Here is a 57671-nt window from a genome sequence, read left to right as displayed (position 1 = left end):
TGCAGGCCCAGGCCGGGGCGACGAATGCCGAGGTGGCCGAGGTGGCGCTGGCGGCGAGCCTTGCCGGCTACGAGTTCGCCAGCGGCATTCCGGGCACCGTGGGAGGGGCCGCTATCATGAACGCCGGTGCCTACGAGGGGCAGTTCTCCGACGTCGCCGTGCAGGTGCGCTGCCTGGTGCCCGACGGGGATGGGGGCTGGTCTGTCGCCGACGTGCCTGCCGTCGAAGCCGCATGGGGCTACCGCAGAAGCCGCATGATGGAGGAGGGCTGGGTGGTGCTCGGTGCCACCTTGCAGCTGCACGCCGACGACGGCGCCGCCATTCGCGTGCGCATGGGCGACCTGCGCGAGCGCCGAGAGAGCCGCCAGCCCTTGGAGATGCCCTCGGCCGGCAGCACCTTCAAGCGCCCCGAGGGTTACTTCGCCGGCGCCCTCATCCAAGAGGCCGGCTGCCAGGGCCTCGCCGTCGGGGGCGCCCAGGTGTCCGAGAAGCACGCCGGCTTCGTTGTGAACACCGGGGGTGCCACCGCCGCCGACGTGCTCGCGCTCATCGCCGAGGTGCAGCGCCGCGTGCACGAGGCGAGCGGCGTGCAGCTAGAGCCCGAGGTGCGCCTGTGGGAGTAGGGAGCAAGCCGAACGAGCCCACGGAAAGCACTGCAGCTTCAGGGGGAGCAGAGGCCCGAACCCGTCCCCACACGTGCACGGCGGCTTCAGAAGGGGCAGAGGTCCGAGCCCGCTGACCCGCCCATGGGCGAGCCTCAACTCAGCAGCACCGAGAGTTGCCGCCCTTCTGCCCCAAATGCACGATGCGCCCGGGCAGATCGCGCATTTGTAGCAGAGATCCGTGCACATCGTGCATTTGGGGCCATGGCCCTGAACAGGGAACTCTTTGCATATTCCCTGTTCAGAGGTACTTTTTATTTCTGCCTTAAACGTGCGATGCGCCCGGGCAGATCGTGAAAAAGAGGCGGGACACGAAGAAGGGGCCTTGTGGCCCCTTCTCGGTTGATAGCGCTGATGACGCTCGTTCCAGCCGTCGCTCTGGCCGTGTTCTGGCCGCGCTCTAGCCGTCGCTACCCGCGGAAGTAGTCCACACCGCCTTCGAACAGCGGCTGATAGGTGTTGCCGAAGGCGTTCTTGTACAGGCCCGCGCCCGAGCGCTCCGTGTGGCCCATCTTGCCGAGCACGCGGCCGTCGGGGCTCGTGATGCCCTCGATAGCGAGCACGCTTCCGTTGGGGTTAGCCGACAGGTCCATGGAGGGAACGCCGGCCCCGTCCACGTACTGGGTGGCCACCTGGCCGCCGGCAATCATCTGATCCAGCAGCGGCTGGGGCGCCACGAAGCGGCCCTCGCCGTGGCTGATGGCCACCGTGTGCACGTCTCCCACGTTCATGCGGCTCATCCACGACGACAGCGTGCTGGCCACGCGGGTGCGCACGAGCGTGCTCTGGTGGCGCCCGATGTCGTTGAAGGTGAGCGTGGCACAATCCTCGTCCATGGGGCGGATGTCGCCGAAGGGCACGAGCCCCAGCTTCACCAGGGCCTGGAAGCCGTTGCAGATGCCGAGCATGAGCCCGTCGCGGCGCTGCAGCAGATCGCGCACGGCCTCGGTTACCTGAGGCGCGCGGAAGAATGCCGTGATGAACTTCGCCGAGCCGTCGGGCTCGTCGCCGCCGGAGAAGCCGCCGGGGATCATGACGATCTGCGACTCGCCGATGAGGCGCGCCAGCTCGGCGGTGGACTCAGCCACGGCCTCGGGCGTCAGGTTGTTCACCACGTACACCGTAGGCACCGCGCCTGCGCGCTCGAAGGCGGCGGCGGAGTCGTACTCGCAGTTGTTGCCGGGAAACACCGGGATGACCACGCGCGGGCGCGCCACGGCCGGACCGGGGAACACCGCCGGAGCGCTGGCCGTGAAGCTGATCGCAGGCACCTCCTCGGCCGCCGTGCGGTCCTCGGCGCTGGTGCGGTAGGGGAACACGCCCTCGATGCCGCCTTCCCAGGCCTCCTGCACCCGGGCCAGATCGGCCACCTGACCGTCGCAGGAAAGCTCGTAGGCCTCGGTCACCGCGCCCAGGGCCACCACGTCCACATTGGCGGCAAGGCCCGCGTCCTCCAGGCGCGTCACCACCGACTGAGCCGTCTCGCCGGCGGTCAGCTCCACCACGAAGGTGCCATAAGCCGGATCGAAGAGCTGGCCGGTGCCCACGGCCGCGTCCACCGCCACGCCCAAACCGTTGCCCACGGCCATCTTCACGAGGGTCTCGGCCAGACCGGCCGCGCCGCTGCTCGCGCAGGCCCGCACCACGCCGGCGCCGATGAGGTGCTCCATGGCATCAAAGGTGGCGCACAGGCTGGAGGCCAGGGTGTCCTGGCAGGAGATCCATACCAGGTTATCGCCGGCGGCCTTCAGCTCCGGCGAGGTCACCCGGTCGATGTTGCCGATGGCCGTGGCGAAGGACACGAGCGTCGGCGGCACATCCAAATCCTCGAAGGAACCGGACATGGAGTCCTTGCCGCCGATGGCGCCCACGCCGAAATCGACCTGGGCCATAAGGGCGCCGAGCACGGCCGCCATGGGCTTGCCCCAGCGCTCCGGATCCTGACGCAGCTTCTCGAAGTACTCCTGGAAGGTGAGGTACATATTCGCCCGCTCGAAACCGGTGGCCACGAGCTTCGCCACCGAATCGAGCACGGCCATGTAGGCGCCCGCGTAGGGGTCCCAGGCCGACAGGTAGGGGTTGAAGCCCCAGGACAGGCCCGACACCGTGGTGGTGGCCCCGCCCAGCACCGGCAGCTTCGCCACCATGGCCAGAGCTGGGGTCAGCTGACGGGAACCGCCGAAGGGCATGAGCACCGTGGCGGCGCCGATGGTGGAGTCGAAGCGCTCCACGAGGCCCTTGTTGCAGGCGTGGTTGATGTCGCCCATGAGCGCCGCCAAGCCCGCCTCCAGGGAATCGGCCGCAGCGGCAGCCTCCACAACCGGATCGGTCAGGCTGGCCGCCGCTTCGAAGGCACGGTCGCAGGGGGTGGCGGCACAGCTCTCGTCGGCCGGAGCGGGCACGCTCACCGCCGCGTGCTTCGGGGCGCCGTTGCTGGCCAGAAAGTCGCGGCTCACGTCCACGATGGTGGTGCCGCGCCAGTGCATGCGCACGCGCGGCTCCTCGGTCACCACGGCCACCGGCGTGGCCTCCAGGTTCTCCTCGTGGGCAAGGGCGATGAAGGCGTCCACATCCTCGGGGGCCAGGGCCACGGCCATGCGCTCCTGGGACTCGGAAATAGCCAGCTCGGTGCCATCGAGGCCGTCATACTTCTTGGGCACGGCATCCAGGTTGATGTCCAGGCCGTCGGCCAGCTCCCCAATGGCCACCGACACGCCGCCGGCGCCGAAGTCGTTGCAGCGCTTGATCATGCGGCAGGCATCGCCGCGGCGGAACAGGCGCTGGATCTTGCGCTCCACCGGCGCGTTGCCCTTCTGCACCTCGGCCCCGCAACTTTCCAGCGATTCCACGGAATGGGCCTTGGAAGAGCCCGTAGCACCGCCGATGCCATCGCGGCCCGTGCGACCGCCCAAGAGCACCACCACATCACCGGGCGCCGGGGTCTCGCGGCGCACGTGGTCGGCCGGCGTAGCACCTACCACGGCGCCGATCTCCATGCGCTTGGCGGCGTAGCCGGGATGGTACAGCTCGTGCACGTGCCCGGTGGCCAGGCCGATCTGATTGCCGTAGGAGGAATAGCCGGCCGCCGCCGTGGTCACGAGCTTGCGCTGGGGCAGCTTCCCGGGAATGGTATCGGCCACGGGCACCGTGGGATCAGCCGCACCGGTCACGCGCATGGCCTGGTACACGTAGGAGCGGCCGGACAAGGGGTCGCGGATGGCCCCGCCCACGCAGGTGGCCGCACCGCCGAAGGGCTCGATCTCGGTGGGATGATTGTGGGTCTCGTTCTTGAACAGGTACAGCCAGTCCTCTTCCACGCCGTCCACATCCACCTTGCACTTGATGGTGCAGGCGTTGATCTCCTCGGACTCGTCGAGGCCGGTGAGAATGCCCTGCTTCTTCAGCCACTTCGCGCCGATGGTGCCCATGTCCATGAGGCACACGGGCTTCTCATCGCGGCCGAGCTCGTGGCGCAGCTCCAGATAGCGGTCGAAGGCGACCTGCACGTTGGCATCCGCGATGGCCACGTCGTCGAGCACGGTGCCGAAGGTGGTGTGACGGCAGTGGTCCGACCAGTAGGTGTCGATCATCTTGATCTCGGTGATGGACGGGTCGCGCCCCTCCTTAGCGAAGTACGCGCGGCAGAACTGGATGTCGGCCAAGTCCATGGCCAGACCGCGCTCGGCGATGAAGGCGGCCAGCTCGTCGTCGGAAAACTCGGTGAAGCCGTCGATGACCTCCACGTCGGCCGGGCGCTCGAAGGCCATGGCCAGGGTGTCGCGGGTATCCAGCGAGGCCTCGCGGGCCTCCACCGGGTTGATGACATAGCGCTTCACGGCTTCCACGGCGGCCTCGTCCAGATCGCCCTCCAGGTAGTACACCACCGCCGAGCGCACCAGCGGGCGCTCCCCCTGGCTGATGAGCTGGATGCACTCACTCGCGGAATCGGCGCGCTGGTCGAACTGGCCGGGCAGAAATTCCACGGCGAACACCGCGGCCCCGTTGGCTTCGGGCAGCTCGAAGGTGGCAATGTCGGACTGCGGCTCGGAGAACACCGTGGGCACGCAGGCGGCGAACAGCTCCTCGCCGATGCCCTCCACGTCGTAGCGGTTTACCAGGCGCACGGCCGTGAGCCCCTGAATGCCCACGATGTCGCGCAGCTCGGCGGCCAGCGCGCGGGCCTCGCCGTTGAACCCGGGCTTCTTCTCAACATAGACGCGAGATACCATGGATGTGCCTCTCTCTTCTCTCTTCAGTGAACGAGCGGGGACGGACAAGGCGCGCCCCGCACCCTGCCCGGCGGGACGCGCAAAGGGGCGCCTGTGGGCACCCCTTGCAAGCTACTGCTGGTCGGACGCGCCGGCGCCGCCCTTCGCGGCGGCCTTGGCTTCCTTGGCGGCCTTCTTCTCGGCCTGCATCTTCTCGCGGTTGGAAAGGCGGAAGCCGCTGCCGAACAGACCTCGACGCTGGGGCTTCACGGGAGCCTCGTCGGACTCGCCGCCGTCGGCCGCCTCTTCGCCGGCCGCCACGCCCGCTTTCTGGGCCGCGTGGCGGTTCTGATTCTTGCCGGAGCCCTTCGCTTTCGCCTGCTTGGCCTGCTGCACGCGGCGCGCCTGCTTCTCGGCCTTGGCGTTCTTCTCCTCCAAGGCCAGCATGCGCTCCTGGTAGGCCACACGCTCCTTCTTGATCTTCCAGAAATCGAGCACGAAAGCGCCGATGATGAACACGTAGGCCGCGATGAGCGTAGTCACGCTGAGCCACTGCGGCAGAGCGCCCTGGCCCACGAAACTCAAGGTGGTGCAGCCGATGGCCGCGATGAGCATCACCCACCAGATGGCGCGCAGGCGCTTGTAGCGGGGCGTGTCGGGCTTGTAGTACTTGCGCTCCACCTCGCGCTGCTTGGCGGCGGCCTCCTTGCGGGCGGCCTTCTCGGCGGCCTTTCGCTGCTCGGGAGTCTTCTTCGCCGACTTCACGGTGACCGACGCGGCGGCCTTGCTCTTGGGCTTGGCCGATGCGGCCGATTTACGGGTCACACCGGTGCGCTCCTCGGAGGTGTAGCGCTCGTTCATGGGGTTACGCTGGGACATGCTGCTTCGTTTCTCCTTCGGTGAGCTGGGCGGGCCGAGCCCGCACAAGGGCGGTGCGCGACGCTAGAACGTCGCAGGGTCGAACTTCTGGCCGGTGATGGTCTCGAAAGCCTGGATGTACTTGGCGGACGTGGCGTCGATGATGTCCTGGGGCAGGCGCGGCGGGTTGCCGGTCTTGTCCCAGTTCGCGGTCAGCCAGTCGCGCACGAACTGCTTGTCGAAGCTGGGCTGGTCGGCGCCCTCCTCGTAGGTGTCGCCCGGCCAGAAGCGGGACGAGTCGGGGGTGAGCACCTCGTCGGCCAGGATGATGGTGTCGCCCAGGCGGCCGAACTCGAACTTGGTGTCGGCGATGATGACGCCCCGGGCGGCTGCGTGGTCGGCGGCCGTGGTGTACACCTTCAAAGCCAGATCGCGCAGGGCCGTGGCATCTTCCTCGCCGAGGATTTCCACCAAACGCTCGAAGGAGATGTTCTCGTCATGGTCGCCGATCTCGGCCTTGGTGGAGGGGGTGAAGATGGGCTCGGGCAGCTTCGAGGAATTCACGAGGCCCTCGGGCAAGGCGATGCCGCACACGGTGCCCTCGCGGTTGTACTCCTTCAGGCCGCTGCCGGCCAGATAGCCGCGCACGATGCACTCGGCGGGGAACATGTCGGCCTTGCGCACCAGCATGAAGCGGCCGCGCAGGTAGTCGGCGTAGGGCTGGAACTGCTCGGGCAGGTCGGCCACGTCGGTGGAGATGAGGTGGTTTTCCACCACGCCGTCGAGCAGGTTGAACCAGAACTTCGACAGCTGGGTGAGCACCTGGCCCTTGTGGGGGATCTCGTCTTCCAAGATGTAGTCGAAGGCCGAGATGCGGTCGGTGGCCACGAGCAGCAGCCTGTCGCCCAAATCGTACAGATCGCGCACCTTGCCCTGCGCGTCGGGAGTGATGTCGATTCCCGCCATGGATGCCCTTTCTCCTTGACTCTCACGCCGGGCCCCGCCCAAGCGCCATTTTTCCGCTTCCGCCATTATGGCACAAACAAGGGCGTCCTTGACCACTGAGTCTCCCGCCTGCGCCAACCCACCAATCAAAGGAACGCCATGAAGCCATATTGCCGACGGCTTCCCCGCCGACGGCGGGACGCGAGCGCCGGCAGAAGCACCAAACAGGCCCTCTCCGACATTCGCCTTTGTTTTTCCGTCTCAGAGGGGGAGTTTGGTGCTTCAGGCAGCAGAATAATTCACCAGTGAAACTTTCTGACCTGCGTTTTCTTCAAATCCCATACCAAAGAGGCCGACCCCGACGCGAAAAAAGGCACCAAAGAGCCCTTCTCGGACAGATTTTTCGAAGACGATGTCGCAAAGGGGCTGTTTGGTGCTGCCGAGGTGTCAAACCGGCGCTTGCGACATACACCTCTCGCCACCGGTGCCGAGCCGGGCATCTGCGACATGCACCTCTCGCTCCGCGTACCGAACCGGGCACCTGTGGCGGGGACCATTGGATGCCGTCCTTGCTGCCCCGCAAATTCTAGGGATGCAGGCACTTGCGGGACAGTCGGGGCAGTTGGGACGAGACAGTTGGGGCAGTTGGGACGAGACAGTTGGGGCAGTTGGGACGAATAGAATGGGATGGGAGGGATAGGATAGGAGGGATGGATGGGAGGGATAGGATGGCCGGAGCCGCCTCCTCGTTGCGGGCCTAGCGCTGCTTCTTATGGGGAGTGCGCTTCTTGCCGGAGCCGAAGGCGCGGTGCTTCTCGGCGCCCTCGTCGTAAAGCGGGATGTGGATGGTGAAGCAGGCACCTCTGCCCTTCTCGCCTTCCACCTGCACCCAGCCGCCATGGCGATCGACAATCTCCTTCACCACGGCCAGGCCCACGCCCAAACCGCCGCTCTCGCGGTTGCGGCCGGCGTCGGCCCTCCAGAAGCGGGAGAACACCATGCGGGCCTCTTCCTTGGTCAGGCCGATACCCGTGTCCTTCACGGCAATGGATGCCATGATATCGCCCTTCTTCACCGCGACGGTGATATGGCCGCCCTCGGGGGTGTAGCGCACGGCGTTGGAAATGAGGTTGGCCGTGGCCTGGCGGATCATGTCGGCGTCGCCCACCACCATGACGTCGGGCTGGGCGTCATAGGTGAGCGTGAGGCCGGAATCGGACACGAACATCTCGTGGGTGGCGATGATGCCGGCGATGAGCTCGCCCACGTTCACCACTTCCTCCTTCATGGGATCGGCGCGGTTCTCCAGGCGAGACAGCTTCAAGAGCGCGTTCACCAAGCGCGACAAGCGCTGAATCTCGGAGTTCACCGTGACGAGGCGCTCCTCGTCGGCCTCATAGACGCCATCGACCATGGCCTCCACTGTGGCCTGGATGGCCATGAGCGGCGTGCGCAGCTCGTGGGCCACGTCGGTGGTGAGGCGCCGCTCCAGGTCGCGGTCCTTCTCCACCGACTCGGCCATGGCGTCGAAGGTCTCGCCGAGACGGGCCACCTCGTCCTCGCCCCGCAGATCTGTACGAGCCGACAGGTCGCCGTCGCCGATAGCCCGAGCCGCCCCCATGATGCGGTTGATGGGGGCCACGAGATTGCGAGCAAAGAGGAAGCCGATGCAGGAGGCCAGCACGATGGCCACGGCTGCGGCAATGAACATGGCCTGGTAGGAATTATCGCGGAACTCCTGGTCGGGCTGGCGCATAAGGGCCTCCGACCCGTACACCCACAGACGCACGGTGCCCACCTTCTTGCCGTCCACCATGATGGGGGCCTGAGCCACCTGGGAGCCATTGGTCGGCTCGATGGACTTCGCGAGACCGCCCTGCTCCTCGTCGTAAACGATGGAGGAATCGAAGACGGTGCGGCCCTCGTCGTTGATGACGCGCACCCCCACGCCGCTCGTGAGCTCCATGGCCTGGAGCGCCGGCTTGGTGGTCTCGGGATTCCACAGATCGTCGGTCTCCTTGTAGATGGCAGCGATGCGGTTGGCTGTGGTCTGGCAGAGGGTCTGCATGTTGTCGGCCGTGTAAGTGCGGAAGTGCTGCTCCCACACGAAGGACACTACCCCAATGGCCACGAGCGCGGTCATGGCGGCGATGAGGGCGAAGGCCAGGGTCACGCGGGTGGTGTAGGAGAAGTCGGACCACCGCAAGCGGCGGCGCTTCCTCGTCTTGCGCGCCGGAGACGGCGAAGAGGCCGCCGGCTGGGCGACCTCTTCGACAGTTTCCAGAATGCGCGGCGTTTCTTCCGCTTCAGTCATGGGGCTCCTTCAAGCGCGGGCGCTCCCGCGCGACGGGGCCGCGGGCCAACCCGAAGGCGAGGCGCACGGCCGGAACGGACGGCTTTACTGCTTAGTGGGATCCTCGAAGCGATAGCCCACGCCGTGAACGGTGTGGAGCCACTTCGGGCTGCGAGGATTGTCGCCGATCTTGGCGCGGAGGTTCTTCACGTGGGAGTCGATAGTGCGCTCGTAGCCCTCGAAGTCGTAGCCGAGCACCTTCTCCACGAGCTCCATACGGGAGTACACGCGGCCCGGATAGCGGGACAGTGTGGTGAGCAGCTTGAACTCGCTGGCCGTGAGATCGATCTCCTCGCCGGAAACGAGCACCTTGTGACCGGACACATCGATGGTCAGCTCGCCGAACTCCAGCACCTCGCGCTGGGGCTCGGAATCGGCATGCACGCGGCGTAGCAGGGCGCGGGCGCGAGCCACCAGCTCGCGGGGGCTGAAGGGCTTCACCAGGTAGTCGTCGGCACCGAGCTCCAGGCCGATGATGCGATCCTCCACCTCGCCCTTGGCGGTGAGCATGATGATGGGCACATCGGAGGTGTCGCGGATGACGCGGCAAACGCGCTCGCCGGGCACGCGGGGCAGCATGAGGTCCAAAATGACCAGATCGAAGTGGTGCTTCTGGAATTCTTCCAGCGCGTCCTGGCCGTCGCCCACGGCGGTTACCCAGTAGTTCTCGCGCTCCAGATAGGCGGTCACCGCATCGCGAATGGCCTTCTCGTCTTCGACGAGCAGAATGCGTCGTGTCTCGTTGCTCATGGATGCTCTCCTCGTGATCGTGACGTGCGCTTTCGTTCACCCCAGCCGACACGGTGTCTGACCTGCGATTTTCTCGCTGCCGGAACATATATCAGCCGGGCGGTCGTGTTTGCGTTTATTGTAGCGTTTACCCCTGAACGGTCGCCGAGGCGTATGCGAAATGACACAATACACCCATGCCACAGAACAGAACTTCGCGCCCCCGGTCCGGCGCTTCTCACGGCGGCTCCCATACGGGCCGTCCCCCGCGGACCCGCAGCGCTTCTCATTCCCCCGCCCCCGTCTCGGCCCGCAAGCGTCCGGGTTCTTCCCGTGCGGCCTCCGCCGGCTCTTCTCGGCCCACCACGGTGAAGGTGCGCCGCACGCCCCCGAGCGCCCCGGTGCGCCGGACGGCCGAGGATGGCGCCGAGCCCCGCGCCATCGCCCTGCCCGGCGGCCACGAACTCCTGCTCACCCGCCGTACCTTCCTCTACGGTGCCGCAGGAGCCGCGGCCCTGGCGGCCCTTGGCGGCGGCGCGGCCTTTGCGGCGGCCCACACTGACGACAAGAAGAGCCTGGAAACCCTCACCGTGCCCGAGGCCAACGTCGTGCTCGACAGCTCCTTAGAGCAGATCGAGAACGCCGAGGACGCCCTCACCCTGGCCACCTCGGTAAAGATGCCCTTCGGCACCTTGCTCTGGTGCAGCGACGACAACGTGGCCGCCTGCCTGCTGCCCACCGAGACCGCCAAACCCCTGGCCCAGGTGGGTCTGCTGGATTTAACCAGCGGCGAGTGCACCACGGCAATCGAGCACGCCGTGGGCGAGGACGAGGGCTTCGAGATCTACGACGTGCGGGCCAACGGCCACGGCGCCATCTGGACTGAAGCCGATATCATGGACGGCCTCTGGCGCGTCTATGGAGCTGCGGCCAGCGATGGGGCCCTCGGCGAGGCCCAGCTGCTCGATGAGGGCGACGTCGATTGGGAGATGCCCTCCCTGGCCGTGGCCGACGGCTACGGCTACTGGCAGCGCCTACCCCAGCTGGACGGCAATGCCCGCGTGGAAGACTCCCTGCTCAAGCGCGCTCCCTTCGGCTCGAGTACGGCCGAGGTGGTCTATGCCTCCGAGGGCCGCATGGCCTGCGCCCCCATCTCCTGCGGCGATGCCCTGGTGGCCACCCCCCGGGCCCGCACGAGCGGCACCTATTACCAACTCACCCGCATCGACGGGGCCACGGGCGCCGTGACCGACGCCTGCGTGCTGCCCTCGTCCATGAAGCCCCTGGAGGCGGGATGGGGCCGCACCGGGTTCAACTTCGCCTTCGACGGCATCTACAATTACGGCGACGGCATCTCCAACCTGGGCACCTACATGCCCTTAGAGCCCCTGGAGAGCCCGCGCCTCGCTGGCACCGAGGGGGCCGAGGGCCCGGGCACCGATGACCCGCACCTGCCCGTAACCTTGGCCAACATCGCCACGCCGGCCTACAGCGCCGACCAGTGGTTCCACTATGTGGCCAACCCGCTGTCGGCCCCGTGTTGGTGCGGGAACTGGATGCTCGTGCGCGGCGGCAGCGCCGTGTGCGCCGTAGACCTGACCGGGCGCCGCTATGCGAAGCTTCCCCTGGAAGAGGGATCGGGGGACTACAACGACTTCCTCGCTTCCACCCATATCGGCCAGCGCGCGGTCACCTACTGCAACGTGGACTACACCCCCATCAATGGCGAGCCGCAGAAACACTGCCTCGTGAGAATCTGGGAGCCGGCCTCGTAATTCCGCCTGTCCGAGCGAGAGGATCAACCCCTGGCATCGATGCCGCGATAACGCCCGTAGGGCGAAGGCGCAGCCTTGCCGCAGCGAGGGCACGGCCCTCGTCCCACGGATAATGCGTCCTACAGCCCGCCTATATACTGCTGCTTAGCCCTCAGGATGCGCAGGACCGATTCGTCGATGCGCTCCTCGGTGAGGGCGCCGGCGGCCACAGCGTCCAGCACGCCCTGATAGGCCTCGGGGAAGCTCTCGGGCATGAGCGGGATGTCGCAGCCGGCCGCAAGCGCCGCCACCGCGGCCTCGGCAGCGCTGTAGCGGTCGGTAATCGCTCCCATGGCCAGCGAATCGGTGACGATAATGCCCGTGAATCCCAAAGTGTCGCGCAGCATCCCCTGGGCCACCGCACTCGACAGCGACGCGGGCACCGCCCCTTCCACGATGTTGGGCAAGTCCACGTGACCCACCATGATCATCGGCACCCCGGCCTCGATAGCGGCCTTGAAGGGCACGAAGTCCACGGCGGCCAATTCCTCGGCGGTCTTCTCCACCGCAACGGCGCCGGTATGGGAGTCGCCGGGTGCCGATCCGATACCGGGGAAGTGTTTCGCGCAGCACAGCATGCCCGCCCCGAGAAAGCCCTGCACCTCGGCCTTCACCATGGCGGCGCACACGTTGGCGTCCGACGAGAACGACCGCAGACCCATGGTGTCGCTGCGCAACGGGTCAACCACGTCGCACACCGGGGCGAAATCGAGGTTGAACCCGAGGGGCGCCAAGTAGTCGGCAATCTGCTCGGCCGCCTCCTTGGCCGCCGCCTCATCGGCTGCCGCCCCCAGGGCGCTCGCATCCCCCACATTCGGCGCAGCGAAGACCTCGTTGCCGGCCACGCGCACCACGGTACCGCCCTCCTCGTCCACCCCCAGAAACGGCGGCACGTTGCCGTCCTCGCTGTAGAAGCCCTTCATGTTCGCGAGCATGGCCGTGGCCTGGTCGGGGTCGATAAGGTTCTGGGCGAAGTACACGATGCCGCCCACCGGCCACGCCGTCAGGCCGGCGTGGGTGGCGTCTCCAGCCTGGGTCACCTGGGAGACATCCTCCACCAGCGCCTCCGGGGCCACAATGAACAACTGGGCCACCTTCTGTTCCAGGGTCATGGCGCTCAGGCGCGCCGCTGCGGCCTCATCGACGGCGGCAATGCTGTCCGGCGACCCGTCGCGCGCGCCGGAACTATCGCCAGAGACACCCCCATCCGCCGGCTCATCGAAAGCCGTAGGCGCGGAGGCAGGGGGCGCAGACTCGGCCTCGCACCCGCCGAGGGCCAGCGTGCCCGCGGCCACCGCTCCCAGCCAGAGGAAACGGCGGCGCGTGACGAAATCGGTCGTGATGCCCATGGAGCCTCCCTTGCAAGGATACGGCGCAAACGTCGGTTTCCCCAGCATAAGCCCGCGTACCTTCTTTGGCAACCAACAGATTCCCGCCCGTCCCCGCGGCAGACGAACCCCTCCTACCCTTTCCAGAAATCCTGGGTCAGATCCTGGCGAGTGGCGTGGCCTGTATTCTTCAGAATGTTGTGCACATGGGCCTTCACCACCTCGCTCTTGCAGGTGCAATAGCGCCAGATGACGTAGCCGAGTCCATGCGCCGCCTGCCGGCCACGCGCAGCGAGACCCCGGTAGGTCCTGCAAACCCTTTCCGCGTAACGAACGCGCGACTTTCTGTGGAGGAGGTCGCGCGTCCGCCCGTTTTCGGGAATAATGAGGAAACACGGTGCGCAGCGGCATCGCACGGCAAGGGCGACGACGGCTTGGAGGGCCTATGACCTATCTCATCACGTTCCTCGAGGGCATCATCACCTTCGTGTCGCCGTGCCTTTTGCCCATGATTCCCATCTACGTCACCTACTTCGCCGCCGGCGAGGAAGCGCGCACCGCCGTGGTGCTGCGCAACGCGCTGGGCTTCGTGCTCGGCTTCACCGCGGTGTTCATCGCCCTGGGGGCCCTGGCGTCCACGGTGGGAGCCTTCTTCGCTGAGTACCAGAGTGCCGTGAACGTAGTGTGCGGCCTAGTGGTCATCGCCTTCGGCCTGTACTTCCTCGGGTTCATCAAGGTGAACCTGTTCCGCGGGGGCAAGAACCCCCTGGCCGGGCGCCAACTCGGATTCTTCTCGTCGGTGCTGTTCGGCATCATCTTCTCCATCGGCTGGACGCCGTGCGTGGGGGCCTTCCTCGGGTCGGCGCTCATGCTGGCCTCCCAGCAGGCATCGGTGGCCCAGGGCGTCATACTGCTGCTGTGCTATTCCGCGGGCCTCGGCATTCCGTTCGTAGCCGCCGCTGTGCTCATCGACAAGCTGAAGGGCGCGTTTTCTGCCATCAAGAGCCACTACGATATTATCAACAAAGTGTGCGGCTGGTTCCTCGTCGCCGTGGGCGTGCTGATGGCCACGGGGCTTCTGGGCGGCTTCCTGCGCCTGTTGAGCTAACCGCCAGCGAGAGAAAGGCTCCCCTATGAGCGATCACGAGAACGAGAACGAGAATAAGGCCATGACTCCCGAGGAGCGCGGCGTGCAGATTGGAGCAGCCCTCGACGCCGCCGCCCAGCGCGAAGCCGCCGAGGCGGCCACCCCCGCCGGCCAGGCCCGCGACCGGAAGACCCACCGGGGCGTCATCATCGCGGCCGTGGCCTTCGCCGTACTGCTCGTGGGCGCCGGCATCGCCTACAACGTCCTGGCACCGAAAGCCGATCAGGCCGTAGAGATCGGCGGCACCGATGTCGTCCACAGCACCGAGGGGCCCGCGGAAGGCGCCGCCGACACCGGCGAGGGAAACGGGGCCAACGGGGCCACGACCCCGGCCCCGGACTTCTCCATGACCGACGCCGAGGGGGCCACGGTGCGGCTCTCCGACTTCAAGGGGCGCCCCGTACTGCTGAACTTCTGGGCCAGCTGGTGCGGCCCCTGCAAGAGCGAGATGCCCGCCATTCAGGAGGCGTGGAAGCAGTCGGGAGACGAGGTGGCCTTTGTCATCGTGAACATGACCGGCATGGACGGTGAATCCGAGGAAGCCGCCCGCGCCTTCCTGACCGACAACGGCTACGATTTCCCCTGCTACTTCGACAAGGCCAACAGCGCCGCCGCAGCTTTCGGCGTGAGCTCCATCCCCCAGACCTATCTCATCAATGCCGAGGGCAACATCATCGGCGGCTATATGGGCGCTATGGACGACGCCGTGCTCGCCGAGGGCCTTCGCATGCTGACCGACGCCACCGCAACCGCCCAGTAGCGGGCTCGAGCCACCCTGTTGCCCCACCCGCTTTCGCTCATGCTGGCCGTGGGAAAGAGAACGTAGGCAGAGTGAATTCGGCGGAACTGAGCCGATTTTGCTCAGCTATTGAGCAAATTTGCCCCATAGGGAGGCTGATCCCCCCCATTCTGCAAAAAAACGCCGACCCGCGAGGGGTCGGCGTTTTGCGTTGGAGGCAGGGGGCGCTCGGCGCGAGCTCCTAGAACTCCAGCTCCTGCAGGCGGTCGAAGACCACGTCCTTGCGGGTGAGGAAATCCCAGGGGTCGAAGATCTCGTCGAGCTTCTCGGCCGTGAGCAGCGCGGCGGCCTCGTCGTCGGCCTCCAGGCGCTCGCGGTAGGTGGGGCCGTCCACAGCGTTCTGGATATCCTCCCACACCTTCATGGCGTTGCGCTGCACGATCACATAGGCGTCCTCGCGGGTGATGCCGGCGTCCACTAGGGCCAGCAGCACCTTGCTGGAGAAGATGAGGCCGCGGGTTCGCCACAGGTTGTGCTCCATCTTGGCCGGGTAGGTCTGCAGCCCGTCGAGCATCCACTGCATCTTCGCGAACATGTAGTCGAGCGCCGTGAAGCTGTCGGCCAGAACCACGCGCTCGGCGCCGGAATGGGAGATGTCGCGCTCGAACCACAGGGCCACATTATCGAAGGCCACCTGGGCGTTCGCCTTCACCACGCGGGCCAGACCGCACACGCGCTCGGCCGTGATGGGGTTGCGCTTGTGGGGCATGGCGCTGGAGCCCTTCTGACCCTTGGTGAACGGCTCCTCGGCCTCGATGACGTCGGACTGCTGCAGCAGGCGCACCTGCATGGCGATGGATTCCAGGGTGGAGGCGGTCACGGCCAGGGCGGCCATCACCTGGGCGTGGCGGTCGCGGGCCAGCACCTGGGTGGACAGCGGGTCGGGGGTAAGGCCCAGCTTCTCGCACACGTACTGCTCCACATAGGGGTCGATGGAGGAGTAGGTGCCCACCGCACCGGAGATGGCGCCGGTGGCGGCCACGGCGCGGGCCTCCTCCATGCGGGTAAGGGCGCGCTTCAAGGCCCAGGCCCAGCTGCCGAACTTCATGCCGAAGGTCATGGGCTCGGCGTGGATGCCGTGAGTGCGGCCCACGCAGAGGGTGTTCTGGAACTCGAAGGCGCGGCGCTTGCAGGTCTCACCCAAGCGCTTGATATCCTCGATGATGATGTCGCAGGCCTGGGTGACCTGGTAGGAAAGCGCGGTGTCGCCCAAATCGGAGGAGGTCATGCCGTAGTGCACCCAACGGCTCGGCTTGTCGCCGCCCTCGGGGATGTCGGCGTCAATGTAGTTGGCCATGCACGTGGTGAAGGCGATGACATCGTGGTTGGTCACCTTCTCGATCTCGTCGATCTCCTCCACGGTGAAGTCGGCGTGGTCGCGGATCCACTGGGCCTCTTCCCGCGTGATGCCCGCCTGGCCCAGCTCGGCCTGGGCCTCGCAGGCCAAAACCTCGATTTCCTTCCAGATGGCGAACTTGTTCTCAAGCTCCCAGATGCGGCCCATTTCCGGACGGGTGTAGCGACCAATCACGTGCGTTTCCTTTCCTCGCGCCTGCGCGACCGCCCGCGCGGCCCGCTTCAATGCTCTGTGCGTAGGGTACCAAAAACTGCGGCCGCCAGCGGGGCTTTCCCGCCCAATCGCCCCTTTCCGCAGCCGTAGGGCCGCCGCAAAGGGCAGTCTTTGCGAAAGTGACAAATATGCCGTTGCAGAAAACGCGTCGCTCGGGTAAGATACGAACTTACGCGGAGGAGTGACCGAGAGGCCGAAGGTGCTCGCCTGCTAAGTGAGTATGCCCCACAAGGGCATCTAGGGTTCGAATCCCTACTCCTCCGCCACTTTGTCTGTTACGCTCCCAACTGGGGGCGTTTTTCATTTCCCCCACGGCCAGCGGTGCTTGGTGGTGGAGGGGAGACGCTTTTTGCGGTAGCTGGGATTGTGCTTGAGGAAGCGGTAGTTGGCGAAGCGCGTCAGGGCGAGGCCGAGCAGCGTGACCGCGAGGAAGCTGAGAGTGAGGTCGAGCACCGCCGGCGCGCCGTCGAAAAAGGCGTAAACCGAGGCCAGGGCGAAAAATCCGCTGAGCACCCCGCACAGCCAGGTGAACACCGCTATGAGAACCTCCTTGGCCCGAGCCGGGGAGTGGCGGTAGGTGACCACCAGGTAGATGATGCCCGCGGCCACGGCCAGCAGCAATACGAGGGGCACCACCCGAGAGAGACGCGCGATCAGTCCCATGGCTACCTCCCCGGAACCTGGGCGGCCCGCAGGCCGGAGAGGGTCGTCGGCCGCGCCCACCAGCCCTCGGCACTCGCCGCCGTGGCGAGCGCGCTGGCTTGGGAGAAGCTGTCCGCCAGAGCATAGGTGGCCGACCCGCTGCCGGAGAGCAGCACATTCTCGGCACCGACCCGCTCGGCCAGCCATGCCCGCACGGCGGAGAGCTCGGGCAGCAGCGCCTCGGAAGCGGCGGCCAGGTTGTTGAACAGGGGCACCTCAGCAGCGTCGTCGGCGTTCTCGATGGCCTTCAGCACCTCGTCGGGAACAGCCAGAGGCGCCTCGTCGAAGCGGCGGAAGGCCTCGGCGGTGGACACACCTGCCGCGGGCTTCACCAGCACCACTGCCCGCTTCGAGGACGTAAGCCGGCGGCGCAGCACTTCGCCCACGCCGTCGAGCTGAGCGCAGCCCCCGTGCAGGAAGAAGGCCACGTCAGCCCCGAGGGCGCGAGCGCACTCCCCCACCCGCTCGTCATCGGCCGCTAGGCCCCACTGGGCCGCCAGGCCCACGAGCACCGCCGCCGCATCCGACGAGCCACCGCCGAGACCGGCTTGAGCCGGGATGTGCTTCTCGATGCGCAGCTGCACATGAGCGGGATCTTCCCAGCCGACGGCCCGAGCCAGACGATCCGCCGCGATGAAGGCCAGGTTGTCGGCCGCGGCAATGGAACCGGCAGCCCCAGTGCGATCGGCCAAGTCGATGGAGACGAGCAGGTTGTCGGCCGGGCCGCCCAGGGCCACGTCGTCGCGCCCCGCTGCGGCAGCTGCAGCAGCCGCCTGAGCCACCTCGTCGGCCGTGGCGGCCTCGATGCGCAGGTACACCGTATCGTGCAGGGCCAAGGCGTGCATGACCGTGTCGGCATTGTGGTAGCCGTCCGGCCGTCGCGCCCCGATAGCCAGCACCAGGTTCACCTTCGCCGGTGCCACCAGCTTGACGGCCCCCGGCCCCATGAAGGCGGCCGCCGACCACTGGGCCTCCCGGGCCGCGGCCATCATATCCACTTCGGACGTGTTGCCAGCCATGCTGCGAACTCCTTTCCCAGCGCCCTCAGCGGGCGGTATCCTCAAATTGCTCCCGCGGGTCTTCCGCAACCCCGTGCGCAGCCTCCGCAGCCGACTCCGACGGCCCCGTGTCCGCGCCGGGCACCGAACCCTCGCCAGCCCCACTGGCGACAGAGCCCGAAGCCGGCTTCTTGCGCCGGGCCCGAAAGAAATCGCGCAGCAGCGCCACGCACTCGTCTTCCCGCACCCCGGCCGTCACCGCGAACTGGTGGTTGAGCCGGCTGTCGGCGTGAACCGCGTACAGGGTGCCCAGGGCACCGGCCTTCTGATCGGGCGCGCCGTACACGCAGCGGGCCACCCGAGCCTGGTGCATGAGCCCCGCGCACATGATGCAGGGTTCCAGGGTAACGTACACCGTGCAGTCGGAAAGCCGCCAGGCATCCATCGCCTGGGCGGCCTTCCGCATGGCGAGGAACTCTGCGTGACCCGCCGGGTCGCGATCGGTCTCACGGCGGTTGCGGCCCCGGGCGATGACGCGGGGCTCCGCCAGTGGTCGGCGCGTGCCGCGGTCCACGGGCTCGTAGACCACCACGGCCCCGATGGGCACCTCTCCCGCAGCTCCGGCCGCCTGGGCCTCTTCCAAGGCCAGGGCCATATACTGCTCGTCGAGCAGCCGCTGTTCTTCGGGTGTGCGATGTTCATTCATGAGGGGGATTATAAGCGGTTCCACCCACGCGGCCGCCACGCAGCCCGGCAAAGCAGGCGATTCCCCATAATCGAAGCGGGAATGTGGTATCCCGTGCGTCATGCTCGCCGTTTGAGGGCGGGCGCCATCTCGTGCAGGGGCGTGTCCGAGTGGCTTAAGGAAGCAGTCTTGAAAACTGTCGCGCCGAAAGGTACCGTGGGTTCAAATCCTACCGCCCCCGCCAGTCTTTACGCTCTCAAGGTCGCTTCGAGAAAACAGAAGGGGAGCACCCTCGGCACTCCCCCAGCGATGATTGTTTTCGAGCAATTCGCGCAGTGGCGAATTAATCCCTGTCGTTCAGTATCTCGTCGATCATTTTCTCGCGCTCTTGCTCTTGCCGCAACTCTTCTTTTTTCGCCTCGAGCCTTGCGTTCTCCTCTTTCATGAAGTAGACGCCGCTCAGCTCGAATGATGCCACGTGCTCGCTCATCTCGCCGATCATGTCGCTGTCGTCCGGCATCACGATTGCCTCAACCTCGGCTGTCTCCCCGTCTGGCAATTCCTCGGTGCCCCCGAGGGCCGTGCCGATCTTGCTGCCATTCTCATCGAACAAATCCCAGCTCATCAGGAGCGTTTCAGTGCGTCCACAGGTGTTCTTGGCAACCGCATGGAGATAGTCGAGGTCGTTTTCTCCCTTCGTGAGCATCTGATTGCTTATCTCGTACCCGTCTCCCGTATCCGTCTTGCCCCCAACGCAACCTGCCACACCGACGAGCCCAAGCGCCATCACGCACGTAAACGCCAAGACGAGTGCCTTGTTCTGTTTCATTGCTCTCCTCCTTTAAGCCAGCAAAATACCGTTCGCTTTATCATAAGTACGAAACTCAGTAATTTGCTGCGCAACATTTTGAGGCATTGTCGCGCTCCTTGCCTTCGCGACCTCTCCCCAGGGCTCAAGGTATTTCCGAGGAAGAAGATATCCAAACGGGAGGTGCCGGGAACAGATGCGCATTCCGCCCCACAACCCTCTTCTTTAAGCGACGCCATCGGCTCGAAAACCGATTTTCATCTGCCCTTTTGGCAACTTAGGTACTTTTTGGACATAGCTGAGTACCTCCTGTGCCTTGGCGGTGCCGTCGCAAAACTATAGGGTGGAGGCGCCAATCGGCCCCAGGGGAAACGGGCAAGGCCCCTCTGGGGCGAACCACCAAGGAAGGGAGATTTTCATGTACACCTCCAACCCATTGAGCCGTCGACTCTTCTGCAAGGGAGTTGCCGCCTTCGGTGCGACGCTCGGCGTCGCGGGCATGGGCGGCCTTGTCGGATGCGCGCCGCAGGGCACCACGGCGGGCGAGGCCGCGGCCAGCTGGATGCCGGGCACCTACACCGCCGAGGCCTCGGGCCACAACGCCCCCTTCACCATGAGCGTGACCTTCTCCGACAACGCCATCACCGCCATCGACGTCACCGCGAACCAGGAATCGCTTGGCGTTGGCGCAAGCGCCCTGGAGCAGCTGGCCGACGACGTGATGGAGTACCAGACCATCAACGTAGACACCATCACCGGCGCCACCCTTTCCAGCATGGCCCTGCAGGAGGGTTTGGCCGACTGTGCCGAGCAAGCCGGGGCACGGGAAGATCTCGAGGCAGCCGACGCGCCGGCCGCCGAAGCCGTGGAGGATTTCTATACCGTCGACGTGTGCGTCATCGGAGCAGGCGGCGCGGGCCTGACCGCCGCTGTGTCCGCCGCTCAAGCCGGGGCCAGCGTCATTGTTCTGGAGAAGTGCGGCATCACGGGCGGATCGACCAACGTCTCCGAGGGCGCCCTGAACGCCGTGGACCCGGAGCGCCAGGGCAAGCAGGGCATCGACGACTCCGTTGAGACGTTCTACAACACGACCCTCGAGGGCGGCCACGGCACCGGCACTCCCGAACTCGTGCGCTTCCTGACCGACAACGCCCTCGATTCGGTCCATTGGCTCGAGAGCCTCGGCGTGGCCTTCAAGGACGAGTGCGGCTCGGCCACCGGCTCCCTGGGCGAGCGCAGCCATTACCCCGCAACGCCCTCGGGCAACACCTACATTCGCTCCTTCGAGGACTTCATCGCCGAGAACCCCGACGACATCACCCTGCTCCACAACATGCAGGCCACTGGTCTCATCACCGACGGGGGTGCCGTGGTCGGCGTCACCGCCCTGCATGACGGCAGCCAGGAGGTCACCGTGAACGCGAAGGCGGTCGTGATCGCTACGGGCGGATTCGGGGCCAACGTCGAGTACCGCCAGAGCGTCAACACCGGCGTGTGGAAGGAAGTGAAGCTCGACGACACCATCGGCTGCACCAACATCAAGCCCTGCGCCCAAGGCGAGGGCATGGCTCTGGCCGAGGGAGCCGGTGCGGAGCTCGTCGGCCTGTCGGACATTCAGCTGCACCCCTGCGGCACCCCGGGCACGGGCCTCATGGAGGACATCCGCACCTCTGGGCGCAACCGCATCTTCGTGAACATCGAAGGCAAGCGCTTCGTGAACGAGGGTGCCGAGCGCGACGCTCTGTGCAAGGCAATTTTCGCCCAGCCCGATTCCACGTACTGGATCGTCGTCAACACGCTGCGCTACCCCGACCCCGACGAGCCCGATGCCAACGGTGCCACCATCAACAATATGCTGGCCCTGGGCCACATCGTCGCCGGCGAGACCGTGGAGGAGGTCGCCCAGGCCATGGGCGTGGACGCCGCCAACCTGCAGGCGTCCCTCGACACCTACAACGCCGTGGTGGGCGGCGCAGAAGACGAGTTCGGATTCAAGGCCACCAACACCGCCGATGCCGCGATGACCGAGGGCCCCTGGTATGCCTGCCGCAAGGTTCCCACCGTGCACCACACCATGGGCGGTATTCGCATCAACGTGAAGTCCCAGGCCTGTGGCGCCGACGGGACTCCCATCGACGGCCTGTTCGCCTGCGGCGAGTGCACCGGCGGCATCCACGGCGAGAACCGCCTGGGCGGCAACGCTATCGCCGACTGCATCACCTTCGGCCGCAATGCGGGCGGCAACGCCGCCGAGCACGCGCTTACGGCCTAGCTCCCCACCAACCGGCCCGTTCTGAAAACAAGGCGAGCTAACCCCTCCAAGCCCTCCCCTGCGCGGGCTCCGCAGCCTCTCAGCCGCGGGGCCCGCGTCCTATGGCAGGAGCTACTCGAGCTTATCGAGCAGCTCCTGCTTGCTGTGCACCGCCGCTTTCCGATACACCGTGCGCGTATAGTTGCGAATGGTATTCTCGGAGTAGCTCAGCGCCTGGGCAATGTAGCTGCGGCTGCGGCCCTGGGCGATGAGACGCACAATGGCCGCCTCAGTCTCCGTCAGTCCATAGGCGTCCGCCAGCGCCGCAACCGGGTCGTCCCCGGCGCCGCGGGAGCAGCCGCCATCCCGCATGGGCTCCCCAGCGGGCGCTTTCCCCAGCAGGCCGGACCCGGCCACCGGGGCCTCGGCCCCATCGTCGCCGGTCGGGCATTCCCTCGCCGGCGCCACCTCGGCCACGGGCACCAGGACCGACAGGGAGGCGTCGCCGCGAGCCAGCCCCCAACCCAGGGATCCGACGCCGCCCATGCGCATGGCCGCCAAGCCCAGCGTGCATTCAACGAGCACCACGACGGCCATAGCAACCAGCAGCGTCAGATTGTGCCCCGAATCGAGCACCATGGCTGGTCCCACGACATGGACCGCCAACCGTCCGACGGCCATGCACAGCAGTGCTCCGCCGTAGACCACGGCGTACACGAGCGCCGCCGGCTGCCGCAGCTCCCGCGCCATCTGGCAAATGAAGTAGACCAGGGGAAGATAAAAACAGGTCATGGCGTTCGTTGCGAAGAACGTGCTCGCCTCGTGGGCGCCGGACCACTTACTCATGAGCAGGCAGACGCTCACCATCATCAGCACATTCTGGAACATCCAGTAGGCCGAGAAGTCGAAACCGCGGCCCCGCACCAGCGCCCACCAAATCGTCGCGACCACCACGAGCACCACCAGCACCTGATGGGCCGAGCGCACGCCCTGAGACATCTCGCGCAAACGCCCATCGGGGTAGCCCAGAGCCATGCCCAAAAGAAAGGCGAACAGGAAGCATGCCGCCACGACGGCCGTCAGCTGCCGACCCCAACCGAGGCGACCGCGGCCCTTCGCTACCCCCTCCCCGCGGGACGCGCCGGACAACGCCTCCCGAGGCATCGCCTGCCAGCCGTCATCGTCGCCCCACTGCTCCAAGTGCATGGCGCGCCAGTAGGCGAACACCGACAGCGCGGGCACGAACAGGTTCACCATGGCCGCCACTTCGGGATTCAGATAGCCCATGACCAGCGACAGCGCGCACGACAGGGCCAGGCCCCCTCCCACGTAGAAAAAGCAGCGGGCGGGAGTGGCGCGCTCAAGGAAGAACAACCACATCACCTCACCGCCGACCAACCCGATGCCGCCCACGACGGCGCGCAAAACCTCGAAGTTGTCGCTGCCGAAGAACACGTCAATTAGGTACAGAAGCCCCGACAGGGTCATGAGCACAAAGCCCGACCAGACGAATATGGCCCGGGACGCCCTGTTGGAGCCACGGCGCGCCAAGGCGAACACCATGAGCGCGATAACGGTCACCCGCGCAATGTTGGCCCCCGCGGTCACCAGACCCATGTCGGCCGAGAAGTGAAGGTTGTAGAAGTTGAACTGATACCAAAGACGGTACAGGCCGATGCCGAAGAACGCCAACGAGAACCCCGGGCCGAACAAGCGCCTAAACGCTTCAAGTACGTCGGGCCGCCTCATGCTCCCCGGCCCTTGGCTCCGCCTCGTTTCGGACTGTGCATTCTCCCCATTCATGGGAGAAATCATAGCATTTCCCCTCCCCGAGAAGCAAACGGGGCAACGGGGCAACGGAAAGCCCCCTCCCGTCAGCCGCAGCCCCAAGCACCACCGCGATCCCCTTCAAACAAGGGAGATAAAAACGGCGGAAGCGTCCCGACCGGGACGCTTCCGCCGCAAAGAACCGTGACCGCCCCTATCGCCCCTCAATCGGGACGTAGGGCTTGATGCCGCGGACGGTGTTCTTGTAGGCGGGACGGATGATGCGCTTGCCAGCGGCGATCTCCTCGAAGCGGCGGGCGGCCCAGCCGGCCATGCGGGCGCAGGCGAACAGGAGCGTGAACAGGTCCTCGGGAATACCCATCATGGAGTAGATGAAGCCTGAGTACATGTCCACGTTCGCGCATAGGGCCTTGTCGGAGCCCTTCTCACGGGCGAACACCTCGGGGGTGAGGCGCTCGATGGACTTGAGCAGGTTCAGCTCGGCCTCGTACTCGGCGCCAGCGGCCGGCACGTGCCGCGGTCCACGGGCTCGTAGACCACCACGGCCCCGATGGGCACCTCTCCCGCAGCTCCGGCCGCCTGGGCCTCTTCCAAGGCCAGGGCCACATACTGCTCGTCGAGCAGCCGCTGTTCTTCGGGTGTGCGATGTTCGTTCATGCAAGGAATTATAGCCGCTTGGGAAGGATCGTCTCCAGCGCGACCGTCGCTCTCCAGCACAAAGACACTCTGGCCGTGTTGGGCCCATTCCCTCGAAGGCTATGGTATCCTGTGCAGCAATGCCCGTTGTCTCGCAATGGGCATCGATTCCGCGGAGGCGTGTCCGAGTGGCTTAAGGAAGCAGTCTTGAAAACTGTCGTGCCGAAAGGTACCGTGGGTTCAAATCCTACCGCCTCCGCCATTTTTACCTGTTCGCAATAGGAAATTGCAGAGTTTTCAACTGAGAGCCTCTCTTAATGAAGCGCTGTCTTGGTGTTGTCGGGTTCACCCGCGCATCTTCCGTTTTAATGCGTCATTTCGCATGAGCGGACAAATTTGGCGCAAGACACGGTCATTCCGCGCCTGCGTTGCCGTCTTCCCCCTAGACAGCGATGCACGCACGGTTCTTCCAATGTTCAGGAGCAAGACCAACGCGAGCCGTGCGAAAACAGTTCGAAGCATCGGAAGCCGGCGCGGAGGGCCCTAGCCCCAACCAAGGGGACGCTTCTGCGACAAATCAGCTGATTGGGCGACATCGGCAGCGCCTCTCGGACCGAAAAGTGTCGCCCAATCGACCGATTTGTCGCAGACCGCTAGGTGAAATGTCGCCCAATCGCACGATTTGTCGCAGAAGAAGAGGTTTGTTCGAAAATCAGTGGCACTGCCGTCCTGAGTCCGCCCCTGCATCTTCAGTATCCGGCGCAGCTAGGATGCCCCGCAGTAAGAGGAAGACTGGCCCAGAAGTGCACCGGCCTGCATCGCCGGGAACGCGCTTGAGTACCAGTCGGAACATCACTATTCCAGAACATACCCCGCAACATTAATCTCCATGTCGCGGTCTGAGTGCCGGCCAGGGCAACGACCAACAAAAGGCGCCCGCCGAAGTGCTCGTTTCCAGCGGGCGCCTCATTTGAGAAATGCAGGGCCGGCCGAATGCCCCTAAACAACAAGGGCGCTTCCATCTGGAATCGCCCTTGTCATGATCAGGTCTTTCCCCTATCGTTCCTCAATCGGCACGTAGGGCTTGGTGCCTCGGACGGTGTTCTTGTAGGCGGGGCGGATGATGCGCTTGCCGGCGGCGATCTCCTCGAAGCGGTGGGCGGCCCAGCCGGCCATGCGGGCGCAGGCGAACAGGGGCGTGAACAGGTCCTCGGGAATGCCCATCATGGTGTAGATGAAACCCGAATACATATCCACGTTCGCGCATAGGGCCTTGTTTGATCCCTTCTCGCGAGCAAACACCTCGGGCGTGAGGCGCTCGATGGACTTGAGCAGGTTCAGCTCGGCCTCGAACTCGGTCCCAGCGGCCAACTGCTCGGCGAAGCGCTTCCCGATAATAGCGCGCGGGTCGGACAGCGTGTAGACCGCATGCCCCATGCCGTACACCAGGCCCGTCTTGTCGTAGGCCTGCTTGTTCACGATCTTCGCCAGATAGGCGGCCACCTCGTCGTCGTCTTCCCAGTTCTTCACGTTTTCCTTGATCTCGGCCTGCATGGCGCGCACCTGGTGGCTCGCACCGCCATGGCGATGGCCCTTGAGCGACCCGAACGCCGCCGCGTAGGTGGAGTACGGATCGGTGTCGGACGATGACAGCACGCGCGTGGTGAAGGTGGAGTTGTTACCGCCGCCGTGCTCGGCGTGCAGGCTCAGCATAATGTCGAGCATGCGGGCCTCTTCCGGCGTGAAGGCGCGGTCGGGGCGCAGCATGGAGAGGATCGTCTCGGCGGTGGACTGCCCGGGCACGAAGCGGTGCATGATCATGGAGTCGTGGTGGAAGGCCGCGCGCTTGGCGTAGTAGGCGAGCACCATGATGCGCGGCAGGCGGCTGATGAGCGACAGCGCCGTGTGAATCTCATGCTCCGGCGAGCGGTTCTCAGCGCACTCGTCGGCCGCGTACAGGCGCAGGATGGAGCGGGACATCATGTTCATGATGTCGGGAGAGGTGTCCACCATAAGGGTGCTGGCGGTGAAGCCGTCGGGCAGCTCGCGCTGGGAATCGATCACCTCCACGAAGCGGGCCAGACGCTCGCGGGTGGGCAGCTCGCCCATGAGCAGCAGGTAGGCCACCTCCTCGTAGGCAAAGCGGCGCTCGGGATTCAAATCGCCCAGCAAATCATAGATATCGTAGCCGCGCAGGCGCAGGCTTCCCTCGGCCGGCATCTTCTCGCCGTCGGACACCACATAACCGTGCACGTTGGACACGTTGGTCATGCCCGCCAGCACGCCGGTCCCATCGGCGTTGCGCAGACCGCGCTTTACGTCGTAGGTCTGATAATGCTCGGGGTCGATGGTGTTCACCTGGTAGAAGTTCTCGTACAGGCGCACGCGACGCGCCTCGTCCTCGCTGATCTCGATGGGCTCGGCGCCTTCGATATCGGCGCAGTTGTCCACGCGGATAACAGCTTCGTCGATTTCCATGGCCATGGGGCTCTCCTCTCCCAGCGGGGCCGGCGATGCGGCCGCAGTGTATCAGTGTATTGTAGCGTGCGAGCAAGACGCACCCGCGCCCAGCCGTAACCCCCACCCCGCTCCCACGGCGAACGGTGCCCTTTCAAAAAAGTTTGAAAAAGTCGTTGACAATCCCCAAAAGTGGTGGTTAAATAGTTGTTGCTGTTTTGAAGTGCGCCGTTACCTCAGCTGGATAGAGGGACTGACTACGAATCAGTACGTCGGGGGTTCGAATCCCTCACGGCGCACCACTTTGCATCTTAAACCGCTTTCGAGCGGTTTTTTTGTAGGCCGACCAGAAAGGAACACCGTGAAGGTTCGAAAATCGAAACCTCACAGTATGTAACCTTCCGGCTCCTTCCCCGTGGCAGTAGTCGGAAGAAACGACTACTGTGCGCTGGGCCCCTGTGGCAGACAGCGCGATAAGCGCCCCGTTTGCCCATTCCTCCCAGCGCTCGCCAACGGAGGAACACCTATGCTCTATCTGTCCCAAATGATCGGGGAGCCCGTCGTCGATGCGACCGGCGAGCGCCTCGGCACCATTTCCGACCTGGCCATTTCCACGGGCGAGGTCTTTCCGCGCATCACGAGCCTGGCCTTCCAGGGCCCCGGGCGCGTGCCCTTCATGATCTCGTGGCGCAAATACGTCGACACCTTCGACGAGGACGGCATCACGCTGTCCGTGGATGCCCACGACATCCGCTTCAGCTACCTGCAGCCCGACGAGGTGCTGCTGGCCCGCGACCTCATGGATCGGCAAATCGTGGACACCCAGGGCATGAAGGTCGTGCGCGTGAACGACCTGAAGCTGTCCCAATCGGGCACCCAGCTGCGGCTGCTCGGCGCCGAGGTGGGCGTGCGCGGCATCCTGCGCGGGCTGCACCCTCTGGTGGAGAAGGCCGTGGTGAACGTGGCGAAGCTGTTCCACAAGAAGGTGGACGAGCAGCTCATCGCCTGGAACTACATGGACCTGCTCGACCGCGACCTGTCGGAAGTGCAGCTGTCGGTGACCCACCGCCGCCTGGACGAGCTGCATCCCGCCGACGTGGCCGACATTTTAGAGCAGCTGGATCCCCAGCAGCGCGCCAGCGTGTTCGAGCATTTGGACGATGCACGGGCCACCGAGGCTATCTCCGAGATGGAAGACGAGTACCAGGCCGAGTTCATCGACGATTTGCCCGACGCCAAGGCCGCCGAGCTCATCGGCAACATGGACCCGGACGATGCCGCCGATATCGTGCGCGACCTTCCCTACGAGAAGGCCGAGACGCTGCTGCGCCTCATGGGCGTGGAGGACGCTGCGGAGATTCGCCGTCTGCTCGGCTACAAGGACGGCACCGCCGGCGGCATGATGACCACTCAGTTCGTGGCCGTGCCCCGCACCTATACCGTGGGCGATACCATCGAGGTGCTGCGCGCTCTGCCCGACGACCACCCCACGGTGCACTATGTGTACGTCACCGACGAGTACGGCAAGCTGCTCGGCGTGAATTCCCTGCGCACCCTCGTTCTCTTCAACGCCGACCGGCTCATGGGCGACATCATGTACGACGAGATCATCAGCTGCCTGCCCTCCGAAGAGGAGGAGGACGTGGCGGCCGACATCTTCAAGTACGACATTCCCGCCATGCCCGTGGTGGACGAGCACGGCACCCTGCTCGGCATCGTCACCACCGACGACGCCTGGGATGCCATCGAGGACGACGTGGCCAGCGACAAGACGAAGATGAGCGCCCTGTCCATCGCCGGCATTACCGTGGCGGTGCTGCTGGGGCTGTTCCTGTACTCGATCATCCTCCTGCAACTGGCCGGCTCGCTGCATATCGGCGGCCTGCGCTACTAGGCAAGGGAGGCGATATCCGTGAATGCGAAGAAGCGCGAGACGACCAGCGCTGCGGCGGCCCCGTCCCTCACCGGCAGCGAGCGCGAGATGGCCCGGGCCGCCTCCGAGCTGGCCGAGACCGGCATTCCCGCCAGCGAGCAGCCCGGCCCCGACGCCTCCCGCGCCCCGAGCAAGCTGCTGCTCATCCTGGCAGCCATGGGGCCGGGCATCATTACGGCCATGGCCGGCAACGACGCCGGCGGCATCTCCACCTACTCCACGGCCGGTGCCAACTTCGGTTTCGGCACGCTGTGGGTCATCCCCATCATGTGCGTGCTGCTCATCGTGGTGGAGACCACGGCCGGGCGCATGGGGGCGGTCACCGGCAAGGGATTCGCGGCCCTCATCCGCGAGCGCTTCGGCATCCGGCTTGCGGCCTTCGCCATGCTGGCCCTGCTCGTTGGCAACGTGGCCACCACCTTCTCGGAATTCGCCGGCATCGCCAGCGGTATGGAGATGTTCGGCGTGTCGAAGTACATCTCGGTGCCCGTGGCGGCCCTGGCCGTGTGGCTGCTGGTGGTGGGCGGATCCTACAAGCGGGTTCAGAACGTGTTTCTGGCCCTGTCGCTCGTGTTCATCACCTATATCGTAGCGGCGTTTCTGGCCCAGCCGAACTGGGCCGAGGCGGCCCACGACACCGTGGTGCCCACCGTGGTGGGCGATGTGGGATTCATCTCGCTCGTCATCGCCATGATCGGCACCACCATCGCCCCCTGGATGATGTTCTTCACCCAGAGCAATGTGGTGGAGAAGGGCCTCACGACCAAGGATCTGTTCTCCCAGCGGGTGGATGCCGTCTCGGGCACTATCGCCGCTTGCATCGTGGCCTGGTTCATCATCGTGACCACGGGCGCAGTGCTCTTCCCCGCGGGCATCTCCATCGACTCGGCCGCCGACGCCGCCGCGGCCCTGGCCCCCTTCGCCGGCCCCTACGCCGAGGCCCTGTTCGCGGTGGGCCTCATCGCCGCATCGTTTCTGGCGGCCTGCGTGCTGCCGCTGACCACGGCCTTCGTCATCTGCGAGGCCTTCGGCTGGGAAGCCGGCGTGTCGTTCAAGTGGCGCGAGGCCCCCACGTTCAAATCCATCTTCACCTTCGTGATCGCATTCTCGGCCATCGTGGTGCTCCTGCCCGATGTGAACCTCTTGGCCATGATGCTGACGGCTCAGTTCGTCAACGGCGTCATTTTGCCCATCCTGCTGGCGTTTATGGCCATCATCTCGGCCGACAAGCGTATCATGGGCGCGTACCGCTCACGCCGCGTGTCGAAGGTGCTGCTGTGGGCCACCGTGGGTGTGGTGGCGGCGCTGACTGCGGTTCTGCTCGCCATGCAGGTGATGGGTCTGGCCTAGCGCCTGCCTGACGGAGCGCGGGCGCAGCAAAGCACCCCCTTCTTGGCGCGAACCCCGGCACGGCGCCCCCTCCCGCGGCATCGTGCCGGCGCGCCCCCTGCCTGCGAAATCGGCAGCGATTTCAACGTGGCGGCAACGTATGCGAATCGGTGCGCTCATCGTTTGGTACATCCCTTGTATTAGCGGGCCGCCCATCGCATACTGCAAGTGTCGGAAGGCAAAAAGGACCGCTTTCTGGCACACCTGGGGGCCATGCGCGCCGGCGATTCGCCGAGTGCTCCCGAGCACGCAACGCACGCTGCAAGCCCCGAGGTGTCGACCCGTTAGGAGGCTGCAGTGCAACTCAAAGCATCAACCGATTATGGACTGCGTGCCGTTTTGTATTTGGCCGCGCAGGGCCAAACCTGCTCGTCGAAGGATATCGCCCAGGATATGTCCATCCCCCGCGACTATCTCATTCAGCTCGCGCAGCTGCTGCGCAACGCCGGCATCATCGAGGCGCGCCCGGGCAAGCACGGCGGCTACCGTCTGGCAAAGGAACCCTCGAAGATCACGCTGCTGCAAGTGGTGAACGCCCTGGACGACGACGCCAAGGACACCACGCGCGCCCGCCGCAAGGATCGCGCCGGCGCTCCCATGGTCCAGGGCATCAAGCGCGCCTACGACCTGGTGCTCGACGGCTACGACGCCTACTTCGACAGCATCACCTTGGAGATGCTGCTCGACTGCTCCCGCGACGAGAAGATGGGCAAGGAATTCCTGGCCGGGCGCCTCATCGCCGAGAGCCAGCGCCTGCTCGCCGAGGCCGCTGCCGCGGCCTAGGACCGCGCCGCTTCCGTAATCACCCACAGAAAAAGCCCCCAAACAGGGGCTTTTTCATGATTTGGGCCAGTATCGGAGCGCAAGCCGCCCGCGGGGCCGCCCGCGGCCGCCGCCCCAAGCTCAGTCCGAATCACTCCACGAAAAAGGCTCCCCGCAGGGAGCCTTTTCACATTCGCGGAAACAGGAAAACTCGCCAGGCAGCCTACTTCTCGGCAGCAGCCCGCTTCGCCTCCATCTTGGTGAGCACGAGCACGGCCACCACGATGAGCACGAGGCCCAGACCCAAAGAGATCCACGGCGTCTTGGTGATACCGGCGATGATGTAGCCCACGAAGCAGATGACCATGACCAGGGTGGCGTAGGGAATCTGCGTTGCCACGTGGCGCAGGTGGTTGCACTTGGCACCGGCCGAGGACAGGATGGTGGTATCCGAGATGGGCGAGATGTGATCGCCGTACACCGCGCCGGCCAGAGCCGAGCCCGCAGCCACGAGGAACAGCGGGTCGCTTGCATCGAACACGCCGATGATGATGGGCAGGATGAGCGCGATAGTGCCCCAGCTGGTGCCCATGGCGAACCCGATGAATGCCGCCACCAGGAAGATGACCGCGGGCAGGAGATCGAGGCCCACACCCAGGCCGTTCAGGAAGCCGGACACGAACTCACCGGTGCCCAGCAGGTAGCGGCAGCAGCCGCCGAGGGACCAGGCCAGCACGAGGATCATGATGGCGCCGATCATAGAGCGCACGCCCTCGGACATGGCCTCCACGAAGCCGCCGAGGTTCATGAGCTTGCGCGGCAGGAACATGGCAGCCGCCACGCACAGGGCCACCACCGCGCCGATGCACAGGCCCATGACCGGGTTCTCACCCACAGCCGTGGCGAAGTCGACGCCGCTGAAGAAGCCACCCATGTACATCATGCCCAGGATGGAGAACACGATGAGCACGAGAATGGGCACGATGAGGTCCCAAATGGTGCCACGATCGGAGATGTTGAGGCCCTTGTACTCCTCGATGGCGCCGGCGGCCGCATCGTCGATGTCGCCCTCCTCGGTCACCACCGTGGGGATATTGGGAGCGCCCTCTAGATCGACCTGGGCCTTATCGGCGATGCGGGCCAAGGATACGGCCTCCAGCTTCGAGCCGGCCGCCGGAATGCGATCGTCGGCCGCGGCCTGAGCAGCCGCCATGGGGCCGAAGTCCTTCTGGATGAACAGCATGAAGAACACGAAGAAGATGGTCAGCAGCGCGTAGAAATTGTAGGGGATGGAGGCCACGAAGGTATTGAAGCCGTCCTCGCCCATGTAGCCGCCCACGGCCACCGCCCACGAGGATACCGGCGCGATAATGCAGACCGGGGCCGCCGTGGAGTCGATGATCCAGGCAAGCTTCTCGTGGCTAACGCGGAACTTGTCCGTCACCGGGCGCATGACGGCGCCCACAGTGAGGCAGTTGAAGTAGTCGTCCACGAAGATGATGATGCCGAGCAGCGCCGTGAGGATGGAGGCTGCGCGGGCGTTCTTCACGTGCGTAGTCACCCACTCCGCATAGGCACGGGAGCCGCCGGCCGTGGCGATGACCACAGTAAGTGCTCCCAAAAGCGCAAGGAATAACAGCAGCGCCCCGTTGCCGGCTATTTGCTCGGCCATCATTTGGGGCACCATGGTGAACGAGGCGACGAGCTGCTCGCCACCGACGCCGTTCAGTGTGAACTGGTAGATGATCATGCCCGTGAACACACCGATGGTCAGCGACGAATACACCTCCTTGGTGATGAGCGCCAGGACCAGTGCCAAAATCGGCGGCACAATGGACCACAGGCCCGTGGCAATGAGTTCGAACCCTTCCATGACCTTCCTTCCTCAAGAGGCCGAGGGCATGACACCCGCGAACGCGCGACGCCGGAGCGCGATGCGAGCACTCGGTGCGCGAATGCGCAATGCGAACGTTGCGAGCGCTCTTCGCATGACAACGAAACGCGGCCGTCGCCGGTGCCCTGCCCCCGGCCTTCTGGTGACAGAACAGCATAAGTATATCCGAGTTAGTCAGAGAAAAGTCCCGCGATCACACGGGACTTTCCAGGTTTCTCTTCTTCAGTTGCTTCAGCTGCGGCTGCTGCCCCTTATGCGTCGGCAGCGGCGCTGGCGGTGGCGCTTTCCAGCTCCTCCTGGGCGAGCTCGCGGTCGTACTCGCGGTCGATGGCGCCTTCGGTGGTCGGCGGCTTAATTTGGAAGGGCACCGCCGGCGTGAACAAGCTCACTACCGGCACGATGACCAGCGAGATGATCATGCACAGCGCACCGCAGTTGATGGGGCTCGCGATGAGCGGCACGCCGCCGGACAGCGCCAGGCCCATGTTCACGGCGGTCAGACCCACGCCCACGGCGAACGAGCACCACACGCTCGCCTTCGAAATGCGTCCGGAGTACAGACCCCACAGGAAGGGGCCGAGGAACGAGCCGGCCAGCGCACCCCAAGAGTAGCCCATGAGCTGGGCGATGAACACCACCGAAGAGTGGTACTGGAACAGCGCGATGAGCGCCGAGATGGCGATGAACACCACGAGCAGACCGCGCATCCAGACAAGCTGCTTCTTCTCGGACATATTCTTGATGATGTTGCCGTTGATGAAGTCGATGGTCAGGGTAGATGACGACGTGAGCACCAGCGACGAGAGCGTCGACATGGAGGCCGACAGGACGAGCACGATCACCAGACCGATGAGCACGTCAGGCAAGGTGGACAGCATCGTCGGGATGATGGAGTCGTAGATGGGTGTGCCGTTGGCGGCGTACTCGATCTGGCCCTCGTAGAGACGACCGAAACCGCCGAGGAAGTAGGATCCGCCGGCCACCACGAAGGCGAAGATAGTGGAGATGATGGCGCCCTGCTTGATGGCGGGACCGGTTTTGATGGCGTAGAACTTCTGCACCATCTGCGGCAGACCCCAGGTGCCCAGCGACGTGAGGATGACTACGCCGAGCAGGTTGAACAGATCGGGCCCGAAGAAGCTGACGAAGGGGCCCTGCATGGCCGAACCCTCGGCGGGAATCTGGGACAGAGAGATGATGGCCTCGGAGAAGCCGCCGTTGTTCAGAATGACCGCCACGATGACGGCAATGATGCCGAGCAGCATGACAATGCCCTGGATGAAGTCGTTCATAACCGTGGCCATGTACCCGCCGAGCACTACGTAGATGCAGGTGACCACTGCCATGCCGATGACGCACACGTCGTAGGGCAGCGCGAAGGCCATGCCGAACAGGCGCGACAGGCCGTTGTAGACGCTCGCAGTGTACGGGATGAGGAACACGAAGATAATAGCCGCCGCCGCAATGCGCAGCGCCCGGGAGTTATAGCGCTTGCCGAAGAACTCCGGCATGGTGGAGGCCTGCAGGCGATGGGTCATCTCGCGGGTACGGGGACCCAAGACCCACCAGGCGAGCAGCGAGCCGATGATGGCGTTGCCGATGCCGGCCCAGGTGGCCGAGATGCCGTACTTGAAGCCGAACTGACCCGCGTAGCCGACGAACACCACGGCCGAGAAGTAGCTCGTGCCGTAGGCAAAGGCGCTCATCCACGGGCCGACGTTGCGGCCGCCCAGAATGAAGCCGTCCACGGTGCCCGTGTGCCGGCGGCAGTAGATGCCCACCGCCACCGCCACGGCCACGAAGGCAATTACCAAGAGAATTTTCGCGATCATGTCCTTCTACTTTCCTTCCATTGCGCGGATACGTCCGATGGCGCACACGACTTTTCGCACTTGGCTACAAAAAAATAGCCACGGGCGAAAACCCGTGTGCTAAAGGTATCGGAACTCGAATTGTGGGGAGACTTCGCGCAGGGACTGCTGGGCCTCATGCTGGCTGGCGATAGCGCGAGCCGCCTCGGCGATACACTGAGCCGCCTTGTGCGCACTGGCCAGCGCACGCTCGACCGCGTCGGTGCAACACTGGGCAGCCTTGTGCGCGCTCATGAGGGCGCAGGCCACCGCATCGCGGCAGGTCAGCGCAACCGCTCCGGCCCCCCGAGTCATCGCGCGAACACCGAAGATAGCCGCGGCCTCGCGGGCGCACGACTGCTGGGCGATGTGCTGGCTTGCCACGGCAAGCGCCGCCGCGTCCATGCCGCTTTTATGTCCCCGAACGAAAATCATGGCCGACACTTTAGCACAATAAAGTGTGTTTGTGAGTCATAATTTAGAAGAAGCCGCCGAATGTCTGACCCCCCCATTCTGCAGGGGGATACCCCCATCTCGAAAAACGCCCCACTTGGGGTGTGCCGCCTATATCGTCGAGGGTCTAGGATGCGGCCCAGCCGATGAGCGAGCGGCGCACCCCTTGCCGCCATGCAACACGCGCCATCGCTCCGGCTAGCTGCCAAAGGATGTCCAACCGCATCGAGGACAACCGAGAAGAGAGGATCATTATGGAGAAGAGTTTCAACACGAATCGTCGCACGTTCCTGAAAGCTGCCAGCGCGGCACTCATCGGCGCGACAGGATTCGGCATCATCGGCTGCGCACCGCAAGGGTCTTCGAGCGGGGATGCAAAGACAGCCGTTGCAGCCACTGGAACCGACGTGATCTGGGACGATGAGTTCGACGTAGTAGTCATCGGTGCAGGCTGCGCAGGCCAGGCGGCCGCTCTCACCGTGGCACTTGAGGGCGACGGGGCCACCTGCCTTCTGGCCGAGAAGGGCGACACGCCTGGCGGCAATAGCCCCTACTGCAAGGGAACCATCGTCTACGCCGACGACGAGGAGGCCTTCCTCCAGTACATGCTGGAGATGCGAGGCGAAGAGGGCACCACACCCGACGAGGTGCTCGCAGCCTATGCTAAGGGTGCCGTAGAGAACTACTCCTGGGTGTTCGACACCTTGGGCGCTTCACTTGAAGAGGCCTCAGTCCTGCCACCCACAACCAGGGACAATCCCCTGACAGCTAAGCCGGAATGGCCGGAATACGAGCATTGTTACGCTCTCGGCAAATTCACCGTAGCGGGCAACAAGGATGTCGAGATCAAGGGCGACAAACATATCACTGAGCTGCTCGGCCGCGTCATCGACGACCACAGCGATGCCATCGAATACCGCACCAGCGCTCCTATGGAAGAGCTCATCCAAGATCCGACCACGAAGCGCATCATCGGAGCAGTCATCGACGGTAAGAATGTGAAGGCCAACCGCGGTGTCATCATGTGCACCGGCGGCTTCGAGGCCAACCCCACCATGCGTCAGGACTTCATCGGCCAGGGCGGCGCAGAGCCGGCTATCAACGGGCTCAACACAGGCGACGGACACAAGGCCTGCATGAAGATCGGCGCCGACTTCTGGCACATGGAGCACGTGGCCGGCTTCTGGATGGCTGGGCGCGATCTGGACAATACGAAGTTCACCAACAACCAGATCATCTCACCGTGCCCGAAGCAATTCGGCATTACCGTAGCCGTGAACGGACGCCGTTATTACATGGATTGGGACGGCTACAGCAACAAGTCCTCCATCGCCTACCAGGACGATCCCTCGCTGGCCGTGGGTAGCCGCCACGGGCATATGCAGATCGGCGGCGAATGGCCGCACTTGGCTCAGCCACGCCGTGCATGGTTCGTCTTCGACCAACCGGGTCTTGAAGCCGGAGCCATCCCCGCTGGTACCACGGATGATCCTGTTGCTGACAAACTGGTCTATTCCGCCAACACCATCGAGGAGCTTGCAGCCCAGATGGGAGTACCAGCCGATGAGCTGACGACTACCGTAGCCCAGTGGAATGAGTGCTGCGAGAACGGCAAGGACATCTTCTTCCACCGCCCCGCCGACACGCTGACCCCAGTGGCCACACCGCCCTTCTACGCTCAGCTGTGCATTCCAGCGTTCCTCAACACCGACGGTGGCCCAGTGCGCAGCCCGGAAGGCCAGATTCTCGACCCCGACGGCCAGCCCATCCCCGGCCTGTACTCCGCCGGCGAGTTCGGCTCGATATGGAGCGGCGTATACCAGGGCGGCGGTAATGTGGCGGAGGGCCTCATCTTCGGGCGTATTTCAGCCCGCAGCGCCCTCGCCGACGCCTAGTAACCAGAGTCGCGTTCCAGAAACGTAACACGCCACAGTTTCCAGCTCTCTCAAATGCTTTGAGGATCATCCAGCTTTTCGAGATCACTGCCTAGGAACTACCCCTCTCCGCCTCCGCCCCAGCAACCCTCCCGGCTGGGGCGGAGCGCATGTCGAAAGGGCTGAGCGCCTCGGATCAACGCGGACGCTCAATCCTTGAAGGATTTCGCGAAGTCGATGACATCTTGCTTAGAATGAACGTCCAACTTTTGGTAGATATTCTTCACATAGCCACGCACCGTGTTGGCTGACAACACCAATTCTTCGGCGATATAGGAAGAACTGCGGCCCTCAGCCAGAAGCAGCAGCACTTCCACTTCCCGGTTTGTCAGCCCGAAGCACTCATGGACATAGGTCTCGAAGCGAGAAGGAGTTGAGGGAGAGACCGCAGGAGAGGATATTGCCGGGAAAACTGCAGTTCCCCTCTCCTCTTTCGGTATCGCTGGCGACACTGCACCCCCCCGGCATCGCGCTCCGAGGCACGCCTTCTCCATTTTCATTCTCGACCGCCCCAGAAGATCGATCGCTCACCTCAGCAAACAGGGGGCGATTACGCGGAATAGAATCGGACAGCAACGCGCCCACACTTACAGCCAGCAAGCATACAAGGCCCGCGATGATGAGCATCTCAATGCCGCTCGTGCCGCCGAGCCACCACATGACCAAACGGCCACTCTCGCGGAAGAATAAGTGCAGAAACCAAAAGAAGCCCAATATCAGGTAGGGTGGCAGGCTGCGATGGCGGGCCACGTCGTAGGAGACGAACCACAAAAAGCCCACTTGGAAAAGGTTCGTGGCGGCGATAAGGGTCGCCCCCACCTCACTCGCAAGCGGATCGAGTGTAGAAAGCATGATGACTCCCAAGGCGAGCGCTGCCAGCTGTATCTGCCAGAGCACTGAAAACTTAAATCCGCGACCACGTATAAGCACCCACCAAATAATGGCGAATCCCGCCACTGTCACACTCACATGCTGGATCAAATGAAACGGTGCCGAAAGCTTGATGGATTCCCCCGATGGGAAGCCCCGCGACACGCCTAGCACGAAGCTGAATAGCGCAATGCCCAAAATGAGCCGCAGCAGCGTTGATGCGGGCTCGGTAGCATACACGTTGTCAGGTGCCGATGCAGCAATTCCGCACCTCTCACGATCATCGAGCTCCTCTTGCGCCCGCAGATACATAACGAAGGTGGTCGCGGGCAACATCATGCTGATGAAGGACGCCGTGTTCTCTTCCATGATACCGATAAAGATGCCGATGACCGTCGAGAGCGCCAGCGAGGCGAAAGCCACAAGAAGCGCTTCGCGCAGATCGAGCCGGATATAGAAGTTGATCCACATACCGCCACCCCAAGCCAGACCCACGCCCGAACATACTGCCGCGAGTAGCGTGAAGGGCAGATGCGGAAAGAGTGACTCCACAAAGAAGAGCAGGCTGCCAGCCGTCATGAGTCCTGTAGACGCCCAACCGAGCACGTTCTGGGTTGTCGGCGAGAAAGGCCTACGCAGAGCCACAGCACCGAGCGCCACAATGCAGAGGCAGCGGGCAAAGTTGATAGCTACCGTAGTCAGACCAGAATCGACCCAGATATAGCGGGCATACAGAATGCACTGAATCCAGACGAGCACGAGAGCCGTTCCCAGGAATGAGAGGGAAAAGCCTGGCGCATAGCAGGCAGCGAAGGTCGCGAAACTCCCTCGTCTCCCCCGTCGATCGCCCCCACTCGCCTCTGCCATCCCGCCTCCTCACTGAATGTCGATGTTCCTTCGATCGATGCGCTCATTGCTGGCCGCCGCCCGTCTTCCGAACGCCATTGTACCAAAGGGAAGGAATATCCGCATAATTCTAAAGAGATAAGAAACGCGTTTCGTCTCACTTGCTTCCGCAAACGTTTACCCAGGATTAGCCTCTTGCGCCAATTTTGGGACCCGTGCAACTTCGTCTCCAATCTCCCCGTCGCCCTTACCGCCGACAGCTGAAGGTGAAGACTTCAAGGTGCACGTTGTGGCCGGCGTCGGGGACGAGCATCGCGGGAAGACCGGCGGCGCGGACGCGGGCGGCTACCGCGGAGTACTTCTCGTCGAGAGTGCCGGCGAGATAGAGCACAGGGACGTTGCGGTTGGTCAGTTCGGCGAGGACAGAAAGCGTAACCTCTTCAGCAGCTTGATGGTGGGCGCCCCAGGCTTCCAAGGAGCGAGCGAGAGGCCCCGCGTCCCGGGAGATACGCTCAGTGCGAACGGCGGCGTGCGCCTCTGACGGCAGCGCCTGCTGGCTGGCGAACAAGGGCAGCGTCTCCCACCAGTCCATGAAGGCCGCAACGCCCTCTTCGCGCAGACGTTGGGCCCAAGCGCCGTTGCGCTCAGCCAACGCAACGCGAGCGGCCTCGTCGGCAGGCCCGAGCCCTGCGCTTTCCAAAACCAACCCGGCCAGCGGCAAATCGGGATGGCGCACCACGGTTTCGGCGGCGATACGGCCACCCATGGAATAGCCGACGAGCACGGGCGCGCCATCGGCCTGCGCGACCAGGCGCACGATGGCCGCCACCCGGTCGCACACCGCTCCGAGGGAGGCAAGCGGGTCGCGCGCCGAGGCCAAGGCGCCTTCGGCACCCGCGTCACCTTCCACGCTTTCCCCCTGCTCCGCATCTTCCAAAGCTCCTTCAGCGCCCAGCAACTTGAGGTCGCCTTTGCTCTCGTATAGATCGGGCACGTAGGTGCGGTGGCCGGCCGCCTGCAGCCGCTGCACCACCGCATCCCACGACGCGGGCGTCTGGGCGAACCCGTGAAGAAGAACGAACGCCGTCATTATCGCTGGTAGGGGGCGTAGCGGTCGCGGACGCCGCGCAGGGGCAGCGCCACTTCGATGAGGCTGATGCCCGGCGTGCCGAGGAACTGCTCGTAGGCGCTGCGGAAGGCGCCGACCGTGTGCACGCTGGCCGACGGAATACCGAAGGCGGCGGCGGCCTCGGTGAAGCGCACGTCCTGGGGCGCGAGGAACAGCCGCTCGAAGTACGGGTCGGCGGAGGCCTGGGGCAGCATGTCGAAGATGGCGCCGCCGTTGTTGTTCAGAAGCACGATGACCAGCGACGGCGTCCCTGCGGGTCCGCGGCGCTGGAGCAGCATCTCGCGCTGGAGTGCCAGGCCGGAGAGGTCGTGCAGCAGCGTGAAGTCGCCGGTGAGAAACGTCGTCTGGGCGAAGTGCTGCGCCACCCCCACCGCCGTCGAGACCACGCCGTCGATGCCGTTCTGCCCGCGATTGGCCATCACGGCCAGGGGCTTGCCGTCTTTCACGTAGAAGGTGTCCACGGCGCGGATGCTCATGGAATTCGCCGAAAAGAGACACGAGCCTTCCGGCGCCAGCTCCAGAAGCGAGCGCACGTAGGCGCCTTCCGCGGCCTCGGAATCGTGGGTGGCCACGCCGTCCCATTCCACGGCGAGAATGCGCAGGCGCGCCTCGTCGTTGAGGGCGACCCAGGCATCAGCGAAGCGGTGCTGGGCCTTGCGGCCCTCGGCGCGCCATCCGCTGCGCACGAACCCGAGGGGTGTCGTGCCCACGAACACGTCCGTCGCCGCGTTGAAATCGCGCGTCTCGGCAACATCAACGGCCAGGGAGACGGGACGCACGCGCTCGAGCAGGGCGGTTGCACTTTTCGAGACAGGATAGCGACCGAAGCGGATGACCACCTCGGGCACGGGGCAGTCGGCGCGAGCGCAGAGGTTGTCGTAGTTGTCGATGATAAGCGGGTCGTCGATGGAGCGCAGGCCCGACAGCGGATCGGCAAGCACCGGCAGCGACAGCTTGCGCGCCCAGGCGAGGATCTCCTCTGCCTCGGCCACCGTCTCGCAGGAGCCCTCGCCGGCGAGCACCAAAGAGGGGCGCTTCCACAGAAGGCGCTCGATGGCCTCGATACTCGAAGGGGGCAATGTGCCGGCAGAGCCAACAAGCGGGCCCAGATCAAGAAGAGCGCCGTCCTTCGCGGCGATGCTGGCATTGCGGGCACCCAGAGCGAAGCAATCGCGAGCGGCGCGCTGCATGGCCTGCAAATCGGCGCCAGCGAAATCGGGCTTGAGCGGGGCATCGAAGGGGAAGTTCACGTGCACGGGGCCGGCCAGGTGCATGCAGGCGCGGGAAGCCACCTGCACGTTCGGGTTGTAGTTCACAATGTCGCCGGCCTCGTTGTAGAAGATCGGCTGGAAAGAATCGGCCTCTTCAGCGGCTGCGCCCGCAAAGTCGTCAGCAGCATCCCGCGCGGGAGCATCGGCGGGAGCGCCAGCGATCGCGGAATTCGCCGGCATCGCGACGGTGGCAGCAGGATCCATCGGCAGCGCAACGGTGGCAGCAGGATCCATCGGCAGCGCGGCGGATCCGGAGCCAGCTGAAACAGCAGCATGCTTGCCGAGGGAAGCCGCCGCGACCGCAGAATCCGTCCCTTCCAGCGCGCCGGTCGCCACGGGCTCGCGCAACCCCTCCTTTGCCGGCGCCGGCTCTCGGTAGGGAGCCAGCGTAGCCGTCGGGCCAAGCGCGGCGAGCACCGCCTCGCGGGCCGCCTGGCGGGCAAAGGCGATGTCGCGGTCGCGGCCGCGCGGCGTGGGCATGGCGCGGAAGGAGCGCACGTGATTGCCGTAGGCCTTCAGCTGGTCGGTGGTTTGCGGCGCGCCGAGGCCCTGCAGCTGCGGGGGCCGGTCGCCGGACAGCACGATGAGCGGCGCCCGGGACGTTTCCGCCTCGATAACCGCCGGGTAGTAGTTCGCCAAGGCCGTGCCCGAGGTGCACACGAGCGCCACGGGGCGGCCGCTCGCCTTCGCAAGGCCCAAACCGAGAAAAGCCGCCCCGCGCTCGTCGATATCCACGTAAACCCGCAGGTCTTGCGGCCGGCGCTGCTCCAGCTCGTAGGCCGCCATGGCCAAGGCCGTCGACCGCGAGCCGGGGCTCACCACCACCTCGCGCACGCCCCAGCGCACCATCTCGTCGAAGAACGCCGCCACGAACAGCGCCGTATCCTGCTGATGAGTCGTCGTTATGGCCATCGCCACTTCCTTTCGCGAATTTCGTCCGTCCATGATAGCGCACGAAACGCGCCCCAAGAACCGCGCAGCAAGAGGCTACGCGCCGAAAGCGGAAAGGATGGTGCGCAGCTTCAGGTCGATTTCCTCGTACTCGGCGTCCGCATCGCTCTCGCCGACGATGCCGCAGCCGCCGTAGACATAGCCCATCTCGCCGTCGAAAACGCCGGTGCGCAGGGCCACGGAAAACTCGCCGTCGCCGGCGCCGTCCACGAAACCGCAGGCTCCCGCATAGAATCCGCGGTTGTAGGGCTCGATGGCCCGCAGCAGCATCTTCGCCTCCCCCACCGGCGTGCCGGCCACGGCGGGGGTGGGATGCAGGTCCTCCATGAGGTCGGCCAGCGTGATGCCAGCGAGCACACGGGCGCGGGCCGGCGTGAACAGGTGCTGCACGTGGGCAAGCCGCATGATCTCGGGCACGGTGGGAACATCGACGTCGTAGCAAACGCGGTCAAGAACGCTGCGAATGAGCTGCACCACGTAATCGTGCTCGGCGCGGTTCTTCCCGTCGGCCAGAAGCGCCTCTGCCAGCGCGTCCGATTCCGCCGCCGTAGCTCCGGCAGGACATGTCCCCGCCAGGCACATCGATTCCACCACATCGCCGCGCTTGCGCACGAGCAGCTCAGGCGTGCAACCGCAAAAGAAGACGTCGGCGTAACGGTACAGAAGCACCGTGCCCCGGGCGTCGCCGTCGATGAGGTTCACGAGCAGATCCTTCGACGAGAAAGGATGCTCAGCCACAAGGCGCAACCGACGCGAGAGCACCACCTTCGACACCCGGCCCTCCCCAATGGCCGCAAGCGCCGCACCCATGGCCTCGTCCCAGGCCTCGCGAGAATCGGGCTCGAGGGAAAATGGAATGACCGCGCGTTGGCGGGGCGGTGCAGCGGCCACCATGCGCGTGAAGCGAGCCACGCGACCGGGATACACCGGACCGAGCGAGTTTACCTGGAGAAACCGCCCGCGTTCGTTCTCGATGAGCACGATTTCCGGCAGCATGAACCGCAGCCGCGGGAAGGAGGCCATCAACTCGTCGGCCGGCGCGGGATTGGTGGCGTCGAAGCGGTTGAACGAGAAGAACACCGGCGGCTGGCCGGCGCCAGCCCCACCGGCGACCTCACTAGCAGCCGCACCAGTCGCAACCTCACGCAGCGAGCTGCCCTCGCCGTACTCGTATTCCACATCGCGCAAACTGGGCAGCGCGATGCAGCGGCCGAGTCCCATATAGCGGGTCGGGTTCTGCTTGTCGTAGTAGACGAACTGGTCGGTGAATCCTTTCTGCAGCCAGCAGAACGCATCCACCACATCCGCCTCAATGGGCACATTGCACGTGTAGATTCGGGTCATCTTCCGTCCCTGTCGCCTTCGGAGCCACCACTGATTGCCGACTATTCTAACGCTTAACCGACAGCAATCCGCCAAGCAAGCCCATGATGCTCGAAAAACGGGGCGCCCCGAAGAACCAACCAAAACCTACCCGTTCCCAAATCAATGCCAACCAGTTAATTACACATTTACATACCCATTTAAGCGCGCGCTACCGACAAGCCCGCAACGAACAGCAAGCTTAAAAAGGAGGCACTCGCCTCCTTCAATCGACGCAAAGATGCGTTGAGGGAGATCATCGATGGCCGTTGATGACGCACGCCTGAGAGCGGCGGTTGACGCAATCACTGATGTTGAAGGGCTCTCTATGGATCCCGATTCCCTCGTTGAAGACGTCTATCTTCTCGCCTACGCCTTCCCCGAGGACGATGATTTCGAAGCGGCCGTCGCGAACACCTGCCGCGCCCTTACGGCGCTTATCGCCGAGCGCGTTAGTGCCAGCATGCTCAAGTACGAGTTCGACACTTGGTCGTCATACCATTACCAGCCCCGCGTCGCCCAAGGCGCCCGCGCCACCTGCCGCATCATATTCCGAGGCACCGAAGGCAGCATCGAGTCAGGGACTTCGGCCACCGCCGCATCCCCAAGGATTTCTACCAGCGCATGAGCAGCACCCATAATTAACAGCGCGCAGAGAGCGAGGCAATCTTAAGACCCTATGCGGCCATGAATACAAAGGCGCCCCATCGTTGAACGGAGCGCCCGTTTCGCTGTTTCTCATTCGCGCAGCAATATAGTTTCCCATAAACTGCCGTCCTACATCAGCGCTTTGCAGGCTTCCCAGGCGCCGCCGACCTCTTCGCCTACCACGCGGTAGATGCGGCGGGTGGAATCGTAGACGAGCGGCCGCATGCGGGCGAAGTCGACGCGGCCATCTTCCTGCCTTTCTTACGCAAACGCGTCCAAATGCTTTTCGATGAGTTTGAGGAACTCGGAAATATCGCCAAAGTAATTGGGATACAGCTTCGCGAGGTTTTCCTTGGAAGCTCCTTTTGTAAGGACCAGATCACGGCTACCGTCGCGGTCGGCGCCCTCCTCTTCGAAATATCGAGAAAGGGCCGCTATGGAATCAAGCGGTGTAAGCTCGAGCGTTTGCTCGTCCGCGACGAGGTCAACGAGATAGTAGTCGGCGACATCCCTATTCGCATCGTCGGAGAGAAAGTAGACGGCGTTACTGGCGGCTTTAAGCGTTTCCTTTGCCTCAATGGCATAAGACAACTCCGGCCTCCCGTCGGCGAGACCTCGAATAGCGCTCGCGTCAATTTCTCCCTGTTCTTCTAGTTGGGCAATAAGCACAGCCGCCTTCTTGAAAAACCGTCCAGCAGGGTTATCGATCTCATTGAATTTCAACCGACTTTTCACAGCCACATCGTGCATCTCCACTGCCGTTGCCCAAGCATGTTGAAGCACCGTCCGCAGCTGAACCTCAACAAACAGCTTATGGCCGCATTTCAGATCGCAATAATGCAAGATCGCATGTTTTCCGCGATAGCCACTCGGACGAGGGTATGCAATGTAATCATGGCGCTTCGTTTTCGGAGCATCGAATGCAGGCAGGCAAGCGATCTCGCTATAGACACGCTCAAGTGTCGCTAGATCGGGCACCACCAGTCGGCATCCCGCAATGTCGTACATCGTCTGAAGATCGGAGGGAGCGTCCGGCCTTCCGAGCTTATCGACAATCGTCGGCAGCTTCTTGATTCGCCCCGCAATAAGCACGTCGGAGCCGACCGCGTTCAGGCCCTCTATATCCCCGAAGGCTCGCTGGAGCGCCTCGGCGTGAATCCCTCTCCAGTAATTCACAACCTCGAGCGCAGTCGCACGATCCTCGGAAGAAGAAAGCGGGGAAGTCAATGCCTCCCCCGCTTTTCCTACCTTGGTTTTCGAAATCCAATTTGCGCTCATGCGAACACCGGGTTGCCAGCCGGCCTCGTTTCGTAATAGGCCTTCATGCAACCGATAGCAATGGGCCTTTTCGATCGCGCATTGGGCGCTAGCCCACTGCGAGCATTAAGCCACGGAGCTTCGCTATGAGTCAATTCGCTGAGACTGGCTCCCGTCCAGTTCTTCAGGCAACCAACGACATGGTCGATCGCCGCGTATTCGTATTCTGTAAGAGCGTGCTCCAACAAAGGACCGAAAAAGCCGCGCGAAACTACGAATTCGCCTTTATGCCTCTTGAACAAATCTGGAGCCACGGGCCCATTTGCCCATGCCTCAAACTCTTCGGGGAAAAGCGGTGTTCCATGCTCAACCAGATAATACGCCTGGCTATAAAAAGTCAGCTTCTGGAGCTTCATGGTTGAAACACTTCCGAGACACTCGAGAATATACGCTGCCACGTCGACGACATGCGCCATAAAGCTCCTCCTTTCATTGGACTTTCATTCTACTCGATCAGTCAAGCGGGAATGCCACCAACCACGCCCTTTCCCTGACGCGCAAAAGGCATCGGGGGCTAAGCGCGGTGTTGCCTAAATCTCATACATCGCTTGGAAGACGTCCTCGCGTTGGATGAGAACCTGCATGGACAGGCGTTCGCCGTCGGCGGCCAGGCGCTCCTGCACGGTGTTGAAGTCGGCGACGGCAGGATCCAGCGTCACCATCATGGTCATGGAGAACATGCGGCCCTCGCCGAGAATCGTCTGGGAGATGTCATCGATGTTGGCGCCGCAGTCGGCCAGCGTCGTGGCGATGGCAGCCACCACGCCGGAGCGGTCCTTGCCGAGGACGGAGATGACGCACTTCATGGGAAACCTTCTTTCTAGTGGGGACGGAATCCTTCAACTCGCTTGCGCCCGCTTAGGCTGGCGCGGGCAGATGCTTCATGCTCGCCCGCAGCGAAACGGGCATCGCTTTAGTGGCGGAAAATCAGCGACAGCGCCTCGGAACGCGCGTCGGCGTCGGTTTCGAAGCAGCCGCGCACGGCCCGCGTGGTCGTTTTTGCGCCCGGCTTCTTCACGCCGCGCATGGACATGCACATATGCTCGGCCTCCAGCACCACGATGACGCCGGCGGGATGCAGCGCTTCCACCAGCGTGTCGGCGATCTGCCCGGTCAGGCGCTCCTGCACCTGGGGGCGCTTGGCGAAGCCGTCCACAAGCCGTGCCAGCTTCGAGATGCCGCAGATGCGGCCGTCCTCGCCGGGAATGTAGGCCACGTGCGCCCGCCCGAAGAACGGCGCCAAATGGTGCTCGCACATGCTGTAGAAGGGGATGTCGCCCACCAGCACGATCTCGCTGTGGCCCTCGTCGAAGGTCACGTCGAAATGGCGCGACGGGTCTTCCTCCAGGCCCCCGAGCACTTCCTCGTACATACGGGCCACGCGCGCGGGCGTTTCCAGCAGCCCCTCGCGGTTGGGGTCTTCTCCAATACCTTCCAAAATCAGGCGCACGCCTGCTTCAATCTTCGCTGTATCCACGGTTGTCGTAACTCCTTGTAAACGGTTGGGGCCATGTTATCACGACGCTATAGACGCGCGGCGAAAGAGCGGGATAATACCAAGACAGAAGGCATCACACGAGAAGGGACTGCCCATGAAAGGCCTCCTCGCCGAGTTCAAGGAATTCATCAACCGCGGCAACGTGATCGACATGGCCGTCGGCATCATCATCGGCGCGGCGTTCACCGCTATCGTCACGTCGCTGACCGAGGACATCATCAACCCGCTCATCAAGCTCATCACCGGGGGCAATGGCACCGACGTGGCCGGCCTCACCATCCCCGTGGCAGGTACCGCCAACGGCATCGACTTCGGAGCCTTCATCAGCGCCATCATCAACTTCCTCATTGTGGCCTGGGTGGTGTTCATGATCGTGAAGGCCTTCAACAAGATGAAGGACGGCACGGCGAAGCTGCCCTTCCTCAAGAACGCCAAGGGCGAGGAAGTCATCGAGCACGCTCCCACCTGCCCCTTCTGCCTGGAGGAGATCAACGTGGGCGCCACCCGCTGCCCCCACTGCACCGCCGAGCTGCCCGCTCCTGCCGCGGTGACCGTGGAGGTCGTGGCGAAGTGACGGGCTCGCAACGCGACGCTGCCCCGAATGCACGGTACGACCGCGCGCATCGTGCATTCGGGGCTTCTTTGCCGCCAGACAGCCCCCTCCGCAGGCATTTCGCGCCCCAAAATGACGATGCGACCGTGCGCATCGTGCATTTGAGCCACTGCGCCCCCTTTTCAAGGGCATCCAAGCTCTTATGCTGCCCCGAACGAGCGATGCGACTGAGCGCATCGTCATTTTGGGGCAGCACGCCAGATGGATACCGCGTGGGATACGTGCCTACTTGTGGTAGGGTTCGCCGCGGGAGATCTTGAAGGCGCGGTAGATCTGCTCGAGCAGCACTACCCGGGCCAGGTTGTGGGGCAGCGTGATGGGACCGAAGGAGAAGGTCTCGTCGGCCCGGGCGCGCACAGCCTCGCTCACACCGTCCGAGCCGCCGATGACGAAGACCAGGTCGCTGTCCCCGCGCAAGGCCAGCTCGTCCAGGTGCTGAGAGAAACCCATGCTGGAGCGCTGCTTCCCCTCGATGGCCATGAGAATGACCCGCGCCCCTTCCGGGACCACGGCCAGGATGCCCTCGCCCTCGCGATCGCGGGCCGCCTCCACGCCCCCAGCCCGGGCCGGATCCACATCCGCGATCTCGGCCACAGCCACCTTGGCATAGGGCCGCAGCCGCTTCAGGTACTCGTCGCAGGCCGCCGTCCAGAACTTCTCCTTCAGCTTGCCTACGGCAATAACGGTAATGCGCAACATGACGGTCCTTTCAAACGAGGCTCTGCGCAGCCGGAACAGGGCGCGGCCGGGATAGGGCGCAGCCGAGAGGGCGCGACGAGCGCCCGACCGTCCCTCCGAAGCCGCGAGAGACGCAGACGACCTTACGCAAGATCCAGATCGAGGCCAACGGGGCAGTGGTCGGAGCCCTCTACGTCGTCGTAAATGCTCGCGGCCACCACCGCGTCACGCAGGGCGTCGCTCACGAGGAAGTAGTCGATGCGCCATCCCGCGTTGGTGGAACGGGCGCGGAACCGATAGCTCCACCAGGTGTAGCGCCCCGTCTCCTCGGGATGCAGCAGGCGGAACGTGTCGGTGAAGCCCGCATCCAAAAGCTCGGTGAACTTCCCGCGCTCCTCGTCGGAAAAGCCCGAGGCCCCGCGGTTGGGACCGGGGTTCTTCAGGTCGATCTCCTGATGGGCCACGTTGAAGTCGCCGCACATCACCACGGGCTTCGGGTCGCTCGCCTCGCCGCTCGGCAGGATGCCGGCCTCCAGCCCCTTGCAGAAGTCGCGGAAGGCGTCGTCCCATTCCATGCGGTGGTCGATGCGGGCCAGCTCGTTCTGAGAGTTCGGCGTGTACACGTTCACGAACCAGAAACCGGGAAACTCGCAGGCCACAATGCGCCCCTCGGCATCCAGATAGTCGTTGCCCAGGCCGTGCAGCACGCGCAGGGGCTCTTCGCGGGTGAACACCACGGTGCCCGAATAGCCCTTCTTCTCGGCGGCGCTCCAATACTGGTGGTAGCCGGGCAGCTCCAGCTCCACCTGGCCCACCTGGCACTTGGTTTCCTGCAGGGCGAAGATGTCGGCATCGAAGGCGTCGAACACTTCCAGGAAATTCTTCTTCAGCACGGCGCGGATGCCGTTCACGTTCCACGAAACGAATCGCATGGGACTCCTTTACTGCAAAAGGCCCCGGTCTCTCCGGGGCCTTTCATGATACTCGAGCGGACGGAATATCCCTACTGCCAGTCCGAACCGATGAGGATGAGGAAATCGCCCTCGTACATATACTCGCCGTTGGTGTTCTGCACGGCGCGGCCGCAGCCCAGGGCGTCGATGAGCTCCTCGGCGTAGACGCGCTGGTCCGGCGTGTCGAAGACCACGACGGTCTCCTCGTAGCTGAAGGAGTTGGCGTTGCTGGCATCGGCCGTGTAGCCCAAGGGCTTAATACGCTCCAAGGCCTCGGCGCCCACGCCGTTGATGCCGTTGCCGTTCTTGATGGTGACGATGCCCGTGCGGCTCTCGCCGAAGGTCTTACGGGTGCCATCGACGCCCTGGACGCCCTCGCTGTCGCTGGAAGCGGGAGTGCCGTCGCCCACGCTGGCGAGCACGGTGCCGTTCAGCTCGTCAATCTCATCTTCCTCCGTGGGGGGCAGGCCCTCGCGCACCCGGTTCATCATCTTCTGCCAAGCGGCCGTGTCCAGCTTCTCGTACCAAGTGTCGTTGCGATACTCGCTTTCCGTCGGCTCCATGGCGGAATAGATGTCGGTGCTCGGATCGATACCCTGCATAGACCCAGCCAAGGCGATGATATCGGACACGGTGAAGTCGGTGGTCACATACTGGGACAGAGTCTCCACCGACTTGGTGATAGTGCCGATATCGGAGGAGAGCACCTTCTTGGCAATGGCACCGAGCACCAGGCGCTGGTTCGCCGCACGGTAGCGGTCGCCGTCGCCGTACTCGTCGTAGGAATGGCGGCTGCGGCACAGGATGAGCGCCTGCTCACCCGTGAGATTCTGCTCGCCGGCCGGCACGTAGCCGCCCGCCTCGTCGTCGTCGATCTCCATGGGCACATCCACGGTCACGCCGCCAAGAGCATCCACCACTTCTTCGAAGCCGTCGAAGTTGATCTCGGCATAGTGGGAAATGGGCACGCCGGCCATCTGGGACACAGTCTTGATGGCCAGGGCCGGCCCGCCAATGGCGTAGGCAGCGTTCAGCTTCTGCACGCCATTGCCCTCGATCTCCACCTCGGTATCGCGATGGAGCGACACCATGGTGACCTTCTTGTTCTGGGGATCAACCCGAGCGAGAATCATGGAGTCGGAGCGGAAGGTGTCGCCCGCATACTGGGTGGATTCCGACCGTGCCTCGGACTTGTCGGTGCCGAGCAGCAGCATGTAGAAGGTGCCGCCCTCGTAGGAGGGCACCGGCTGGAGCGCCTCCTTCACCTCGGGTGTGACGTCCTCGTTCATGTTGTTGTCGAGCTTGCTCACGTAGCCGTAGGTGGCGAAGGCCACGCCGCCGACTCCGAGGACGCCCACCAGCACGATGGCCAGCACGGCCACGAGGATGCGGTTGCGCTTCTTACGGCGGCGGTCCCGCGCGTAGTCGTCGCCGGCCGCACCGCGGGAATAGGGGTTGTCGCCCACGGGCAGGCCGGGAGTGGCGCCCAAGGTGGCACCGCCAAGGGCCTGCTGCTTGGGGGCCACAGGCTGAGAAAGGCGGGGGTTGTGCGATTGGCTCAGCGGCTGGGAGTGCCGCGGGTTGTTCGTTTGCCCGACCGGCTGGGAATGGCGGGGATTATTCGTCTGGCCCACCGGCTGGGAGGCGTGCTGGGCACGGGGATTATTGCTTCCTGACGTTTCGGTCATCCGGGGCGGTCTCGCTTTCGTATTTCCGGTGCCATGGCATGGCGCCATAGACCTCGACATCTTGGTTATCGAGGTAACATTTTGGTAAAAAGCGGCCCCCCGCGCAACTGCGAGCCTTTCATTAGCAGTGAAAAGCCACAGGAAGCGGCCAGTATATTCACATTTTGACCGCGCCAACCACGAGCGGGAAGGTACGAAATGGATCGGCGCGACCCTCTAGGAAAGGCGCTTCGTCATGACCTCGTTGGCGGCGAGCTCCGCGCGGTTGTCGAGGGGCGCGAGCGCCGGGACGGCCTCCTCCATGCGAGTTGCGCGGCGCTCGAGGGCGCGGGCTAGCAGCCAGTCGGCCACCTCGGGGTTCTTCGAGAGGAGGGGGCCGTGGGAGTAGGTGCCCACCACGTTCTTGTAGCGGGCCCCCTCGACCCGGTCGTCATCGTTGTTGCCGCGACCACACGACGAGACCACGCGGCCAAAGCCCTCGACGCCCTCGCCCAGGTAGGTGCGGCCGGCATGGTTCTCGTAGCCCACGACGGGGTGGCTGGCCAGGGGCGATTCCAGCACCATGTTGTCGATGAGGCGGTCTGCCGAGGTGCCAGGACGCCGCGTTTCCATATCGAGAATGCCGAGGCCTTCCACCAGCTCGTCGCCCCACAGCCACTGGCGGCCCAAGATCTGGTAGCCCCCGCAGATAGCCAGCAGGGGGCCGTCACCCTCCACGTAAGCGGCCAGGTCCCCCTTCATGGCCAGCAGCTGCTCGCTCGCCAGCTTCTGCTCACGGTCGGGACCGCCGCCCAAAAACACGAGATCGACCTGGGAAAGATCGATCGATTCGCCATGACCGACCCGGCGCACCTCCACGGGAATGCCGCGCCAGCGCAGACGCTGTTCCAAGATGCGCACGTTGCCCCCGTCGCCGTAGAGGTTCAGCAGGTCGGGCAGCAGGTGCGCGATCACCACGGGGGCTGCCGCCTCGGCCGGAGGCTCGGACGGCGCGGCCCCAGCAGCCTCGGTAGCCTCGGCAGGTTCGGTAGCCTCGGCAGCCTCCGCCGCGGCCCCGGTCTCCTCCCCGCCTACTGCCCGGGGCTCTTCCGTTCTCACAGTCGCCTTTGCAGCCCCAGCCGCTCCCGCACGAGTCCCCTCAGCTGTTTCCATGGCATCGAGGGCGTCGTGCACGGGGGGCAGCGCCGTGTAGTTCGCGATGGCGTAGACCGCCGCGTCGGTGGGCATCTGGCCCGCTGCCGTAAGGGCACCCAGGCGGTCGAAGGCATCGTCGATGGATTCGATCACCGCGGCCTCGATGCCCGCGTACTTCAGGCGCACAGCCAGGTCATGGGCCCGGGAACCGCCAGCGAACACCACGGTGTCGGGCTGACCGGCCAGCTCCTCGAAGTCGATATCCCAAATCCAGGAGATGTCGCGGCCGTCGGCCACCTGGTCGTTGATGAAGAAGGCCACCATCTTAGGGCCACCATCGGCCTCCACGATCTTCAGGTTCTGGTTGAAGCCCGTGGGGTTCTTCGCCAAGTTCAGCAGCACGTCGCGGCCACCAAGACGATAGCGCTGCAAGCGCCCGTTGCGCGGGTTGAAAGCATCCACGGCCCGCTGGAAGGCCGGAGTCGGGACGCCCACCTCGCGGCAAAGGGCGTAGGCCGCCACCAGGTTGTAGGCGGCATAGGGCGTGGCCTGAGGCGTGCGCACCCGCTCGCAGGCTGCAGGGCCGCAGATTTCCATGGACACACCGTCCGTGCCGAGCTTGATGTCGCGACCGGCGTAGGCAAGCTCGGGCCGCGCGAAGTCGCAGCGCTCGCAGAAATAGTCGCCGAGCTGGCCGTATTGGCGGTAGCGGTACTGGATCATGCCATCGCACTGCTGACACATCTGGGCGTCGGCCACGGTGTTCTGGGCCAGATCCATGGACTCGTCCAGGCCGAAGACGACAGTGCGGTTGTCCACCGCAGCCGCAATGCGGGCGCACAGCGGGTCGTCGGCATTGTACACGAGCACGGTATCGGGCGAGGCGGTCAGGGCGCTGGCGATGGAGGTTTGGATGCGGTCGATCTCCCCGCAGCGGTCCAGCTGATCGCGGAACAGGTTCAGCAACAGCACGTAGTTCGAGCGCAGGCGCGGGAGCACATGGGCGAGCCACAGCTCATCGCATTCGAAGACGCCCCACTGAGCCGCCGGCTGCTGGAGCAACGCCGAGGCAATGCCCGCGGCCAGATTCGCCCCGGTGCGGTTGCAGATGATGGTGCGCCCGGCCGCTTCGAAGGCATCGGCCAGCAGGTTGTTCGTGGAAGTCTTCCCGTTGGTGCCCACGGTGATGACCGAGCCCTCGGCGCACTTCCCGCGCAACTCGCCCAGCAGCGACGGGTCCATCTTGAGCGCGATCTTCCCCGGCAGATTCGCCGCCGGGCGATGGGCCACGTGACGCAACCCCCAGGTAGATACCGCACCAGTCGCCTTCGCGAGCGTAAACCTCAAGCTCATAGATGCACCTCGTTGTCTTCAGGGGAGACGGCACTGCGCAGTGCCGCACCCGGACGGAACGGGCCGCCCGTTTTCAGGCCATGCTCCCCGCTTTTCCAATGGCGACCAGTATAGCGAAGGGCGCGGGCAGCGCCTACCGCCTCCCTGCATCCCCCATATCGCTGCGCCCCGGCCCCGGGAGCCTCCGCCGAGCACGTGGCGCCGCGTCCAGCCCCCCCTCTGCGGGCAGTCCCAGCCGCGCAACGCCGCACCCGGCTCTCCTCCCGATAATCCCGCACCTGGAAAACCTCGTCCCCCAATGGCTTCTCGCCATAGGGAACGGCGAGAAGCCGCAGTGAAATTATCCAGCCCGACCGCTTGCGAAGACGCGCCCTGTTCGCTATACTAGACAGTCGCTTCGCAAGAAGCGTTTTGCCAACGTGGCTCAGCTGGTAGAGCAACGCACTCGTAATGCGTAGGTCAGCGGTTCGAATCCGCTCGTTGGCTCCACAAAACCGCAGGTCAGAAGCAATTTCTGACCTGCTTTTATTTTGTCGAAACTATAGTACAGATGTTTCTTTTTACCCCTAAAACCACCTAAAACCCCCTAAGATATTGCACGTTGTTACACGATTTCCCGCAATAGAAAAGCACTCCGATCTGGCTAAAGATCGGAGTGCTTAATTCGCATTATTGCACAGAAGGGCTGCGTTCGCAGATCTGCGGATCCGATTACACCTTCAGCAGATAGTCGCCGGATTCAGGTTTGCCGGTGTGCTTGCCAACAGCCACGTAGCGCTTCTTTCCGCTGTAAGCGGTGTACTGGCCCCAAACATAACCCTCGGCGATAGTGTAGCGATCATCGAGCACCACGGTCTGCCCCCGCGTATAGGAGGCAACGACGGAAGCTTTCGGCGATGGCGCGTCGCGCACATTGAGCTTCGAGGCGTTGCAGCGATAGGTACCGCCGAACTTGCCGTCGACTTTCGAACCGGATGCGCCCGACGTGTTGGCAGGCGGCTTCGGCGAAGCAGGGGGCTTTGCAGACACGACGTTCCCCGCGACGGCCTGCACGAAAGCGTTCGTCAGATCGGCCCAGGACGTCGAGTCCCATGCCGCCTCGTCCTCCTTGTCGTCCACGAAGCAGACCTCGAGAAGAACGGCCGGCATCGTCGTCTTGCGGAGGACGTAGAAGCTGCCGCCCTTGGCTCCGCGATCGCGGATTCCGAGGGCGCCGGCGACGTTGGCCGACATCTTCTTCGCGACGCTCTTCGCCAGGTCGCCCTTCGTCTTCTCGTAAATCCAAGTCTCGGTACCAGTGGGTTTGTTGTCGGGATCGCCGCTGCCGTCATTGAAGTGGATCGCGACGAACAGGTCGGCGCCGCTGGCGTTGGCCAGACGTACCTCTTCGGCCAGCTCGGCGTTTTGGCTTGCCTCCTCGTTGCTGCAGTTGACCACGGTGTGGCCGGCCGCAGCCAGGGCCGAGATCAGCTTTGCCACATAAGCTCGGTCGCACTGGTATTCGTCCAGGTACTTGCTTGCCCCGGGCGCCTTCTTCGAGTGGCCGCCGGCGATTGCGATCTTCATGCTACTTCTCCTCTTTCCAGACGGCATGGCGGATGATGGCCATGAGCGTCATGTTGTTGTCCTTCCACCACGCGACCACCAGGCCGATGATGGCGAGTACCGACGTCACCGCTGCCGCGAGTCTGTCGGCGTCAACTACGCCCGTCGCGATGAGGGCGACGAGAACGATGAGCACGAGCGGGAACACAAGGCGCAGGATGCCGAAAAGGCGCTCCTCATCAACCTTCTCCTGCTCTACCATCGGCTCGGCGTCATTCGTCTCTTCCATTGCTGATCTCCTTTCACTTGAAGAGCGCATCCGCTATCTCCTGGACGTTGTTGTCGATCGTGTGCACCGTCGCGTGCACGTCCTGCATCTGCCGTCCCAGCACGCGCGAACCCTCCTGGGATATTTCGAGCCGGGCATTGTTTGTTTCCATGAGACGGCTCATGGCCTCGATGGCAGCGGTGGACCGGTTCGACGCCTCGATCGTCTGACGCTGCAGCGCCATCATCTCGGCATCGGTCTGGGCGCGGTGCTGCTGCTCCTCGATCTTCCTCTGCTCGCGCTTCTCCTCAAGATCGAGTCTCTTCGATTCGACCTCTCGTTGCAGGTTCAGCTGGGCCTCGCTGCTCCGCGCCTCGAACTCAAGTTGCTTCTCCTTGCCCGATCTCATCTCCTTGGCTATGAGCACGGCCGCGACGATGAGGGCCACGGCGATCGTCACCACGGCCAGCAGCATGGGCTCCGCAGCAAGGCCGTCGGCCGTATGTACAGCTGCCTCCTCCATACGGGTCCTTCCTCTGGCATGATTCTCTTCGCCGACTATATCGCCGGCGTGAGATATCTAGAGATCGGAGCCATAGTGAGCACTCTGCAGATGACCATTGACCAGATAGCGACCGAACACTACCTGCCTGAGAAGCGGCGGCGCCGGAGGACCAACACCGTGGACGGCTACGAGTCGAGCATCAGGCTGTACGTGCTGCCGGCGTGGGGCGCCATGACCATCTCGGAGATCACAAAGGACGCCGTGCAGGAGTGGGTGGACGGTCTTCCGGAGCTTTGCGGCCCCGGAGGCGCAAAAAAGGCCTACAAGTGCCTCCGGCAGGTCATTCGCTGGGCCATCGACAAGTGGGGGCTCTACGTGGCGGATCCCACGCGCGGCATCGAGCTGCCCCGCCAGCCCCTCTACCGCTGCGAGACGCTGACGCACCGGCGGCTGAAGAGGCTGATCCGCGGCATGGTTGGGTGCGAGTGCGAGGCGACGTTCATCCTATCCTCGTCGCTCGGATTGAGGCCCGGGGAGAGCTACGCCTTGCGCTGGGAGCAGATCAACTGGCGCACGGGACTGGTGCCGATTCGGGCCACGCTGCAGCTCGCGTCCGACGGGCTGCATGAGTGGCCGACGAAGACGGTCAAGAGCGAGCGGGATCTGTACCTGCCTCCCTGGGCGCTCGACAGGCTCCATCAGATATGGGTCGATCGGGGGCGCCCGCGCGGCAGGATCATCGCCGACTACTCGCCGCAGCAGGTCTCCTACCGCATCGCCCGGTGGATAAAGACTCACCGTCTGCCGAAGATCACCATGCGCAATCTGCGCCACACCTGGGCGACGATCGCGGCGCAGTCGGGCGTCGGCATCGAGCTCGTGGCATCGATGCTCGGCCACACCAACGTGCAGACCTGCTACCGCTACTACTACGCGATGACCCGAGCCGCGGCCACGAGGGCCCAGCGCAAGGTCTCTCGGCGCCTGTTGGGTAAAACTTGCGATGACATGTACAAGGGCATAATCCTGACCCCAGCATGGCCCGAACAGGTTCCCAAGGCCGCCTAAGCGATTCGCTGTCCCGGGAACCATTTGCCACTAAGACATTCGCGGGGGATCTCGACGATTGCCCCCTTGGTGCGTCAGCAATAAAGCAGGACACAGCCAATGCTCCCTTGGCCGGAATGTGCGGCTTTTGCCTTACCGTGAGAGCAACGAATCTGTGGTTCTGGCAGATCGTGTTCCACACGGAAAGTCCAGCTGTGTACATCCGGAGAAAGATCAACGCCGGCGCATGGACGGCATGGGTCGCCCTATAGCTTCGCCCACGCCGACCACACGCCGTCCGCGTTGATCTTCCACCGCACGTAAACCCCCTTGCTGAAGCCGAGCTGGTAGCGCCACAGATACGTATCGTCGATGTTCGTGTAGTTCGCCAGCACCAAAATAAAGCCGAAGCTGTCGGCAATCGGTGCGTTGGCCGTGCAGGGGTTGAACTGCCATAGGCCAGCCATCAGGAGATTTGCATCAGCCGCGTAGCCGCTTCTGGCGAGCGTGTCAGCTCGGGACAGCGAATCACACCCCTTTGAATTTGCATATTTCGACACCAGCAAGGATAAACGCGATTTCCTTTGACGTCACTCTAAACGAGATTTGCAGCAGCTTGTCTCCGCGCAATGCCTCAAGCCAAACATTGTCGTTTGCGTCTGATCCCACTAATGACGCATTAGTCATGTTGTACGCTTTGACGAATTGGGACAGCGAATGCCTAACTACTGGCGCTCCATCGGCAAATGGTCTTCTTGGCATCGACGTTGAACAACAGCAGCGCATGGGCCGACTCGTCAACGACGAGCGCCCGTCGGCCCATATCGCTGCTGGCCAATAACTGTATAGGTTGACCGGCATCTGGGTTTGCATCAACAAAGACCCTGCTCGTTTTGGATGTCGCGCTCACGAATTGGGACAGCGAATATCAGTCGAACCTAATAATCCCGATCAGCTTACCGTAAAGGCCGCTTGAATCGCTGTACAGGCACAGTCGCCTCCCGTCAGTGTCCAACCACCAGTAGATTTCGTCATGTTGCGA

General features: G+C 64.2%; 47 protein-coding genes and 4 tRNA genes (1 of these 51 running past the window's edge). 16 read left to right on the top strand and 35 right to left on the bottom strand.

What is annotated here, in order from left to right; translation table 11 throughout:
* Positions 1-623 carry the 3' portion of a UDP-N-acetylmuramate dehydrogenase gene (gene murB, locus F8D48_RS05695; protein WP_151430377.1) on the top strand. It extends 301 nt beyond the left edge of the window, so the window shows 623 of its 924 coding nt (coding positions 302-924); the start codon falls outside the window, past its left edge; the stop codon is at positions 621-623.
* 449 nt (positions 624-1072) lie between these two features.
* On the opposite strand, the gene F8D48_RS05690 is transcribed toward murB, so the two are convergent.
* The 5 genes from F8D48_RS05690 to F8D48_RS05670 form a co-directional block, all read right to left on the bottom strand.
* Positions 1073-4891, bottom strand: a complete 3819-nt coding sequence (locus tag F8D48_RS05690; RefSeq protein WP_151430375.1) for a phosphoribosylformylglycinamidine synthase — start codon at positions 4889-4891, stop codon at positions 1073-1075.
* Between the two features lie 111 nt (positions 4892-5002).
* Positions 5003-5749 (bottom strand): hypothetical protein, encoded by a 747-nt coding sequence (locus F8D48_RS05685; protein WP_151430373.1) that lies wholly within the window; start codon positions 5747-5749, stop codon positions 5003-5005.
* Between the two features lie 63 nt (positions 5750-5812).
* Positions 5813-6694 carry a phosphoribosylaminoimidazolesuccinocarboxamide synthase gene (locus F8D48_RS05680; protein WP_016310343.1) on the bottom strand — a complete coding sequence of 294 codons (882 nt, stop codon included), beginning with the start codon at positions 6692-6694 and terminating at the stop codon, positions 5813-5815.
* A gap of 736 nt (positions 6695-7430) precedes the next feature.
* Positions 7431-8987, bottom strand: coding sequence for a sensor histidine kinase (locus tag F8D48_RS05675; protein WP_151430371.1), 1557 nt, complete (start codon positions 8985-8987; stop codon positions 7431-7433).
* Between the two features lie 84 nt (positions 8988-9071).
* Complete coding sequence (locus F8D48_RS05670) at positions 9072-9776, bottom strand: response regulator transcription factor (protein ID WP_016310340.1); 705 nt, start codon at positions 9774-9776, stop codon at positions 9072-9074.
* A 353-nt stretch (positions 9777-10129) separates the two neighbouring features.
* Between F8D48_RS05670 and F8D48_RS11645 the strand changes: the two genes are divergently transcribed.
* On the top strand, positions 10130-11530 hold the full coding sequence (locus F8D48_RS11645) for a Tat pathway signal protein (RefSeq protein WP_170272749.1): 1401 nt from the start codon (positions 10130-10132) through the stop codon (positions 11528-11530).
* Between the two features lie 119 nt (positions 11531-11649).
* On the opposite strand, the gene F8D48_RS05660 is transcribed toward F8D48_RS11645, so the two are convergent.
* Complete coding sequence (locus F8D48_RS05660) at positions 11650-12918, bottom strand: glycoside hydrolase family 3 N-terminal domain-containing protein (protein ID WP_170272748.1); 1269 nt, start codon at positions 12916-12918, stop codon at positions 11650-11652.
* A 424-nt stretch (positions 12919-13342) separates the two neighbouring features.
* Between F8D48_RS05660 and F8D48_RS05650 the strand changes: the two genes are divergently transcribed.
* Together F8D48_RS05650 and F8D48_RS05645 are read left to right on the top strand one after the other, a co-directional pair.
* Positions 13343-14005 carry a cytochrome c biogenesis CcdA family protein gene (locus F8D48_RS05650; protein WP_151430365.1) on the top strand — a complete coding sequence of 221 codons (663 nt, stop codon included), beginning with the start codon at positions 13343-13345 and terminating at the stop codon, positions 14003-14005.
* Between the two features lie 25 nt (positions 14006-14030).
* Entirely contained in the window at positions 14031-14804 is a 774-nt protein-coding gene (locus tag F8D48_RS05645) for a TlpA family protein disulfide reductase (protein ID WP_151430363.1), read from the top strand.
* A 220-nt stretch (positions 14805-15024) separates the two neighbouring features.
* On the opposite strand, the gene purB is transcribed toward F8D48_RS05645, so the two are convergent.
* Positions 15025-16374 (bottom strand): adenylosuccinate lyase, encoded by a 1350-nt coding sequence (gene purB / locus F8D48_RS05640; RefSeq protein WP_151430362.1) that lies wholly within the window; start codon positions 16372-16374, stop codon positions 15025-15027.
* Between the two features lie 214 nt (positions 16375-16588).
* On the opposite strand from purB, the gene F8D48_RS05635 reads away from it, so the two are divergent.
* A tRNA-Ser gene (locus tag F8D48_RS05635) sits at positions 16589-16679 on the top strand.
* Between the two features lie 34 nt (positions 16680-16713).
* Here the strand turns inward: F8D48_RS05635 and F8D48_RS05630 are convergent.
* The 4 genes from F8D48_RS05630 to F8D48_RS05615 all read right to left on the bottom strand — a co-directional run bounded on the left by F8D48_RS05630 (position 16714) and on the right by F8D48_RS05615 (position 19627).
* On the bottom strand, positions 16714-17076 hold the full coding sequence (locus tag F8D48_RS05630; RefSeq protein WP_240806252.1) for a guanylate cyclase: 363 nt from the start codon (positions 17074-17076) through the stop codon (positions 16714-16716).
* A 2-nt stretch (positions 17077-17078) separates the two neighbouring features.
* Complete coding sequence (locus tag F8D48_RS05625) at positions 17079-18134, bottom strand: 4-(cytidine 5'-diphospho)-2-C-methyl-D-erythritol kinase (RefSeq protein ID WP_151430360.1); 1056 nt, start codon at positions 18132-18134, stop codon at positions 17079-17081.
* A gap of 25 nt (positions 18135-18159) precedes the next feature.
* A complete protein-coding gene (locus F8D48_RS05620) occupies positions 18160-18819 on the bottom strand; it encodes a nucleoside deaminase (RefSeq protein WP_151430357.1) in 660 nt (219 codons plus the stop codon).
* Positions 18820-19141: 322 nt separating this feature from the next.
* On the bottom strand, positions 19142-19627 hold the full coding sequence (locus tag F8D48_RS05615) for an FxLYD domain-containing protein (RefSeq protein WP_151430355.1): 486 nt from the start codon (positions 19625-19627) through the stop codon (positions 19142-19144).
* 397 nt (positions 19628-20024) lie between these two features.
* Here F8D48_RS05615 and F8D48_RS05610 point away from each other — a divergent pair, with 397 nt between their 5' ends.
* Positions 20025-21878, top strand: coding sequence for a flavocytochrome c (locus F8D48_RS05610; protein WP_205717335.1), 1854 nt, complete (start codon positions 20025-20027; stop codon positions 21876-21878).
* Positions 21879-21989: 111 nt separating this feature from the next.
* Here the strand turns inward: F8D48_RS05610 and F8D48_RS11935 are convergent, their stop codons facing one another.
* From F8D48_RS11935 to F8D48_RS11925, 3 genes are all read right to left on the bottom strand, one after another.
* The gene (locus tag F8D48_RS11935) at positions 21990-23606 is read right to left on the bottom strand and encodes a response regulator transcription factor (protein WP_240806251.1); all 1617 of its coding nucleotides are present in this window, start codon (positions 23604-23606) and stop codon (positions 21990-21992) included.
* A gap of 232 nt (positions 23607-23838) precedes the next feature.
* Entirely contained in the window at positions 23839-24156 is a 318-nt protein-coding gene (locus F8D48_RS11930) for a citrate/2-methylcitrate synthase (protein WP_240806250.1), read from the bottom strand.
* The gene (locus F8D48_RS11925; protein WP_240806249.1) at positions 24120-24302 is read right to left on the bottom strand and encodes a hypothetical protein; all 183 of its coding nucleotides are present in this window, start codon (positions 24300-24302) and stop codon (positions 24120-24122) included. The genes F8D48_RS11930 and F8D48_RS11925 overlap by 37 nt, the downstream gene beginning before the upstream one ends.
* 153 nt (positions 24303-24455) lie before the next feature.
* On the opposite strand from F8D48_RS11925, the gene F8D48_RS05595 reads away from it, so the two are divergent.
* Positions 24456-24543: transfer RNA gene (locus F8D48_RS05595), tRNA-Ser, on the top strand.
* 794 nt (positions 24544-25337) lie between these two features.
* Here the strand turns inward: F8D48_RS05595 and F8D48_RS05590 are convergent.
* Complete coding sequence (locus tag F8D48_RS05590; protein WP_240806248.1) at positions 25338-26765, bottom strand: citrate/2-methylcitrate synthase; 1428 nt, start codon at positions 26763-26765, stop codon at positions 25338-25340.
* 198 nt (positions 26766-26963) lie between these two features.
* Here F8D48_RS05590 and F8D48_RS05585 point away from each other — a divergent pair.
* From F8D48_RS05585 to F8D48_RS05570, 4 genes are all read left to right on the top strand, one after another.
* Positions 26964-27040 (top strand) — tRNA-Arg (locus tag F8D48_RS05585).
* 224 nt (positions 27041-27264) lie between these two features.
* Positions 27265-28632, top strand: coding sequence for a magnesium transporter (locus F8D48_RS05580; RefSeq protein ID WP_151430351.1), 1368 nt, complete (start codon positions 27265-27267; stop codon positions 28630-28632).
* Positions 28633-28719: 87 nt separating this feature from the next.
* Entirely contained in the window at positions 28720-30021 is a 1302-nt protein-coding gene (locus tag F8D48_RS05575) for an NRAMP family divalent metal transporter (protein WP_151430406.1), read from the top strand.
* Positions 30022-30357: 336 nt separating this feature from the next.
* Positions 30358-30843 (top strand): Rrf2 family transcriptional regulator, encoded by a 486-nt coding sequence (locus F8D48_RS05570; protein WP_016309865.1) that lies wholly within the window; start codon positions 30358-30360, stop codon positions 30841-30843.
* A 202-nt stretch (positions 30844-31045) separates the two neighbouring features.
* On the opposite strand, the gene F8D48_RS05565 is transcribed toward F8D48_RS05570, so the two are convergent.
* The 3 genes from F8D48_RS05565 to F8D48_RS05555 all read right to left on the bottom strand — a co-directional run bounded on the left by F8D48_RS05565 (position 31046) and on the right by F8D48_RS05555 (position 35001).
* Positions 31046-32695, bottom strand: coding sequence for a Na+/H+ antiporter NhaC family protein (locus F8D48_RS05565; protein WP_151430350.1), 1650 nt, complete (start codon positions 32693-32695; stop codon positions 31046-31048).
* A gap of 272 nt (positions 32696-32967) precedes the next feature.
* On the bottom strand, positions 32968-34548 hold the full coding sequence (locus F8D48_RS05560) for a sodium:solute symporter family protein (protein ID WP_151430347.1): 1581 nt from the start codon (positions 34546-34548) through the stop codon (positions 32968-32970).
* A 99-nt stretch (positions 34549-34647) separates the two neighbouring features.
* A complete protein-coding gene (locus tag F8D48_RS05555; protein WP_151430345.1) occupies positions 34648-35001 on the bottom strand; it encodes a hypothetical protein in 354 nt (117 codons plus the stop codon).
* A 272-nt stretch (positions 35002-35273) separates the two neighbouring features.
* On the opposite strand from F8D48_RS05555, the gene F8D48_RS05550 reads away from it, so the two are divergent.
* Positions 35274-36914, top strand: a complete 1641-nt coding sequence (locus F8D48_RS05550) for an FAD-dependent oxidoreductase (RefSeq protein WP_151430343.1) — start codon at positions 35274-35276, stop codon at positions 36912-36914.
* A 188-nt stretch (positions 36915-37102) separates the two neighbouring features.
* Here F8D48_RS05550 and F8D48_RS12120 read toward each other — a convergent pair whose 3' ends face one another.
* From F8D48_RS12120 to F8D48_RS05530, 5 genes are all read right to left on the bottom strand, one after another.
* Positions 37103-37405 carry a response regulator transcription factor gene (locus tag F8D48_RS12120; protein ID WP_257475567.1) on the bottom strand — a complete coding sequence of 101 codons (303 nt, stop codon included), beginning with the start codon at positions 37403-37405 and terminating at the stop codon, positions 37103-37105.
* Positions 37296-38690, bottom strand: a complete 1395-nt coding sequence (locus tag F8D48_RS11915; protein WP_240806245.1) for a helix-turn-helix transcriptional regulator — start codon at positions 38688-38690, stop codon at positions 37296-37298. Before F8D48_RS11915 ends, F8D48_RS12120 begins: the two co-directional genes overlap by 110 nt.
* Before the next feature lie 226 nt (positions 38691-38916).
* On the bottom strand, positions 38917-39759 hold the full coding sequence (locus F8D48_RS11640) for an alpha/beta fold hydrolase (protein WP_170272747.1): 843 nt from the start codon (positions 39757-39759) through the stop codon (positions 38917-38919).
* Positions 39759-41981 (bottom strand): 2-succinyl-5-enolpyruvyl-6-hydroxy-3-cyclohexene-1-carboxylate synthase, encoded by a 2223-nt coding sequence (menD, locus tag F8D48_RS05535; RefSeq protein WP_151430339.1) that lies wholly within the window; start codon positions 41979-41981, stop codon positions 39759-39761. Before menD ends, F8D48_RS11640 begins: the two co-directional genes overlap by 1 nt.
* Positions 41982-42056: 75 nt before the next feature.
* Positions 42057-43364, bottom strand: coding sequence for an isochorismate synthase (locus F8D48_RS05530; protein ID WP_151430337.1), 1308 nt, complete (start codon positions 43362-43364; stop codon positions 42057-42059).
* Positions 43365-43644: 280 nt separating this feature from the next.
* On the opposite strand from F8D48_RS05530, the gene F8D48_RS05525 reads away from it, so the two are divergent.
* Positions 43645-44010 (top strand): hypothetical protein, encoded by a 366-nt coding sequence (locus F8D48_RS05525; RefSeq protein WP_114540095.1) that lies wholly within the window; start codon positions 43645-43647, stop codon positions 44008-44010.
* Between the two features lie 281 nt (positions 44011-44291).
* Here F8D48_RS05525 and F8D48_RS05515 read toward each other — a convergent pair whose 3' ends face one another.
* The 4 genes from F8D48_RS05515 to folE all read right to left on the bottom strand — a co-directional run bounded on the left by F8D48_RS05515 (position 44292) and on the right by folE (position 46824).
* On the bottom strand, positions 44292-45308 hold the full coding sequence (locus F8D48_RS05515; RefSeq protein ID WP_114540094.1) for a RelA/SpoT domain-containing protein: 1017 nt from the start codon (positions 45306-45308) through the stop codon (positions 44292-44294).
* On the bottom strand, positions 45305-45763 hold the full coding sequence (locus tag F8D48_RS05510) for a Panacea domain-containing protein (RefSeq protein WP_114548573.1): 459 nt from the start codon (positions 45761-45763) through the stop codon (positions 45305-45307). Before F8D48_RS05510 ends, F8D48_RS05515 begins: the two co-directional genes overlap by 4 nt.
* 114 nt (positions 45764-45877) lie before the next feature.
* A complete protein-coding gene (locus F8D48_RS05505) occupies positions 45878-46153 on the bottom strand; it encodes an ACT domain-containing protein (RefSeq protein ID WP_022741206.1) in 276 nt (91 codons plus the stop codon).
* 107 nt (positions 46154-46260) lie between these two features.
* A complete protein-coding gene (gene folE, locus F8D48_RS05500; RefSeq protein WP_151430335.1) occupies positions 46261-46824 on the bottom strand; it encodes a GTP cyclohydrolase I FolE in 564 nt (187 codons plus the stop codon).
* Between the two features lie 115 nt (positions 46825-46939).
* Between folE and mscL the strand changes: the two genes are divergently transcribed.
* On the top strand, positions 46940-47419 hold the full coding sequence (gene mscL, locus F8D48_RS05495) for a large conductance mechanosensitive channel protein MscL (protein WP_028026051.1): 480 nt from the start codon (positions 46940-46942) through the stop codon (positions 47417-47419).
* A gap of 264 nt (positions 47420-47683) precedes the next feature.
* Here the strand turns inward: mscL and rlmH are convergent, their stop codons facing one another.
* The 4 genes from rlmH to F8D48_RS05475 all read right to left on the bottom strand — a co-directional run bounded on the left by rlmH (position 47684) and on the right by F8D48_RS05475 (position 53264).
* Entirely contained in the window at positions 47684-48157 is a 474-nt protein-coding gene (rlmH, locus tag F8D48_RS05490) for a 23S rRNA (pseudouridine(1915)-N(3))-methyltransferase RlmH (protein ID WP_420868745.1), read from the bottom strand.
* Between the two features lie 122 nt (positions 48158-48279).
* The gene (locus tag F8D48_RS05485) at positions 48280-49068 is read right to left on the bottom strand and encodes an exodeoxyribonuclease III (protein ID WP_151430333.1); all 789 of its coding nucleotides are present in this window, start codon (positions 49066-49068) and stop codon (positions 48280-48282) included.
* Positions 49069-49139: 71 nt separating this feature from the next.
* Complete coding sequence (locus F8D48_RS05480; protein ID WP_151430330.1) at positions 49140-50777, bottom strand: LCP family protein; 1638 nt, start codon at positions 50775-50777, stop codon at positions 49140-49142.
* Positions 50778-50993: 216 nt separating this feature from the next.
* Positions 50994-53264: a MurT ligase domain-containing protein gene (locus tag F8D48_RS05475; RefSeq protein WP_151430328.1), complete on the bottom strand. Its 2271-nt coding sequence runs from the start codon at positions 53262-53264 to the stop codon at positions 50994-50996.
* A gap of 413 nt (positions 53265-53677) precedes the next feature.
* On the opposite strand from F8D48_RS05475, the gene F8D48_RS05470 reads away from it, so the two are divergent.
* Positions 53678-53753: transfer RNA gene (locus F8D48_RS05470), tRNA-Thr, on the top strand.
* A gap of 222 nt (positions 53754-53975) precedes the next feature.
* Here F8D48_RS05470 and F8D48_RS05465 read toward each other — a convergent pair.
* Genes F8D48_RS05465 through F8D48_RS11630 form a run of 3 tightly spaced genes read right to left on the bottom strand, consistent with a single transcriptional unit; the run spans position 53976 to position 55600 of the window.
* Entirely contained in the window at positions 53976-54830 is an 855-nt protein-coding gene (locus tag F8D48_RS05465) for an N-acetylmuramoyl-L-alanine amidase (protein ID WP_170272746.1), read from the bottom strand.
* A gap of 1 nt (position 54831) precedes the next feature.
* On the bottom strand, positions 54832-55098 hold the full coding sequence (locus tag F8D48_RS11635; RefSeq protein WP_170272745.1) for a hypothetical protein: 267 nt from the start codon (positions 55096-55098) through the stop codon (positions 54832-54834).
* A gap of 13 nt (positions 55099-55111) precedes the next feature.
* Positions 55112-55600 carry a hypothetical protein gene (locus F8D48_RS11630; protein WP_170272744.1) on the bottom strand — a complete coding sequence of 163 codons (489 nt, stop codon included), beginning with the start codon at positions 55598-55600 and terminating at the stop codon, positions 55112-55114.
* A gap of 75 nt (positions 55601-55675) precedes the next feature.
* Between F8D48_RS11630 and F8D48_RS11625 the strand changes: the two genes are divergently transcribed.
* Positions 55676-56650 carry a tyrosine-type recombinase/integrase gene (locus F8D48_RS11625; protein WP_170272743.1) on the top strand — a complete coding sequence of 325 codons (975 nt, stop codon included), beginning with the start codon at positions 55676-55678 and terminating at the stop codon, positions 56648-56650.
* Positions 56651-56895: 245 nt separating this feature from the next.
* On the opposite strand, the gene F8D48_RS05455 is transcribed toward F8D48_RS11625, so the two are convergent.
* Positions 56896-57096 carry a hypothetical protein gene (locus F8D48_RS05455; protein ID WP_151430322.1) on the bottom strand — a complete coding sequence of 67 codons (201 nt, stop codon included), beginning with the start codon at positions 57094-57096 and terminating at the stop codon, positions 56896-56898.
* Positions 57097-57671: the final 575 nt, after the last annotated feature.

The sequence above is a fragment of the Adlercreutzia muris genome (genome assembly GCF_008831045.1).
GTDB lineage: Bacteria > Actinomycetota > Coriobacteriia > Coriobacteriales > Eggerthellaceae > Adlercreutzia > Adlercreutzia muris.
This window is presented reverse-complemented; position numbering and strand designations above follow the sequence as displayed.

Excerpts from the sequence above, each read along its gene's own strand:
- F8D48_RS05690 (WP_151430375.1), bottom strand. The coding sequence starts at position 4,891 with ATGGTATCTCGCGTCTATGTTGAGAAGAAGCCCGGGTTCAACGGCGAG.
- F8D48_RS05685 (WP_151430373.1), bottom strand. The coding sequence starts at position 5,749 with ATGTCCCAGCGTAACCCCATGAACGAGCGCTACACCTCCGAGGAGCGC.
- F8D48_RS05680 (WP_016310343.1), bottom strand. The coding sequence starts at position 6,694 with ATGGCGGGAATCGACATCACTCCCGACGCGCAGGGCAAGGTGCGCGAT.
- F8D48_RS05675 (WP_151430371.1), bottom strand. The coding sequence starts at position 8,987 with ATGACTGAAGCGGAAGAAACGCCGCGCATTCTGGAAACTGTCGAAGAG.
- F8D48_RS05670 (WP_016310340.1), bottom strand. The coding sequence starts at position 9,776 with ATGAGCAACGAGACACGACGCATTCTGCTCGTCGAAGACGAGAAGGCC.
- F8D48_RS05660 (WP_170272748.1), bottom strand. The coding sequence starts at position 12,918 with ATGGGCATCACGACCGATTTCGTCACGCGCCGCCGTTTCCTCTGGCTG.
- F8D48_RS05650 (WP_151430365.1), top strand. The coding sequence starts at position 13,343 with ATGACCTATCTCATCACGTTCCTCGAGGGCATCATCACCTTCGTGTCG.
- F8D48_RS05645 (WP_151430363.1), top strand. The coding sequence starts at position 14,031 with ATGAGCGATCACGAGAACGAGAACGAGAATAAGGCCATGACTCCCGAG.
- F8D48_RS05630 (WP_240806252.1), bottom strand. The coding sequence starts at position 17,076 with ATGGGACTGATCGCGCGTCTCTCTCGGGTGGTGCCCCTCGTATTGCTG.
- F8D48_RS05625 (WP_151430360.1), bottom strand. The coding sequence starts at position 18,134 with ATGGCTGGCAACACGTCCGAAGTGGATATGATGGCCGCGGCCCGGGAG.
- F8D48_RS05620 (WP_151430357.1), bottom strand. The coding sequence starts at position 18,819 with ATGAATGAACATCGCACACCCGAAGAACAGCGGCTGCTCGACGAGCAG.
- F8D48_RS05615 (WP_151430355.1), bottom strand. The coding sequence starts at position 19,627 with ATGAAACAGAACAAGGCACTCGTCTTGGCGTTTACGTGCGTGATGGCG.
- F8D48_RS05610 (WP_205717335.1), top strand. The coding sequence starts at position 20,025 with ATGTACACCTCCAACCCATTGAGCCGTCGACTCTTCTGCAAGGGAGTT.
- F8D48_RS11935 (WP_240806251.1), bottom strand. The coding sequence starts at position 23,606 with ATGAGGCGGCCCGACGTACTTGAAGCGTTTAGGCGCTTGTTCGGCCCG.
- F8D48_RS11925 (WP_240806249.1), bottom strand. The coding sequence starts at position 24,302 with ATGAACGAACATCGCACACCCGAAGAACAGCGGCTGCTCGACGAGCAG.
- F8D48_RS05590 (WP_240806248.1), bottom strand. The coding sequence starts at position 26,765 with ATGGCCATGGAAATCGACGAAGCTGTTATCCGCGTGGACAACTGCGCC.
- F8D48_RS05580 (WP_151430351.1), top strand. The coding sequence starts at position 27,265 with ATGCTCTATCTGTCCCAAATGATCGGGGAGCCCGTCGTCGATGCGACC.
- F8D48_RS05575 (WP_151430406.1), top strand. The coding sequence starts at position 28,720 with ATGGCCCGGGCCGCCTCCGAGCTGGCCGAGACCGGCATTCCCGCCAGC.
- F8D48_RS05565 (WP_151430350.1), bottom strand. The coding sequence starts at position 32,695 with ATGGAAGGGTTCGAACTCATTGCCACGGGCCTGTGGTCCATTGTGCCG.
- F8D48_RS05560 (WP_151430347.1), bottom strand. The coding sequence starts at position 34,548 with ATGATCGCGAAAATTCTCTTGGTAATTGCCTTCGTGGCCGTGGCGGTG.
- F8D48_RS05555 (WP_151430345.1), bottom strand. The coding sequence starts at position 35,001 with ATGATTTTCGTTCGGGGACATAAAAGCGGCATGGACGCGGCGGCGCTT.
- F8D48_RS05550 (WP_151430343.1), top strand. The coding sequence starts at position 35,274 with ATGGAGAAGAGTTTCAACACGAATCGTCGCACGTTCCTGAAAGCTGCC.
- F8D48_RS11915 (WP_240806245.1), bottom strand. The coding sequence starts at position 38,690 with ATGGCAGAGGCGAGTGGGGGCGATCGACGGGGGAGACGAGGGAGTTTC.
- F8D48_RS11640 (WP_170272747.1), bottom strand. The coding sequence starts at position 39,759 with ATGACGGCGTTCGTTCTTCTTCACGGGTTCGCCCAGACGCCCGCGTCG.
- menD (WP_151430339.1), bottom strand. The coding sequence starts at position 41,981 with ATGGCCATAACGACGACTCATCAGCAGGATACGGCGCTGTTCGTGGCG.
- F8D48_RS05530 (WP_151430337.1), bottom strand. The coding sequence starts at position 43,364 with ATGACCCGAATCTACACGTGCAATGTGCCCATTGAGGCGGATGTGGTG.
- F8D48_RS05525 (WP_114540095.1), top strand. The coding sequence starts at position 43,645 with ATGGCCGTTGATGACGCACGCCTGAGAGCGGCGGTTGACGCAATCACT.
- F8D48_RS05515 (WP_114540094.1), bottom strand. The coding sequence starts at position 45,308 with ATGAGCGCAAATTGGATTTCGAAAACCAAGGTAGGAAAAGCGGGGGAG.
- F8D48_RS05510 (WP_114548573.1), bottom strand. The coding sequence starts at position 45,763 with ATGGCGCATGTCGTCGACGTGGCAGCGTATATTCTCGAGTGTCTCGGA.
- F8D48_RS05505 (WP_022741206.1), bottom strand. The coding sequence starts at position 46,153 with ATGAAGTGCGTCATCTCCGTCCTCGGCAAGGACCGCTCCGGCGTGGTG.
- mscL (WP_028026051.1), top strand. The coding sequence starts at position 46,940 with ATGAAAGGCCTCCTCGCCGAGTTCAAGGAATTCATCAACCGCGGCAAC.
- rlmH (WP_420868745.1), bottom strand. The coding sequence starts at position 48,157 with ATGTTGCGCATTACCGTTATTGCCGTAGGCAAGCTGAAGGAGAAGTTC.
- F8D48_RS05485 (WP_151430333.1), bottom strand. The coding sequence starts at position 49,068 with ATGCGATTCGTTTCGTGGAACGTGAACGGCATCCGCGCCGTGCTGAAG.
- F8D48_RS05480 (WP_151430330.1), bottom strand. The coding sequence starts at position 50,777 with ATGACCGAAACGTCAGGAAGCAATAATCCCCGTGCCCAGCACGCCTCC.
- F8D48_RS05475 (WP_151430328.1), bottom strand. The coding sequence starts at position 53,264 with ATGAGCTTGAGGTTTACGCTCGCGAAGGCGACTGGTGCGGTATCTACC.
- F8D48_RS05465 (WP_170272746.1), bottom strand. The coding sequence starts at position 54,830 with ATGAAGATCGCAATCGCCGGCGGCCACTCGAAGAAGGCGCCCGGGGCA.
- F8D48_RS11635 (WP_170272745.1), bottom strand. The coding sequence starts at position 55,098 with ATGGAAGAGACGAATGACGCCGAGCCGATGGTAGAGCAGGAGAAGGTT.
- F8D48_RS11630 (WP_170272744.1), bottom strand. The coding sequence starts at position 55,600 with ATGGAGGAGGCAGCTGTACATACGGCCGACGGCCTTGCTGCGGAGCCC.
- F8D48_RS05455 (WP_151430322.1), bottom strand. The coding sequence starts at position 57,096 with ATGGCTGGCCTATGGCAGTTCAACCCCTGCACGGCCAACGCACCGATT.